Raw genomic sequence first — 57,671 nt, 5'->3', positions numbered from 1 at the left:
ACGACGACGCCACGGCAATGCCCGCTTCCTGCTTCACACGCTCGGCAATCGGCGCGAGGAATGCCGAACCCCAAGGAATCTTTGCTGCCGGGGTCGAGAAGCCGACGCTCACGTTGAGCAGATCGAGACCGCCCTCACGCATCTGACGCGTCAGGGTAATCGACTCGGCCAGCGTCTCTTCGTCGCGGCCGTCGTATTCGAGAACGCCGAAACGGGCGGTCAGCGGCAGGTGCTCGGGCCACACTTCGCGCACGGCAGCGAGCGTTTCGAGCAGGAAGCGGCTGCGGCCGGCGAGATCGCCGCCGTAGGCATCTTCACGATGGTTAGCGTGCAGCGAGAAGAAGCTTTGCGCGAGATAACCGTGAGCGAAATGCAGTTCCAGCCATTCGAAACCGGCAGCCAGTGCTCGACGTGCGGCTGCGACGAAATCGGCCTTCACGCGGGCGATGTCGTCCAGCGTCATCGCTTTGGGCACTTTGCCGAGATGGCCACCGAACGCCACGGCGGACGGCGAAATCGTCGGCCAGCCACGCGGGTCGTCTTCCAGAATGTGATCGTCGCCTTCCCACGGGCGGTTGGCGCTGGCCTTACGGCCTGCGTGGGCAATCTGGATGCCGGGCACGGCACCGTTTGCCTTGATGGCCGACGCGATGCGCGCCATCCCTTGCGCCTGCTCGTCGTTCCACAGGCCCGTGCATCCCGGGCTGATGCGGCCTTCCGGCGATACGGCCGTGGCCTCGACGATCACGAGTCCGGCGCCGCCACGGGCGAGTCCGGCGTAATGGGCGAGGTGCCAGTCGTTGGTCACGCCATCGACGGCGCTGTACTGACACATCGGGGGAATCGCTACGCGGTTGCGCAGCTTGACGCTTTTCAATTCAAACGGGGAAAACAAGGCGGACATGATGTGCTCTGCGGTGTGGGGGGAAAGCGGCGCAGCCAGCGGGGGATCGACATCTCTGGGATCGCATCCCGGGGCGGCGCCTCGGCGGGGTTAGCCGACGCAAGCAATGGTAGCCCGTCGTCGCTATAATGAAAACCATCTGCCGATTATCAAATTGATAACAGTTCATTATGGTCAACCCTCAATGGCTCAAATCCTTCGCGACGCTGGCGGAGCTGGGCAACTTCACCCGTGCCGCTGACCGGCTGGGCCTCACACAGGCCGCCGTCAGCCAGCACGTGAAGCATCTCGAAGACGAATTCGGGCCGCTGCTGGTGCGGCGTCCGCGCGCGATCGAGCTCACCCCTGCGGGACATGCAATGCTCACCTACTGCGCGGAAGTCGAATGCGCCAGCCGGCACCTGCGCTCGCGGATCGACGACGCCAATGCCGACTGCGGCGAAATCACGCTCATCACACCGGGCAGCATCGGGTTGTATCTGTGTCCGATTCTGCTCGACATGCAGCAAGCCAACCCGTCGATGGCCGTGCGGCATCGCTTCGCGCCCGACCGGGAAGTGCTCGAGGGCGTGCTGCAAAACCACTTCGAACTGGGCCTCGTTACGCTGCGCCCCGACGATCCACGCCTTGCCGCCACGCCGTTCACGCAGGAGCCGCTGGAACTCGTGGTGCCGGCCGGTGACGACGTACACAAGTGGGAAGACCTCAAGCGCATCGGCTATATCGATCACCCCGATGGCGAAGCGATGTCGACGCGCTTGCTCAGCCGCCGCTTTCCGGGCAATCCGGGCGTGCGCAGCTTGCCGAGTCATGGGTGCACAAACCAGATCAGCCTGATTTTGGAATATGTCGCGCGCGGGCTGGGCTTCACCGTCATTCCGCAGTACGCGCGGCAAGCGTTCGCCTCGCAGGACGCCATTCGTGTGGTCGATTGCGGGCCGCCCGTGGTCGATACGCTATGGCTGATTCATCGTGCGGAGTGGGCGCTGTCCGCACGCGCGCAACGCGCCGTGGCGTTGCTGCGTGAGCGCGTGGATGCGCCGCGTCCGCGTGCTTTTGGCGCATTGACCGCCGCAAAGCGGGCGAGCGCGTAGCCGGGTTGGCAGAATCTGCGGCATCGCTGTCATTGCGGGGAAGATCGACGCGTCGCTACGCTAGGCGTCTTTCTTTCGCGTGAAACGCCGATGCTCCGCCTTCGCCTGATCTTCTGCGCCCTGCTCGCGCTGGTGCTCTCACACACTGCCCCTGCCGCCACGGACACAGGCGACCGGGATGCCGCTGTCGTCGCACAGCGCGATCTTCAAGACGCTTTGTCGAAACGGCCACGCGATCCGGTCATCGCCGTCATCGCGCTGAACGAGGGCACGGAAACCACCGATTTCCTCGTCCCCTACGGCGTACTCAAACGTGCGGGCATCAAGCACGTGCAGGCGGTGGCCGTCGATGATGGCGATGTCACGTTGATGCCTGCATTGCGTGTCGTGCCCGACGCCACCTTTGCTGACTTCGACGCCCGGCATCCCGAAGGGGCCGATATCGTGATCGTGCCCGCCATGCATGCCGACAACGACCCGCGCGTTCTCCATTGGCTGCGACAGCAGGCTTCGCATGGCGCGATGATCGTGGGCATCTGCTCCGGGGCGCGTGTATTGAGTCAGGCGGGGCTGCTGAAAGGGCGTCGGTTCACCGGCCACTGGTACGACCGCAGCGACCTGCGCGATGCCAACCCTTCGGCTCGTTATGTGCCCGACGTGAGATATCTGCACGACAACGGCATCGTCACGACGACCGGGGTCAGTGCGTCCGTGCCGCTCGCGCTTGCGCTCGTTGAGGGAATCGCTGGCCGCGACCGCGCGCTCGACGTGGCACGATCGCTCGGCGCAACCGACTGGTCGGCGCAACATGTGAGCGCGGGTTTTCAATTGAACGCCCGCCGACTGTGGACGGTTGCAAGCAACACCGTGAGTGTGTGGCGACATGAAACACTCGTCATTCCCGTCGCTGATGGTGTTGACGATATCGCGCTCGCGCTGACCGCTGATGCGTGGTCGCGCACTTGGCGCACAACCGTCATGGCAACCCCAGCCTCGACGCACAGCGCCGGCCGAGTGCGGCTCGCCAGCGGCCTGACGCTCGTGACGACGGCGCCACGCCCCAGTGCCGCGCGCCCGCTGGCGTTGCCGCCGAACCGCAACGCGATGCCGCAGTTCGTGCAATCACTCCATGACATTGAGCAACGCTACGGCGCTGCCGAGCGCGATATTGTGGAACTCGCGATGGAGTATGTTCCGCTGTCGCGCTAGCCGCCCGCGTTATACCTCGCGGCGATAGTCGGCCATCGACGTGCCGAACGTCGCGCGAAACGCACGTTGCAGCGCGTCGACGCTTTGGAAACCGCTGCGTTGTGCCACACGCGCCTGCGTCCACGTCGTCTGACGCAATAACGACGCGGCGAAGTCCACGCGCGAACGTGTGACGTATCGCGCGGGCGAGGTGCCCGCCTCTCTTGAAAATGCCCGCGAGAAATTACGCGGACTCATGCGGGCGACAGCGGCGAGCGCATCGACGGACAAATCGCCGTCGAGGTGGCTTTCAATCCACGCGATCACATCGCGCACCGGCGATGACGCACCGCTTTGCAGCGTCAACGACCGGCTCACTTGTGACTCGGCACCGCCTCGCACCACAAACAGCGCGAGGTCGCGGGCAATATCCATTGCCACCGCGCGGCCGAGATCGGCTTCGATCATGCCCAACGCCATATCAATGCCCGTCGTCACGCCGCCTGATGTCCAGACATTGCCGTCACGCACGAACACGCGGTCACGCTGCACCTGCGTGCCAGCACACATGGATTCGAGACGATCGCAAGCGCGCCAGTGCGTTGTCGATTGCCGCGCGTCGAGCAGCCCCGCCGCCATCAGCACGAATGCCCCCGTGCACACGCTCGCCACGCGACGCGCCTGTTGCGCGGCCTGCGCCATCCATTCAGCAGCACCATCGTCAAGAATGGCACGACGTAGCGCGGCCTCTTCGCCACCGGCGACGATGATCGTGTCGATCGGATCGTCAGAACGGAGGGGGCCGCCAAGCGTCGACAGCGCGAGCGTGTCGGCAAGCGACAACCCGGCACTGGTGTGCACATTGCCGCCGTGGGGCGAGGCGATGGAGATGCGATAGGCCCCCGGCACCGCGAGCGATGCCTTGGCGAAGGCGCTGGCCGGCCCGGCAACGTCAATGGCTTCCACGCCTTCGAAAGCAATGATGACGACGTGGCGGCAAAGACCGGAGGTATCGGCGGCGGTGTGGTTGGAACGAGCCTTGGCTGTCACGCATTTCCCCATGCAAACGCGAGCGACAATGCCCGCACGCAGGCGAGCATTGTAACGAGCGCATGAGAACGATGCGGGCCTTAGCGTGCCGCCTGCGTGAACTTGTTGAACGACGGATCGAACAGCCCCCGCACGTCGAAGCCCTTGGCAAGCGTGCCGGTCTTCACGAAATCGTCGACGCTCTTCTGTGCCTCGGCGATTGACGCTTCAGTGAGCGGCTCGTAGCGAACGCGCGACGTGCTGAACCACTGATGGGCAAGCTTGGGATCGATGCGCGACTTGGCCGCCCACACGTCGGCATAGCGATCGATGTGACGCGAATCGGCAAGCGACCAGTCGCGTGCGCGTTGATAGCGCTGCACGAAGTCACCCAGCAACTCGCGCTTCGTCTCGATGACCTTCTGCGTGGTCGACAGATAACTCTGCGCTGCAATCAGCCCGCGCGCTGTCACCACCGTGCGGGCGCCCGCTTGCCGCAAGCGCGACACGTACGGCTCCCACGTGGCCGTGGCGTCCACTTTGCCTGCCTGCAATGCTGCGGCCGAATCGACTGACGCCAGATACGAATATTTCACGGCATCCAGCGGCAAGCCCGCCGACGTGAGCGCCGCCTGCACCAGTTGCTGCGACCAGCCACCGCGCGTGATGGCCACCGTCTTGCCCTTGAGATCCTCGACGGTCTTGATCTGCGTGTGCGGCCCCGCGAGCAGCACGACGCTGTCGGGACTATCGCGATAGATACCGATGACCTTGATCGGCGCACCCTGCGCCGCGAGGAACAACACCGGGCCGTCGCCTTGCAAGCCGATGTCCAGCGCGCCTGCATTGACGGCTTCGATCACCGGCGTGCCTGCCGGAAACTGCTTCCATGCGACTGTGTACGGTGCGTCGCGAAGCACACCTGAAGCTTCGAAGAGGCTCTGCGCATTGAAAGCCTGATCGCCCACGACGAGCACCGGCTTCTCCTGCGCCTCAACGGAGGTGAACGGCAGAATCGCGGCCACACTCAACCCGATCACCAGCGCACGGCGCAGGCGCGAACGCCATGCGGGCCACCGGTTGCGTAACGTCGTCGCCAGATCGCTGCGTGCCGACTGCGCCAGCGTCGCGCGTATCAGCGCCGCGCGGGACGGCAGCGGTGCGGCGATATCCGGCGCAGGCGTGTGACGCTCAAGGGACGGGACAACCGGCGCGATGTGCGCGGTGTAAGCGAGGTGAGAAGGCGAGTACGTCATGACATGGCACCACGCGCGAGCGCAGCGATGAGAGTGGACGGACCGGCCAGTCTATGCAGACGGCGCGGGCCACCCAACCATCCATTCTTGCGATGATTAGTGCGCACGCAACGCGTTTGCTTATGCGGGTTTGCTTATCGGATTTCGTTGTTTGTGCCGTCGCGCCGCGCTCAGTATCTTGGTCGTTTCCAAAGCCCCGAGCGCGAGACGCCAATCGCCATGAGCCAACCTGCCCGCAAGCTCCGGCTGGGCGCCTACATGTCGGGTTCCGGCGTGCAGGGCGACAGCTGGCGCCATCCCGATACCGACACCGACGCGCACCTGCAATTCGCGCGCTACCGGCACTACGCGCAAGAACTGGAGCGTGGTTACTTCGACGCGCTGTTTTTCTTCGACAACCTCTTTATGTCGACCGATCCGGTCTCGCTCGCCCACAGTCCGGGGGCGCCACGCTGGGACCCGGTCGTCCTGCTCGCCGGTCTGGCGGGTGCGACCCAACACATCGGTCTCGTGGCGTCGGTAAGCACGACCTACAGCGAGCCCTACAACGTGGCCCGCGCGTTCGCATCGCTCGATCATCTTTCGGGCGGGCGCGCCGGATGGAATCTGGTGACGTCGACCGGCGGCGGAGAAAACTTCAATCGCGACGATCACGTCGATCATGCGCTGCGTTATGAACGCGCCAACGAGTTCTACGATGTGGTGACGGGGCTATGGGATAGCCACGCCGACGATGCCTTTCCGCGCAACAAGGCGACCGGCCAATGGGCCGACCCGGCGCGTGTGCGCAAACTGGATCATCGCGGCAAGCACTTCCGTGTGCGCGGGCCGTTGAGTGCGCCTCGTCCGGTGCAAGGCTGGCCGGTGATTGCACAGGCGGGTTCCAGCGAAGCAGGACGCGAGCTGGCCGCACGTGCGGGCGAATTGCTTTACACCGCCGCGCAGGACATTGAAGATGCGCGCGCGTTCTACGCCGATGTGAAAACACGGGCGCTGAAGTACGGACGCCGCCCCGAGCATATTTTCATTCTGCCGGGTGTCGCGCCCATCGTCGGGCGCACGCAGGCCGAAGCCGAGGAGATTTACGACGCGCTGCTGGAACATCGCGATCCGGCGGTCGCCTTGCATGCGCTCGCCAACTACGCGAGCCTAGGCATCGATCTCGGCAGTCTGCCGTTCGACGCCAAAGTGCCGCTGCCCGAACACGTGCCGGAAACCAACTCGCACAAGAGCCGGCAAAAGCTGCTGGTCGACTGGATCCGGCGCGAACAGCCGACCGTGCGGCAGTTGTACACGCGCTTCACGGCAGGCGGCCATCGCGTGCTCGTCGGCACGCCCGAATCCATTGCGGACGACTTCCAGCACTGGTTCGAAACCGGCGCGGCCGACGGCTTCAACATCATGTTTCCGAGTGCGCCGGCGGGCATTACGTCGTTCGTCGATCTCGTGGTGCCCGAGCTTCAGCGGCGCGGCTTGTTCCGTACGCGTTACGAAGGGCGCACGTTCCGCGAGAATCTCGGTGTGCCGGCCGTTCCGAACCGGCACTTCGCCCCACGCGACGCGCAGTCGACGGATCAGCCTGCGGAGACCACCGCCGCAATCGCCTGACCGACTTCGGTCGTATTGGCTTTGCCGCCCATGTCGCCGGTGCGCGGGCCATCCTTGATGACCTGCGTCACGGCGGCGAGAATCGCGTCGTGTGCCTCACGGGCGCGGCCTTCGCCCTTGCCGAGGAAGTCGAGCATCATCGCCGCCGTCCAGATCATGCCGATCGGGTTGGCGATGTTCTTGCCCGCGATGTCCGGTGCCGAGCCATGCACCGGCTCGAACAGCGACGGGAATTTGCCTTCCGGATTCAGATTGCCCGACGGCGCGATGCCGATGGTGCCCGTGCATGCCGGGCCCAGATCCGAGAGGATGTCGCCGAACAGGTTGGACGCCACCACTACGTCGAAACGATCGGGGTTGAGCACGAAGCGCGCGCACAGAATGTCGATGTGCTGCTTGTCCCACGTCACGTCCGGGTACTGCTCGGCGGCTTCCGCAGCGCGCTTGTCCCACCACGGCATCGAGATCGAAATACCGTTGCTCTTGGTCGCGACCGTCACGTGCTTGCGCTGGCGCTGCTGGGCCAGATCGAAGGCAAACTTGAGCACGCGCTCGGTGCCGTGGCGCGTGAACACCGACTCCTGCACCACGAACTCACGCTCGGTGCCTTCGAACATCACACCGCCGATGGACGAATACTCGCCCTCGGTGTTCTCGCGCACGATCATGAAATCGATGTCGCCCGCCTTGCGTCCGGCCAGCGGCGACGGCACGCCGTCGAACAGGCGCGCCGGGCGCAGGTTGATGTACTGATCGAACTCGCGACGGAATTTCAGCAGCGAACCCCACAGTGAAATGTGGTCGGGCACCGTCTCCGGCCAGCCCACGGCGCCGAACAAAATGGCGTCGGCCCCTTCGAGTTGCTGCTTCCAGTCGTCGGGCATCATCTGGCCATGTTCGACGTAGTAGTCGCAGCTCGCCCATTCAATGTGCTGATATTCCAGCGCAATACCGAAGCGCTTGGCCGCCGCGTCGAGCACGCGCAGGCCTTCGGGCATCACTTCCTTGCCGATACCGTCGCCGGGAATCACGGCGATGCGCAGGGGGCGTTGGGACTTGTCGGTCATGAGTGTCTCTCCTGAGGGTTTGGCAGCGTCCGATGGACGATTGCCGCTAGGTTATTCCATTCCTGTGCGGATAGAATCCCCCAATTGGTTAATCCACTATCCACGAATCGTGAATAAACCCGTCAACCCCCATCCTAATCATCCGAGTCATCCCAATCTCGACGATCTGCGCGTGTTCTGTCAGGTCGCGCGCCGGGCGAGCTTTTCGGCCGCCGCCGAGGCACTGGGCGTCTCGCCCGCCTATGTGAGCAAGCGCGTCGGCATGCTCGAAGCCGACTTGGGCACCCGGCTGCTGCACCGCTCTACCCGGCGCGTCGCCATCACCGATGCCGGGGAGCGCGTCTACGCGTGGGCCGAGAAGATTCTGGACGACGTGAATCACCTGATCGAAGACGTCTCGAGCACACGTCAGGTGCCGCGCGGCACGCTGCGGGTGTCAAGCAGCTTCGGCTTCGGCCGCCACGTGGTCGCGCCCGCCATGTCGCGGTTGCGCGCCCGGCATCCGCAACTGAACGTGCGGCTCGATCTTTTCGACCGCATTGTCGACGTGGCCGCCGAAGGCTACGACCTCGACGTGCGCATCGGCGACGAGATTGCCCCGCACCTGATCGCCCGCAAGCTCGCGGACAACCATCGCGTGCTGTGCGCGTCGCCCGCGTATCTGGAACAACACGGCACGCCCCGGCAGTTGAGCGACCTCACCGGCCACGCCTGCATCGTCATCAAGGAGCGCGATCACCCGTTCGGCATGTGGCGGCTGCAACAGCGTGGCGAGGCGGTGTCGCTGAAAGTGACCGGGCCGCTATCGACCAATCACGGCGAGGTGGCGGTGCAATGGGCGCTCGACGGGCAAGGCATTTTGCTGCGCTCGATGTGGGATGTGAGCGCGCTCATCGAACGTGGCGCGCTGGTACAGGTGCTGCCCGACGTGATGCAACCGGCCAACGTGTGGGCGGTGTACCCGTCGCGCGTGGCGTCGTCGGCAAAAGTTCGGGCCTGTGTGGAATTCCTCGCGGAGGAGTTCCAGCCACAGGCCCGTTTGATGTCGTCGCCAGACGCGCGAACGACGAATGATTAAACGCTTGAGACTTATTGAAGAACGAAGCCCGCCTGTTTCACGTTCTGCGAATCGAGGCCGATCTGCACGTTGAAGTCGCCCGGCTCGGCGACATATTGCAGCTTCGCGTTGTAGAACTTGAGCAGGCTCTCGTCGATGTCGAAGTGCACCGTGCGCGATTCGCCCGGCTTCAACGCCACCTTCTGGAAGCCCTTCAACTCCTTCACCGGACGCACGATCGACGCCGCCACATCCTGCAAATACAACTGCACGACAGTCTCGCCCTCGCGCTTGCCCGTATTGCGCACGGTGACGCTGGCGTCGAGCTTGCCGCCCGGCGCGAGCGTCTTGGCCGAGAGCTTCACGTCGGACACATCGAACGTGGTGTAGCTCAAGCCGTAGCCGAAGGCATACAGCGGGCCGGAGTCCTCTTCGAAGTATTGCGACGTGTAGTTGGCCGGCTTACCCGGGGTGAACGGACGGCCAATGCGCAACTGGTTGTAGTACGTCGGGATCTGCCCGATCGAGCGCGGAAACGAGATCGGCAGCTTGGCCGACGGGTTGTAATCGCCGAACAACACGTCGGCAATGGCGTGGCCGCCTTCGGTGCCGGTGTACCAAGTCTCGAGCATGGCGTCGGCGTTTGCCTTCGGCCAGTTCAGATCGAGCGGACGGCCATTCATCAGCACCACGACCAGCGGCTTGCCGGTCGCCTTGAGCGCTTGCAACAGCGCCAACTGGCTGCCCGGCAGCGACAGGCTCGTGCGGCTCGATGCTTCGTGCGACATGCCGCGCGATTCGCCCACGGCCACAATCAGCGTGTCGGCACCGCGGGCCACCTTCACGGCCTCGTCGATCATCTGCTTCGGCGTGCGCTTGTCCTGCACGACTTCGGGGTTGTCCCAATCGAGGAAGTTGAGGTACTCGACCACGCGCTTGTCGTCAGTAATATTCGCGCCGCGCGCATAAGTCACCTGCGCGTTCGAACCCAACGCGTCGCGCACGCCCTGAAGCAGCGTGACGGCCTGATCGGCCTTACCCGCTGCCGACCAACTGCCCATGATGTCGATCTTCGCGTCGGCCAGCGGCCCGATGACGGCGACCTTACCGGCCTTGCGCAGTGGCAGCGTGTCGTGCTGATTTTCCAGCAACACGATGGACTTGCGCGCCGCATCGCGGGCCGCTTCACGGTGCAGACGCACCGGCGCATTCACATCCTTCGGATCGTGCGCCGCATCGCCGATACGGCGGTACGGATCGGCGAAGAGCCCCATGTCGTACTTCGCGCCGAGCACTTCGCGCACGGCGCTGTCGATGTCGCGCATCGGCACGTCGCCCGACTTCACGAGATCGGGCAGGTTCTTGAGGTACTGCGTGTCGGCCATGCTCATGTCGACACCGGCTTCGATGGCGAGCTTGGCGGCTTCGCGGCCGTCCTTCGCCACGCCATGACGCAGCAACTCGTCAATAGCGCCGTGATCGCTCACGGTCACGCCCTTGAACCCCCACTCGTCGCGCAGCAAGTCGCGCAGCAGCCATTTGTTCGACGAGGCCGGCGTGCCGTTGATCGAATTGAGCGCGATCATCACACCGCCCGCCCCCGCATCGAGACCGGCGCGATACGGCGGCAGATAGTCCTGATACATGCGCATCATGCTCATGTCGACGATGTTGTAGTCGCGCCCGCCTTCCACCGCGCCGTACAACGCGAAGTGCTTCACGATGGCCATGAGGCTGTCGGGGTTGGCCGGCGACGTGCCCTGAAAGCCCTGCACGCTGGCGCGCGCACTCTGCGAGACCAGATAGGGGTCTTCGCCGAAACCTTCCGACGTGCGGCCCCAGCGCGGGTCACGCGAGATGTCGACCATCGGGGCGAACGTCGCGTCGAGACCGTCGGCACTCGCTTCGACGGCGGCCACGCGCGCGGCCTGTTTGACGACGGCCATATCCCAGCTGGATGCCAACCCCAGACTGATCGGGAACACGGTGCGGTGCCCGTGCACGATGTCGTAGGCAAAGAAGATGGGGATCTTGAGACGGCTTCGTTTTACGGCGGCATCCTGCAACGGACGGTTTTCCGAACGCGTAACCGAGTTGAACGTGCCGCCCACGCGACCGGCCGCAATCTCCTCGATGAACTTGGCTTGCGGCATGTCACTGCCGATGCTGATCAGGCGCAACTGGCCGATCTTCTCGTCAAGCGTCATGCGGGCGATCAGGTCATCAATGAACGCTTGCTTAGCCGCGGCCGATGGCATGGCCACCGACGCAGCGGGGGTGTCTTGTGGGGTGGCAGGTGCGGCAACCGCCGATGTCATCACGAAGCCGGCCGCGAGCGCCAGCGCGGTGAACATTTTCATCTGATAGCGTCCCAATGAAGCTCGACGGGGCCGCCCCGCAGCGCTGAACCGCGCGGTAACATCGCCCGTCTTGTCGTCAGAAGTCGCGCACCGCCAGATTGCGTTGAACCGTGTGCGCGACACGAAGTCCGATACTTTGCCACAATGTGGTGCGCCGCCATTCGCGTTTCGCTCATCAATGCGGACGATTTGGCGTGATTCTGCTCAATTTATCCGGAGAGTTGCGTGCTTTTGTCCCCCTTCGCTGTGTCCTGGCGCCAACGCGCGCGCACGTTCGTGCCCGCGCTCTCGGCTGTAGTTGCCCTGCTGGGTGCTGCACACGCGCAGGCGTTCTCGCTCGATGACGTCACCGCGCGCGCCAAAACGCTGGCCGATACGCCCTATGTCGCGCCCACGAGCAATCTCACGCCCGCGTTCGCGCAAATGCAGTTCGGCGATTACATCAAGATCCAGCCCAAGCGCGAAAACTTCGAGTGGAAAGATCAGTCCACGCCGTTCCGTCTGGGCTTCTATCACCAAGGCATGCAGTTCAGCTCGCCGGTGAAGATCAACGAGATCGTCGGGAGCAATGGCGCCGATAAGGTCAGCGAGATCAAGTACGACAGCAGCCGTTTCGACTTCGGCGATCTGAAGCTCGACCGCAGCGCCACGCATAACCTTGGCTACGCGGGCTTTCGCGTGCTGTACCCGATCAATGAACCCGGCAAGCTCGACGAGATCATGAGCGTGCTCGGCGCGAGCTATTTCCGCGTGATCGGCAAGGGACAGGTCTACGGGCTCTCCGCACGCGGGCTGGCCATCGACACCGGCTTGCCCGTCGCCGAAGAATTCCCGGCGTTCCGCGAATTCTGGATCGTGCGCCCGACCGGCGACGAGAAGCGTCTGGTGTTCTACGCCCTGCTCGATTCGAAGCGCGCTACCGGCGCGTATCGCTTCGAACTCTCGCCGGGCGAAGACTCGGTGCTGAAGGTGCAGGCGCGCGTGTTCATGCGCGGGCCGGTAACCAAGCTGGGCATTGCGCCGCTCACGAGCATGTTCCTGTTCGGCCCGAACCAACAGCGCGACCCGTACAACTTCCGCCCGGCACTGCACGACTCGAACGGTCTGGCGATTCATGCCGGTAACGGCGAATGGATCTGGCGTCCGCTCAACAACCCGCGCCATCTCGCCATCAGCCAGTTTCAGGTCACCAACCCGCGCGGCTTCGGCCTGTTGCAGCGCGGCCGCGACTTCTCGCAATACGAAGACCTGAAGGATCGCTACGACCTGCGCCCGAGTGCGTGGATCGAGCCGCAGGGCGACTGGGGCAAGGGGCACGTCGAACTGGTCGAAATTCCGACCGCCGACGAGACCAACGACAACATCGTCGCGTTCTGGACGCCCGATCAGTTGCCGCCCAAAGGCCAGCCGCTGCAAGCCGATTACACGATTCACTGGACCATGAACGAGCGCGGCATCATCGATCGCAATGTCGCGTGGGTGAAGCAGACGCTGCGCACGGCCGGTGAGATCACGCAGGCCAACCTGATTCGTCATTTCGACGGCAGCACGGGCCTCGTGGTGGACTTCGACGGCGGCCCCCTCGCGTCGCTGCCCGCAGGCACCGTCACGCCGCAGGTGAGCGTGAGCGACAACGCCACGATCATCGAGCAGACGCTGCAACCGAACCCGGTGACGCGTGGCATGCGCCTGAACCTGCGCGTGATGGTCAAGGACCCGGCCAAGGTCACCGAACTGCGCGCCGCCCTCGTCTCCGGCGGCAAGGCCGTGAGCGAGACGTGGAGCTATCAACTGCCGCCGTTCTCGGTGGCCAAGCAGTAAGCAGACCGCGCTCCGCCGCGAGTGCACTCCCGCGACCGGCCTTCGGGCCGGTCGCCACCCCTCTCCTGCCCTCGTGGCACTCCGATTAAACATGCACTTAAATGCAATATTCCGTCATGTAAAACCCTTAAACGGCAATATATAACTTGCAGCAATGCGACTTTTCGCGTTTACTACATGCACAATATTGCATAAATAGCCACCTTCCGGCCTTCGGAAAGGTGGTTTGCTTCATCGGCATGTCATTGGTGGCCTACCGCCTGTGGCAAGCATGACGCCCGTGAAGCCCGGCTCCGTGCCGCTTGCGTCGGTCAAAAAAATCCTGAAAGACTCTCCGCACTTCGACGGAGGGCGATTTGTTATGGAGACACCCGCATGCGACACATCGACGTTCATCACCTCGCCGACGAAGCCCGCTTCAACGGCTATCACGGCCGCATTCTGATCTGGTGCGCCCTCATCATCATCTTCGACGGCTACGACCTGGCCGTCGCGGGCATCGCCCTGCCGTCGATCATGAAATCGATGGGCGTGGACGCCACCAGCGCCGGCTTCATGGTCAGTGCCGCGCTGTTCGGCATGATGTTCGGCGCCATCGTGATGGGCATGGTCGCGGACAGCATCGGGCGGCGTAAGGCCATCGCCATCTGCGTGCTGATGTTCTCGCTCTTTACCGCCGCGGCGGGCCTCACGCACGAGCCGATCAGCTTCTCGATCACCCGCTTTCTCGCCGGTGTCGGCATCGGCGGCGTGATGCCGATTGTCGTGGCGCAGATGACCGAGTACTCGCCGCGCAAGCTGCGCGGCACGCTCGTGACGCTGATGTTCTCGGGCTACTCGGTCGGGGGCATGCTCGCCGCGCTGCTCGGCAAGGGGCTCATCGAATCGTACGGCTGGCAGTCGGTGTTCTTCGCCGCCGGGCTGCCCGCGCTGCTGGTGCCGTTCGCCATGCGTGCACTGCCGGAATCGATGCCCTTCCTGATTCGTACCGGCCGCCACGATGCGCTCAAGCAAGTGCTCGCCCGGCTGTCGCCCGCCTATGTGGCGCAAGCCGGCGACCAGTTCGCGCTGCCGGGTGCCGATCGCAAGTCCGGTGCACCGCTCTCGCGTCTGTTTCAGGACGGCCGGGGCTTTAGCACCGCGATGCTGTGGGTCGCATTCTTCATGTGTCTGTTCATGGTGTATGCGCTCAGCTCGTGGCTGACCAAACTGATGGCCGGCGCTGGCTACAGCCTCGGCTCGGCCCTCACCTTCGTGCTCGTGCTGAACTTCGGTGCCATGCTCGGTGCGATTGGCGGTGGCTGGCTCGCCGACCGCTTCAACATCAAGTACGTGCTCGTCGGCATGTATGCGCTGGCGGCTGTCTCGATCTCGCTGCTGGGGGTAAAAGTGCCGACGCCGGTGCTATTCGTCCTCGTCGGTCTGGCAGGCGCGTCGACCATCGGCACGCAGATCGTGACGTATGCCTATGCGGGGCAGTTCTACCCGATGGCTGCTCGTGGCACCGGTATCGGCTGGGCCTCGGGCGTGGGTCGCAGCGGTGCCATTCTGGCGCCGATCGTGATCGGGGTGCTGGTGAGCATGTCGCTGCCGTTGCAGCAAAACTTTATGGCGATCGCCATTCCCGCCGTGGTGGCGGTCATTGCGGTGTTGCTCATCGACCACAGCAAATCGGCAACCGTGCAGCAGCAGGCGGCGGCAACGTTGCACGGCGATGTGCGGGGATTGGCGAGCGGCGCGGGGGAACCGGCGTAATCACGCGCGTCAAGGGTGCGCAATCTCAATGGCGCTTGATAACTTTGCATGGCAGCGCGCACGCGCGTTGCCATGCGAGAATCGCGCCGCGACTGTCACGGGAATGCCAGTCGTTTTCCGGTGACGTGCCACACCTTGGTGCAGGGGCAAAACAACAATAGCCCGAGGCGGATGCGCGCGACATGTGGAAGATCATTCAACCCGAGCACCTCAGGTGCCGATAACCAGATATCCGTCCCGTCGGATGGTCTGGGGAAAAACGACATGTTGCGCTCTGCATCTGCCTTAGCCTCTGCTGCATTCAGCACTCTCGCGCTGGCCGTCGTGCCATTCGTCAGCGCGCCGGCCCTCGCGGCCCCGCCTGCCGATACGACCGGTGCCGTTGCGACCAACGTCGTGCAGATTTCCAACCGCCAGAGCATCACCAGCGACGCCGTCTTTTCCGGCGCTGCGGTGGCGACGCTCGGCGCCGATGCGCTGCGTGATGCGCATGGCAACTTCGGCGTGAACGTTGCCGCAGGGGCCCTCAACGCGCAATCGAATCAACTGGTGCTTGCCAGCGCGTCGAACGTGCTGATCAACTCGCATCAGGACATCCGCAACGCCGCCACGGTCAACGCCGCGACGAACGCTTCGCTGGGTGAGCGCGCATTGATGGGCGCCTCGGGCAACATCGGTGTGAACGTGGCCGCCGGCGTCGCCAACGTCCAGTCGAACGCACTCGCCATTCACTAAGCGAATGCGCGGCTGACGTTATTCGTCGGTCGGAAACTGGGTTTGTAGATTCCCCAGCCAGCGCGCAACGACGGTGAGTTCGGCTTCGCTGAAGTCGGCGTGCAAACGCGCGTTGAGTTCGGCCAGTACCCCGCGGGCACGGGTAATCGCCTTGTGACCGGCGGCGGTCACGCTCAGGCGCGTGGCACGTCCGTCGACGGCGTCGGCGTGGCGTGTCAGCAAACCGGCGTTCACCATGCGGTTGGCGAGCCCCGTCATCGACGAGGGCGACAGGTGCAATGCCGTCCCCACTTCGCCAACCAGTGCGTCGTCGTGATGCAGCAGATAGAAGAGCACACCCGCCTGTGCCGCGCTCACCCCCGCGCTGTCGTCCGCGCGCATGTCGATCCAGCGCTGCACGTGGCGTTGCCCGACGTTGAGCAGGAACAGCAACCGTCGATCGATAGCCTCGGTGGCTTCGGTGGACTTGGCAGACTTGTCGGCGGCGCGATGAGACGTCTTGGTAGCTGTGGTAACCGGAGGTTTCGCTTTGGGCATTCAGGCAAGGTGAGTGGAGACCGATGAGAATGGCGCCGGCGCACTCGCTCGCGCCATCGCGCCCTGCCCCGCTTGTCCTGTTCCCACTACGTCGTCTGCCTCGCCTTTCGACAACAACCAATCGATAGTCTCGGGCCACAGGAACGCGCCGGCACGCTGGCGAAAGTATCCCATATGGCCGATCATTCCGGTATCCGAACGAATTGCAGCGATGCTGCGGCGCACCACCGTGGCGTTACGCAAACGCGAAACCAGCGCCTCGATACCGGTGGGCGTCGCCCACAGATCGTCATCGAACCCCATCGCCAGAATCGGCGTGCGCACGCGTGCAAAGCGGTCTTCTGCGTGCAGCGTCGGATCGTCGAAGAAGTAGTTCTCCAACCGCGTCCAGCCGCTCCATTCAAGGAAGACCCCCGCAGGTAAATCCTCGCCGAGACCCAGTCGACTGCCCGGCATGTAACCCATCGCGCGCGTCAGCGGCGGCCCGATCCAATGCATCAGCAAGGTGATGCGCCGGCGCTCCCGAAGATTGGTCACGACGCGCATCGAACCGGCATGCGAGGCAACTTGGACAGCAGCCCGCAGCAGGTTCGTGCTCTCGCACAGTCCGATGGCATGACCGCCGAAGCTATGCCCGACGGCATAGAGCGGCAGCGACGGATATTGCTGGTGCGCCCAGCGGGTCACACCTTCCACATCGAGATCGGCCCAGTCACGCATACGCGCCCTGAACCCGCGCAAGCGTGACGGTCGCGAACCGTCGATGCCGCGATAGCTGTAAGTGATGGCGATCAGACCGCGCTTCGCCACGTACTGCGCAAAGGCGAAGTACAGCCGTTCAGGGACTGCCGTCGCCGGATGCACGAGCACCACACCGCGCGCCGGCAGCGTCGGCGGATACCACGCATGCGCGCCGAGTGAATACCCGTCGACGGCTTGTATTGCTAAGGCAAGAGATGACATGACACCGCTCCTCGGCGCGTCATGTTTCGAGAGATGGGGCGCGCCACTTATTCAGGCTTTGATTTTCAATTTATTTCGCTCACGAAGTATATGTCGAATTTTATTTCGCTCACGAAGTAAATTAGAAGAAAGCCACGACGCGATCAGGGCTTTGCACCGGACCGCACCTCGCCGGGGAGTAAGCTGACGACCGCCCCTATCCCCTCTTGTCTGGATCACTGCCATGACCGATTTTCTTGCGACCGCACAGGTGCGCAGCGCAACGCGTGCCGACTTGCCCGCGATCATCTCGCTGCTCGCCGACGACGTCCTCGGGACTTCCCGCGAGAGTACCGACCCGAACGACCTGCCGGTCTACGAGCGTGCGTTCGATGCGATGACGGCTCAGGGCGGCAACGAATATCTGGTGGTCGAGCGCGAAGGTCAGCTACTGGCCGTAATGCAGTTCACGGTGATTCCCGGGCTATCGCGGCGCGGGCGCACGCGCGCGCTGCTCGAAGGCGTGCGCGTATCGAGCGCGTGTCGGGGTCAAGGTGTCGGCGGGTGGTTCTTCGAGCAGGTGATTGCGCGAGCGCGCGCGGCCGGCTGCACGCTCGTGCAGCTCACCACGGACAAACGCCGTGACGATGCACGGCGTTTTTACGAAAGTCTCGGCTTTCAGGCCACCCATGAGGGCATGAAGCTCGATCTGCCCGAGTGACTACTGCGACGCCAGCACGTCGCCATAAACGATGAGCCCCGTCGCCTTGAGGTCGGCGAGCGCTTTCTTGGGATCGCCCGCGGGCACCGCCAGCCAGAGCATGCCGTCGTCGTCCGGCCCGCGCACGATGTCGAGCTCCAGTTCGCCGAGGGTCTTGCGAATCTGCGCGACGGTTGTCGTCTCGACAAAGATCGCCTGCAACAGCGGCACGCCCGGGGCCGGCGACGCATCGCCATGCAGGGCGCTCACGCCTCCCGCCGGCACGGCCAGTTTCTCGAGCCGGGCGAGACGCACGGTTTGCAGCCCGGCGAGCAATGCCAGCGCCGCCACTGCGGCAACTGCCCAGCCACGGCCCACCGGTGCGCGCCACCAACGTCGCAGCCGAGCGCTCAACGAGGCGGGCTTTCGCGTGAGTTTTTCGTTTTCGAAATCGTCGGGTTTCATGCGGGCTCATGGAGTTCAGCCGCGAATTCTACGTGAGTTCGGCCGCGTTGGCGCAGCGCGAATTTTACGATTCCTTCCGCTTGCCGCCGCCCGGCTTACGCGCATCCGAATGCGGTCTGACACGCGATAACTCGTCGTTTCTTGAGGCGCGAATTACCGCACAGCGTCAAGACACGCGGGCGTCAATGCGGCCTTCGCCCGCTGCGCGAACGCCGGCCAGCGACACGCGCGGCCATCCGGTCCGTCTGCGCAATCGGCCAGTGGCAATGTGATGCGCTTGGCCGGCTCGTCGAGCGAGAGCGCCGTGAGCTGACGCAACTGCTGCATCGATTGATAGATGAATTCGACCCGCACAAACGGCTCGCCAGCCGGGTTGCGCCAGAGCGAAAACACCAGCGCGCCGTCCGGCGGGGTGTTGCCGGGTTGATCGGGGAGCTGCCAGTCGAACTTGAGCATGCCGGCCAGATTCGCCACGTTGGTGTCGTGGCCAGTGAGCACATACACCCGGTTGCCCACCGGCAACACCGGGCCGCGCACAGGTGCGGGCGGCGGCGCACCGGCTTCGGCGGCCGAGCGGGTCAGTGCGTCGAGGACAACCGCCAGCAGCGGCGTGCCGTTGGTTGCTGCGAGATAGGGGGTGCGGTCGAGCAGATCGCGCTGGGCGTTGTGGGCTTCGAGCAGGCGCGCCCAGTCGCTGTCGTCACGAATGCGTCCCCATGCCACGTCGTTGTCGGGGAAGCCCTCGCCGTATTGCAGCAGGAAGACCTCCGACGCCGTGGCCGCACTGCCGAGGGCGCCGCGCAGCGTCACGCCGCTGCCGTCGCCTTCGACACGCAAGCGCGTCGGCACGTCTTCGAGCTTGCAGCTGCCCTGTGCGCCACACGCGGGGCTGCGCGAATAGCCGAGCACTTCGCCCATGCGCGCAATCGTGGCGGCATAACGTTTGTTGAGGCCCGCGACACCGTCCGGCGCGAGACGCGCTTCAATCGCGCCACGCGCGGCGCCCGGGTCGAGCGGGCAGTCGCCGGCGGCCACCGGGTGGAACACGGCGTCGTAAGTGGTGAGATCGGATTGGTGTGCCGTGCGCATGTCGCAACCGGGCGCGATGCCCTGCAACAAGGCGCTGCCCGTCTCACGCGTGCGTTGATCGATATCGGCCCAGCCGTAGAGGGTGCCCGGTGCCGGGCAGGTGTTCTCGGGCAACACACGGCGCGCGCGCAGCCAGTCGCCGTAGTACCGACCCATGCGCTCGGCAAGCGAGCCGCCGCGCGCCGTCAGATAACCGGCGGGGACGGCCCAGCCGGGCCACGCATCAGGACTCAACTTGTCGAGCGGCGGGTGCGCATGCGTCGGAGACCGAACCCCATGGCGGCTCACGATCACCGTCGAGACCAGCGTCCAGTCGGCCGGCATGCCGTCGACGTGGGCCGCCGACTCGGCCGGGCGCGCAGGCCCCGGCTGTTGTTGCGGCGCCGACGCGCAGGCACTCAGTAACGCCACGAAGATCAGCGTCAGGGGCAGGGTCAAAGGCAGGGGCAGACGCAGGGGGAGCGCAGCAGCTTTCCCACGGGATTCGACGGGCATACGAGTCATGGCGGCAGTGTGTCGGAATGACATGGATCGCGTTGGCGCCCATCTTAACCTTGCCGTCGTGACATCGCGCAATGTCGCCATCGCCCCGTCGTGCCCACGCGACGGCCGGTGAATTTTGATGCCGGGCCCGCGAATTCACGGTCGCGATGTGATACCGCATCGCGACCCGCTGTGACCCGCTATGACCCGCTATGACGTGTTGTCGGCTACGCCGCTGAATCAGGTGAGTTGTCGTCCAGCGAGCGGCCGACGGCACCAAAGCGCCACGACAGTCGATGCGCCGCGGCGATCAGGGCACGGGCCGGTTCGCCCTCGTGCGTGGTGTCGAAACTGCCGGACGACCCCATCAGCGCCAGCACCAGCGTGACTTCACCGGTGTGATCGAACACGGGCACCGCGACCGTATCGATACCGGGCACCGGGTTGCTCAGTGCGGTATCGAGGCGATGCGTGCGAATGTCGGCCAGCCGGCCGGCGTAGTCCTTCGGCGGCTTGGCTGCGCGCCCGTCCGCCCCCAGACCCGCCATGCGCACACTCTCCTGCGCGAGCATGCCGTCGAGCACCGCCGCCGGCAGAAACGCGGCAAACGTCCGCCCGATGGCAGTGTTCACGAGCGAAAGCACGGTGCCGATGCGCAGGCTCACGTGCTGCGGGCGCATCGCTTCTTCCAGCCGGACCACCGTCGGCCCCACGGGGCCAAGCACGGCCATCGCCGCCGACAGCCCCGTCGCCTGCGCGAGCGCCAGCACTTCGGGCTCGGCTTCACCGGTCGGCGAGAGGCGTTGCAAAGCCATCAGGCCCAGTTCGAGACTGAGCGCACCGGCTTCAAAGTTGCCGCTCGCGTCGCGGCTGAGCAACCCGGCGCGCTGAAGACTCACCAGATGCGGATGCGCCTTGGCCGGGGCCATACCCGCGTCGCGCGCCAAACTGTTCAGCGGCAGCGGCCGTGCCGCCGCCACCAGCGCCTCCAGCAATGCGCCGGTGCTCTCCAGTGCCTGAATGCCGCGTTGCGGCTTCGTCGGCTCGTTCATGCCAGTTCCTCATTGACCTGTGTCGCAATGGCGCTCGCCGTGTCGCGCAACGCGCTCGCGGCAGCCCCTTGCCAATCGACATCGAGTGCCGCCGTCGGACCGATGGCGGTCAGGGTGAGTCGCAACCGCCCGCTCGCGTCGAACACCGGAACGCACAGGCTGCTGACCGACGGGCTCGGGGTATTCACGCTGCGTGCCATGCCGTGCGCGCGCGTCTCGTCGAGCAGTTCGGCAAAGTGCGTTTGTTCATCGGCCGCAACCGGCATCTGCTCCTGCCACGGTAATGGCCAGTCGGCTAACGGCGTAAAGGCGCAGAACGCGCGGCCGGTGGACGTCGTCGTGAGCGACATGACCGACCCGACGTGCAGGTTCACATGCAACGGGAACGCCGCGCGCTCGAAGTGCACGACGAGCGGGCCTTGCGGTGCGGGGGTGCAGATAGCCACACAGAAGCCGGTTTCGCGCGCGAGCGCCACCACGCGAGGGACGGCCGCGCGATACGCGGGATCGTTCTCGAGATGGAGCAACGCAAGCCGCAGCAGCATCGGTCCCGGCGCATAGCTGCCGGACATCGGATCGCGCTTGAGCAGCCCTAGCCGCGTGAGACTCACCAGATAAGGGTGCGCCTGCGCGGGAGGCAGACCGGCCAGCGCCGCCAGATCGCCCGGCGCCAGCGGCCGCCGCGCCTGCGCGAGCGCCTGCAACACGCGGGCGGCAACGTCCACGCTTTGCACGCCGCGCGAGACACGTGAGGCGGGTGAGGCGGGTGAGGCCGGTGCGGGCTGGGCGCCGTCGTCGCCCTTAAGAATTCGGTTCATGCAGAGGCGGGAGCGAACTCCCGGAGAAAAAGTGGCCTAGATTCTAAACAAGTCGCCGCAGCATGCCCGGAAACGCGCGTCTCAGGGTTCTCCCGGATGTTTCGAACGGTCCGTGGCAGCTTGTCGCAACATTAGCAAATAACAACTATATTTGTCATTGACAAAAATTCAGCCCATTTCGTAAGATGGCTGCACCCTGACGCCGATCGGCCGACAGAGCATGCTTTCATGACGTGCAAACTGCCACCCGTCGTCGGTTCATCCCCACAGACAAAGACACGAGAGAGAGACAGCATGGCTAAAGCATTTGCCTCGCAAGCCGACCTGGAAGCGAAAAAGGTCACCTTCACCCAACTGTCGGAACACGCTTGGGCCTACACGGCGGAAGGCGATCCGAACTCGGGCGTCATCATCGGCGACGACGGCGTGATGATCGTCGACACGACGGCCACGCCGGCCATGGCGCAAGACCTGATCGCCAAGATCCGCACGGTCACCGACAAGCCGATCAAGTACGTGGTGCTCTCGCACTATCACGCCGTGCGCGTGCTGGGCGCGTCGGCTTACTTCGAAGAAGGCGCGCAGCAGATCATCGCGAGCCGCGGCACGTTTGAGATGATTCAGGAGCGCGGCGAAGCCGACATGAAGTCGGAGATTGAACGCTTTCCGCGTCTGTTCGCCGGTGTCGAGACGGTGCCGGGCCTGACGTGGCCGACGCTCGTGTTCGAGAAGGAAATGACGCTGTTCCTCGGCAAGCTCGAAGTGAAGATTGCGCATCTGGGCTCGGGCCATACGAAGGGCGACACGGTCGTGTGGCTGCCGTCGGACAAGGTGCTGTTCTCGGGCGATCTGGTCGAGTACGACGCCGCCTGCTACACCGGCGACGCACAACTCGCCGAGTGGCCCGCCACGCTCGACGCGCTGGCTGCACTCGGTGCCGAGAAGCTCGTCCCGGGCCGTGGCCCGGCGCTCACCACGCCTGCTGAAGTCGCCAAGGGCCTCGCCTATACGAAGGACTTCGTGACGACGCTGTTCGAAGCCGGCAAGAAAGCCGTCGAACAAAAGCTCGATCTGAAGGGCGCGATGGCACTCACGCGCAGCCAGATGGACCCGAAGTTCGGACACGTGTTCATCTACGAACACTGCCTGCCGTTCGACGTGACGCGCGCCTTCGATGAAGCCAGCGGCATCACGCACCCGCGCATCTGGACGGCACAGCGCGACAAGGAAATGTGGGCCGCACTGCAAGACTGAGCCCACTGACCCAGTAGCAAATCAAAAGTAGAAACGATGCCCGCCCGCGCGACGCTGACATGGCGCGCGGGTGAGGCACCGGCGACGGAGACATTGCATGAGCAGCATCGATTACCAGCGCCTCACGTTCACGTACCAGCCGTGTGCCGAACAGTCGGCTCACGCGGGTGATGCGAGTGACACGAATAACGTCGGCCGAACCGCCCCCGCACCGCACCCGGTCATCGTCGTTGGCGCAGGCCCGGTCGGGCTCGCGACCGCCATCGATCTCGCCCATCAGGGTGTGCACGTGATCGTGCTCGACGACGACTGCACGCTCTCCACCGGCTCGCGTGCCATCTGCTTCGCCAAGCGCACGCTCGACATCTTCGACCGGCTGGGCTGCGGCGATCGCATGGTGCAAAAAGGCGTTTGCTGGAATGTCGGCCGTGTGTTCCTGCGCGATCAGGAGGTCTACAACTTCGATCTGCTGCCGGACGCCGGACACCATCGTCCCGCGTTCATCAACTTGCAGCAGTACTACGTCGAAGGCTATCTGTTCGAGCGCGCCAGCGAGCTGCCGAACATCGAAATCCGCTGGAAGAACAAGGTCTCGGGGCTCGTGCAGCACGGCACGCCCGGCGCGGCCGATGCGAGCGTGACGCTCACGGTCGACACGCCCGATGGCGCGTATCAAACCACGGCGCGCTATGTGGTCGCGGCCGACGGTTCACGCAGCCCGGTGCGCAAGCTGATCGGTGTGGACAGCCACGGCCGCACGTTCAAGGATCGCTTTCTGATCGCTGACGTGAAGATGACGGCTAACTTCCCGGCAGAGCGCTGGTTCTGGTTCGATCCGCCCTTCCATCCGAATCAGTCGGTGTTGCTGCACCGTCAGCCGGACGATGTCTGGCGTATCGATTTCCAATTGGGCTGGGATGCCGATCCCGAAGCGGAGAAGACGCCCGAGCGCGTGATTCCGCGCGTGCAGGCCCTGCTTGGCCCCGACGCCAAATTCACGCTGGAGTGGGTGAGCGTCTACACGTTCTCCTGTCTGCGCATGGACAGCTTCCGCCACGGCAATGTGCTCTTCGCAGGCGACTCGGCGCACGGCGTGTCGCCGTTCGGGGCACGCGGTGCGAACAGCGGCGTACAGGATGCCGAGAATCTCGCGTGGAAACTGGCCATGGTGTTGGATAACCGCGCGCCCGATACGTTGCTCGATACCTATGCCCGCGAGCGTGAGTTTGCCGCGGACGAAAACATTCTCAACTCGACGCGCGCCACCGACTTCATCACGCCCAAGAGCCCTGTGTCGCGCGTGTTTCGGGACGCTGTGCTGACGCTGGCACGCGATCACGCGTTCGCCCGACAACTGGTGAACAGCGGCCGCTTGTCGGTGCCTGCGGTGTTGCACGACTCCACGCTGAACACCGCCGATCGCGACACCTTCGTCGGGCGCATGGTGCCGGGGGCGACGTGTCTCGACGCGCCCCTCTCGCGCAACGCACAGGACGGCTGGCTGCTGCCGCGTCTGGGCGGACGTTTTGTCGCGCTGGTGTTCGGCTCGCCCGCCTCGCTGGATGCCACAGCACTGGCTGCGCTGCAAGCGATGGCGAATGACCGCGTGCCTGTCATGCCGGTATTCGTCACGAACGACGCGACGCAAGCGCAAGGTGACGAGAACGTTTGGCACGACGCGCAAGGGCTCGCGGCGCAGCGTTACGACGCCACGCCCGGCACGGTCTATCTGGTGCGCCCGGATCAACACGTCTGTGCACGCTGGCGCACCCTCGATGCTGCTGCGATTGCGCAAGCGCGAGACCGAGCACTCGGACGCCCTTCGCCAGCATTGGCGACGATGGCATGCGCGGCATGAGCCGGCGCTGAGACTGCTCTCAACAACACACACGAATTCAGCCGGGAGGAGACACCCATGGCACTCGATACACAACCGCGCCTGACGCGCCCCGACGATTTCTACGAAGCGCTTATCGACATGCATCGCGATCTCGACGACGCGCAGAGTCAGGCCGCCAACGCGCAACTGATTCTGCTGCTCGCCAATCAGATCGGCGATCACGAGACGCTGCTCTCAGCCATGCAGTTGGCGCGCGCCGGGGCGTTGGGCGGGGCCGCGCGCACTTGATCGGTACGCTGTAAAAATGACAACGGGGCGTTCGCATAGCGACGCCCCGTTTGTTTTTCAGCGCTGATTGGCTTACACGACCACCATCTGCGAAATCTTCTGTGCCGCCTGTTGCAGCGGTGCCAGAAACTTCGTCTCCATCTCTGCCGCCGACGTCCGGTTCGCCTGACCGCTCACGTTCAGCGCGGCGATGACTTGTCCGGCCCGGTTGCGAATCGGCGCGGCAATCGAGATCAATCCTTCTTCAAGCTCCTGATCGACCACGGCCCAGCCTTGTGCCCGCACTTGCAGGATGCGTTCGCGCAGCGCGTCCACGTCCGTCAGCGTGCGGCGCGTGTGTTGACGAATATCGGCACGGCGCAATGCGGCGTCGAGCTCGTCGTCGGGAAGTGCGGACAACATCACGCGCCCCATCGACGTACACCACGCGGGCAGGCGGCTGCCGATCGACAGGTTGATCGACATCACCTTGCGCACGGGCACGCGCAGCACATAGACGATGTCGTCGCCGTCGAGCACCGATGCCGAGCTGCTCTCCTGCACCTGCTGCACCAGCGCTTCCATGAACGGCTCCGCCAGATTCCATAGCGGCATCGACGTCAGATACGAGAAGCCCAGATCGAGAATACGCGGCGTCAGGCGGAACAACCGGCCTTCGCTGCGCACGTAACCGAGCGCTTCGAGCGTCAGCAAAATGCGCCGGGCGCCCGCGCGGGTCAGGCCGGACGCCTGCGCCACTTCGGACAGCGTCTGGGCCGGCCGCGCCGCATTGAACGCCTTGACCACCGCAAGCCCGCGCGCAAACGACTGCACATAAGAGTCGCCCGGCTTCTTCTCGGTCGGATCGCGGGAGTCGTTCGGCACAGGTGTCATTGGGTAGCTATCGGCAGGTCTGGCGGGTTGCAGGGCGGTTTGTTGGGTGACTTCTTTTCAAGCACGAGTGAACGGACCACCGGACATTCCGGCGGTGCACCACGATCGCGCAGACGGCAAGCGTAATGGATTTGCGCCAGCGGTTCCACCGTGCGGGACACACAGTCTCACCGAATGCGTCTGGCACCTCCCCTGTCTTGACGCCCGACATCGGAAAGCTTACGCTGTTCTTATAGCGAATATTTGTTCGCTATAAGAACATTGTGAACCAGACGATGCCGCCGGACAAGACGTCATCGCCACGAGACAACCGCACCGGACGGCGCGCAGGCTCTGGCTAGTCAGCCCGAGACCGCAGGTTCGTTCGACGGAACTGCCCAGGAGGCACGTGTGATCAACAAGATTTACGAATCGCTCGTCAGCGCGGTCGCCGACGTCCACGACGGCGCCACGATCATGATTGGCGGCTTTGGCAACGCCGGTATGCCCTCGGCGCTCATCGACGCCCTGATCGAACAAGGCGCGCGCGATCTGACCATCGTCAACAACAACGCCGGTAACGGCGAGACCGGTCTCGCGGCGCTGCTCAAGGCCGGGCGCGTGCGCAAGATCATCTGCTCGTTCCCCCGTCAGACCGACTCGCAAGTATTCGACGCCCTCTATCGCGCCGGCAAGATCGAGCTGGAACTGGTGCCGCAAGGCAATCTGGCCGAACGCATTCGCGCTGCCGGTGCAGGCATCGGTGGCTTCTTCACGCCGACCGGCTACGGCACGCTGCTCGCCGAAGGCAAGGAAACCCGCGTGATCGACGGCAAGCCGTACGTGCTCGAATCGCCGATTCACGCCGATTTCGCGTTGATCAAAGCGCTCAAGGGCGACCGCTGGGGCAATCTCGTGTATCGCAAGACCGCCCGTAACTTCGGCCCCATTATGGCGACCGCTGCGAAGTGCGCCATCGTTCAGGTCAGCGAAGTCGTCGGACTGGGCGAGCTCGATCCGGAAGCCGTGGTCACGCCCGGCATCTTCGTACAACGTATCGTCGCGGTGCCCGGCACCGCGAGCGCCTGACGTCCCCTATTCCGGAGCTACGACATGAACCGACTGACCCGCGACCAGATGGCCGCCCGCGTCGCCCAGGATATTCCCGACGGCGCCTATGTGAACCTCGGTATCGGCCTGCCCACGGCAGTGGCCAATCACCTGCCGGCCGAGAAAGAAATCATTCTGCAAAGCGAAAACGGCGTGATCGGGATGGGCCCGGCCCCCGCCAAGGGCGAAGAAGATGAAGACCTCATCAACGCCGGCAAGCAGCCCGTCACGCTCAAGCCGGGCGGTGCGTATTTCCACCACGCCGACTCGTTCGCGATGATGCGCGGCGGCCACCTCGACTTCTGCGTGCTGGGTGCGTTCCAAGTCTCGAAGACCGGCGATCTCGCCAACTGGCACACGGGCGCGCCCGACGCCATCCCTGCGGTGGGTGGCGCGATGGATCTCGCGACCGGCGCCAAGCAGGTGTTCGTGATGATGGAACATCAGACCAAGCAAGGCGAAAGCAAGATCGTCGACGCGTGCACGTATCCGCTGACGGGCGTGGGCTGCGTGACGCGCATCTACACGGACCTCGCGGTCATCGACGTGACGCCCGAAGGACTGCGCGTGCGCGATATGGTCGAAGGGCTGACGTTCGACGAGTTGCAACGTCTGAGCGGCGTGACACTACTGCCCTCGCCGGCCGTTGCCTGACATCTGCATTGCTTGCCATCGCCGGGAAATTCCCGGCGATTTGCATTGTTCGACATGCATTGAGTGAATTCGAAATCCCCCATTCGGTGAGGTAGACAAATGAGTGAAGTCTTTATCTGCGACGCGATCCGCACCCCTATCGGCCGCTACGGCGGCGCATTGTCGTCGGTGCGTGCCGACGATCTCGGTGCAATTCCGATCAAGGCGCTGATGGCGCGCAACGGCAACGTCGACTGGACGCTGGTTGACGATGTGATCTACGGCTGCGCCAATCAGGCGGGCGAAGACAACCGCAACGTGGCCCGCATGTCGGCGCTGCTCGCCGGGCTGCCGCAAGACGTGCCGGGCGGCACCGTCAACCGCCTGTGCGGTTCGGGCATGGATGCCATCGGCACCGCCGCGCGCGCCATCAAGGCAGGCGAAGCCGGTCTGATGATCGCCGGTGGCGTGGAAAGCATGAGCCGTGCGCCGTTCGTGATGGGCAAGGCTGCCAGTGCGTTTTCACGTCAGGCGGAGATTTACGACACGACCATCGGCTGGCGTTTCGTCAATCCGTTGATGAAGGCGCAATACGGCGTGGATTCGATGCCCGAGACGGGCGAGAACGTGGCGACGGAATTCGGCATCAGCCGCGAAGATCAGGATCGCTTCGCGGTGCGCTCGCAAGAGAAAGCGGCGCGTGCGCAGGCGAACGGCACGCTGGCGGAAGAAATTACACCGGTGTCGATCGCTCAGAAGAAGGGGGAAGCCATTGTGGTGGACCGCGACGAACATCCGCGTGCCACCAGCATGGAAGCGCTTGCCAGACTTAAGGGCGTGGTACGCCCTGATGGGACCGTGACCGCCGGTAACGCTTCTGGCGTCAACGACGGCGCCTGCGCGCTGCTGTTAGCAGACGAGGCGAGCGCGGCGCGCTTTGGCCTGACGCCGCGCGCCCGGATTCTGGGCATGGCGACGGCAGGGGTAGCACCGCGCATCATGGGCATCGGTCCGGCGCCCGCAACGATCAAACTGTTGGCGCGGCTCGGCATGTCGCTCGATCAGTTCGATGTGATCGAACTCAACGAAGCGTTTGCGAGCCAAGGCCTGGCCGTGCTGCGTCAGCTGGGTGTCGCTGACGACGACCTGCGCGTCAATCCGAACGGCGGCGCAATCGCGCTGGGCCATCCGCTCGGCATGAGCGGCGCACGTCTGGTGACGACGGCGATGTATCAGCTAAAGCGTTCAGGTGGCCGCTTTGCGCTGTGTACGATGTGCATTGGGGTCGGCCAAGGCATCGCTATCGCCATCGAAGCGATCTGACCGGGCAGAGCCTGTTCCCCCTGCCCTGTCACACCGCTTGATTTCTGTGGCCGGGGCGGTCGCACGACACTGGGTAAGTGTCGTCGCGCCGCACCGGTGTCCCGCTCGCACGATCAGCGCTCGGCGGTACACGTCTGCCTCAAATTCCCTGCTGGACTACGTGTCTCCTCAGTTCCTGCCTGAGTTTTCTGTTTGCAACAGCCTCAGACGGCCTTGGCGACATCGCGCATCACAGCGTCGAAGAAAGTGGCCTTCGCATCGGCTTCACTGCGGTCGTAAGCGCGGTTGATGCCGCTGATAACCGCACGGATCGAGGCCGTCGTGAGATTCGCATCGATGCCTACGCCGAACGCGCTGCCGACAATCGTTTCGCCCGCCATTTCAGCAATCGCGATAGCACGGGCATCGGCACCTTGCGTCAGCGCGCGCTCTTCGTAGTGCTGCACACGCACCGGCGTACGCATCGCGTTCATCAGTGCGTCGAGCGGACCGTTGCCGGCACCCGACACCGTCGTGCGTTGACCGTGGATGTCGATGGTCACAGCGATCTGCTGACGGCCGTCGCGCTCCGAGAGCGTGTGACCGACATAAGCCACCGGTTCGGCCGCTTCCACATATTCCTTCTGGAACAATTGCCAGATCTGCGCTGCCGTGACTTCGGCACCGGTCTCGTCGGTGTAACGCTGCACGGCCGAGCTGAAGTCGACTTGCAGGCGGCGCGGCATCTGCACCCCGTACGACTGTTCGAGCAGGAAGGCAATGCCGCCCTTGCCCGACTGACTGTTCACGCGAATGATCGAGTCGTAAGTGCGGCCCAGATCGCTCGGATCGATCGGCATGTACGGCACTTCCCAGAAGGTGTCCGGCTTTTGTGCGGCGAAGCCCTTCTTGATGGCGTCCTGATGCGAGCCCGAGAACGCGGTGAACACGAGATCGCCCACGTACGGGTGGCGCGGATGCACCGGCAATTGCGTGCATTCTTCCGACGTGCGGGCGACTTCGTTGATGTTCGAGAAGTCGAGGCCCGGGTCCACGCCTTGCGTGTAGAGATTCAACGCGAGCGTGACGAGATCGACGTTACCGGTGCGCTCGCCGTTACCGAACAGGCACCCTTCGATACGATCGGCACCGGCCATCACGGCCAACTCGGCGGCAGCCACTGCCGTGCCACGGTCGTTGTGCGGGTGCACCGAGAGAATCAGCGAATCGCGATGCTTGAGGTTGCGGTGCATCCACTCGATCTGGTCGGCGTAGTAGTTCGGCGTGCCGATTTCAACAGTGGCGGGCAGGTTGACGATGCACTTGTGGTCCGGCGTCGGCTGCCATACATCGAAGACGGCGTCGCATACCTCTTTGGCGAAGTCGAGTTCGGTGCCCGTGAACGTTTCGGGGCTGTATTGCAGGGTCCAGCGGGTATCGGGGGCCGCGTCCGCGCAACGCTTGATGGTCTTGGCGGCTGCGACGGCCAGCGCTTTCACGCCCGGCTGATCGAGGTTGAAGACGATGCGGCGGAATTCCGGGGCCGTGGCGTTGTACAAGTGAACGATGGCGCGCGGTGCGCCCTTGAGGGCGGCGAAGGTGCGCTCGATGAGATCGTCACGGGCCTGCGTGAGCACTTCGATGGTGACGTCGTCGGGGATGTGACCGCCTTCGATCAATTCACGCACGAAGTTGAAATCGGTCTCGGAGGCGGACGGGAACGCGACTTCGATTTCCTTGAAACCGATCGCGACCAGCATCTTGAACATGCGCATCTTGCGCTGCGCGTCCATCGGCTCGAACAAGGCCTGATTGCCGTCGCGCAGGTCGGTGCTCATCCAGATCGGTGCACGCGTGATGGTGCGGCTCGGCCACTGTCGGTCCGGAATGTTGACCGGAGTGAAGGCGCGGTATTTGGTAGCGGGGTTGTTCAACATGGCGTGTCTCGATTGTCGGAAAAAGTGGCAACCGGACGACGCTTGAGCGCAAAAAAGCTACGACCTCCGGTTGGATGAACCGGGGCTCAGATCGGCGTAACTGGGGAAAATCAGCGGTGCTTCAGAGAAAATTCAGACGATGCACGCGCGCAGCAACGGACCAAGCCCGGTGGAGCGGGCTAGTAGTCGTAGCGAGAGGGAGAATTGCGCGGTGATCATGTGCTGCATAAGATCACAGATATTCCCGGGCTGTCAACTATCGTGTGTCGCCTCGCGATAATCTCCCGGCGGCCACGTCGGCCGCCACCCGGTTGCCGCTTTGCGTCGATTCCGATAATGTTCCGGCGATGGGATAACCGAAGCCTAGCCTCGAAACCCGACGGATCGATACGCTCAACCGTCGCGCCAATCCCGGTGTCGCACGGTGCGTGTCATGACATCGGAGTCTTCATTGGCCTCCCCCACTTCATCGACGTCATCGGCGTCACCAACGTCACCAACGACGGCACTCGCGCCCATGGCGGCAACGCCGCATAGCGCCGCCAAAGTCTGGCTGCTCGCGCTCACGGTCTTTCTCGTGGGCATCGACGAAAACATCTGCATCGGCATCTTGCCCGCGATCTCGCAAGGGCTCGGTGTCTCGATGGCCTCGGCCGGCCAACTCACCACCATCTTTTCTGCGGTCTTCGCGCTGTGGGCGTTCACGATGGCCGCGTGGCTCTCCCGGCATGCCCGGCGCCCCGCGCTGATCGTCGCGCTGCTGGTCTTCACGCTCAGCAACCTCGCCGCCGCAGCCGCCCCGGGCTACACCGCGCTATTCGTGGCGCGCATGGCCATGGCCGCGAGTTGCGCCACCATCGTGCTGCTCTGCTCGCGGCTGGCCACCGAAATCACGCCGCCCGAGTTTCACGGGCGCGCCGTGGGGATCATCTTCATGGGCATCAGCGGGTCGCTGGTGCTCGGCGTTCCGCTCGGCATGACGCTCGAACACTGGGCGGGATGGCGTGCCGTGTTCGCCGTGATCGGTCTGGTCAGCGCGCCGCTCATGCTCATGCTCGTGCTCTGGCGCGCGTTGCCGCTCACGCAGCCCGCGACTGCGCTGACGCTGCGAGCGTATGTAAAAGCGCTGGCGCAGCCTCGCCTACTCGCCGCGCAAGGCGTATCGATTGCCATGCTTGGCGGGCACTTCACGCTGTTCGCGTATCTCGCACCGTATCTTCAGAAAACCCTCGCGCCGTCGCCCGATGGCCTGAGTCTGCTGTTCGTCGCGTTCGGGGTGGCAGGCGTAGCCGGTGCATGGCTCGGCGGGCTGGGCTCGGACCGGGCAGGCGCCTCGCGTGCGTTGCTCGGATGCCCGCTGCTGTTTCTCGTCGCGATGGCCGGTGTGCCGCTGGCCGCGATGCTGGGCGCCGGGAGCGGTGGCATGGGTGTCACCGGTATCGATAACGCGTGGCACGTGGCGATCTTCGTCGTCGCGATGATGGTCTGGGGCTGTCTGTCGTGGTCGATTTCGCCCGTAGTGCAGAACTTCCTGATTCGCAGCGCGCCGCAGCAAGCCGATGCCAACGTCGGCGTGAACGTGGCAGCCATGCACGTCGGCGTGGCGCTCGGGGCGGGCGCAGGCGGTGCGCTTGTCGATGCGAACGCGTTGATGCTCACCCCGTGGGCCGGATGCGCGCTCGTCGTGGTGGCCGTGGCGCTCGCGGCGTTCGCCGTGCGGGCGCGGAGATAGCGACAGCGATAGCGAGGTCAGGGGTCCTTCAGTGCCTCAGGACGCCAGCGGCACCGCCGACGTACACTTGATTTCATCGAGGCAAACGCTCGACTTGACGGCGCTCACGCCCGGAATCCGCATCAGCGTATCGAGCAGAAAATCGGACAAGCCCTTCAGGTCGCGCGCCACCACCTTGAGCACGTAATCGATATCGCCGGTCACGGAAAAGCACTCCTGTATCTGCGCCAGCTCCGCGACCAGTCCCTTGAAGTTCGACAGGTCACGAATATGCCCGCGCTCCATCGTCACGTGGACAAACGCCACGACGCTGAAACCCAGTCGCTGCGCATCGAGCCGCGTGTCGTATCCCTTGATCACCCCCAACTCTTCGAGGCGGCGATGGCGGCGCAATGTCTGCGCCGGCGACAGCTTGATGGCCTCGGCCAGTTCCAGATTCGAAATCCGTCCGTGCGACTGCAAAACCGCCAGCAGCCGGACGTCGATCCGATCGATCTCGATGTTATGCACTTTCCTCTCCTTCAACCCATCAATTTAGAAATATTAATGCATAACATAGGGTTTCCCTGTGCCTTTTACGAAATCCTATTTTGCGTTGACGCACTTACACTGGGCCCCTCAAATCGATGCAGTGCACGCACGATGGCTGGCACTACGCAGGTTTCGGGAATTAAAACGGCAGGGGACAAAATCCCGACCGGGCGGTCAGCGATTCACAATTTTATTGCGTAAATTGCGAAGCGGGACCGGCTCGAGAAATCCGTCTTCCGAAGTCAGGCGCACAACCACCGGGCCGTGCACGCGTCCAACGAAACATCCACCTCACAAAGCCGAGACGATCATGGCCGACCTGTTTGACAACCCGATGCAATTGATGGGCTTCGAATTCGTGGAATTCGCGTCGCCCACCCCGAACCTGCTTGAGCCGATCTTCGAGCAGATGGGCTTCACGCTCGTGGCCCGCCATCGTTCGAAAGACGTGGTGCTCTATCGTCAGGGCGAGGTCAACTTCATCGTCAACCGCGAGCCGAACAGCCCCGCGGCCTACTTCGCCGCCGAGCATGGCCCGAGCGCCTGCGGCATGGCCTTCCGCGTGAAAGATTCGCATCAGGCCTACGCCCGCGCGCTGGAACTCGGCGCCCAGCCGGTCGAGATCGCCACCGGCCCGATGGAACTGCGTCTGCCGGCCATCAAGGGCATCGGCGGCGCGCCGCTGTACCTGATCGACCGCTTCGAAGAAGGCAAGTCGATTTATGACATCGACTTCGAATTCATCGAAGGCGTCGATCGTCACCCGGTCGGCCACGGCCTGCGCCTGATCGATCACCTGACGCACAACGTCTATCGCGGCCGCATGTCCTTCTGGGCCAACTTCTACGAGAAGCTGTTCAACTTCCGCGAAATTCGTTACTTCGATATCTCGGGCGAGTACACCGGTCTGGCGTCGAAGGCGATGACCGCACCCGATGGTAAAATCCGCATTCCCCTGAACGAAGAATCCGCCAAGGGCAGCGGCCAGATCGAGGAATTCCTGATGGCCTTCAACGGTGAAGGCATTCAGCACATTGCATTCCTGACCGACGACCTGATTCAGGTCATCGACAATCTGCAAATGGCCGGCGTACCGCTCATGACGGCACCGAACGACTTCTACTATCAGGCGCTGGAAACGCGTCTGCCGGGTCACGGCCAGCCGGTCGGTGAGCTGAAGTCGCGCGGCATTCTGCTCGACGGCACGACCGAAGGCGGCAAGCCGCGTCTGCTGCTCCAGATTTTCTCGAAGACCCTGCTGGGTCCGGTGTTCTTCGAGTTCATTCAGCGTCGGGGCGACGACGGCTTCGGCGAAGGCAACTTCAAGGCGCTGTTCGAATCGCTCGAACGCGACCAGATCGCGCGCGGCACGCTCAAGGTCTGAGTCCAGGGGAGACAACCGGCGCCCCGTGCGCCGGGATGACGGTCACCTCTCGGGGGGTGACCACCAAGAACACGGCGACGGTGTCATAAGCACCGCGCCGTGGCGGCTCAACGCTTCCGGTCCGTTCCTACCGAACGGAGACAGAGAGGCGCGCCGCATGGCATCGAAGGTAGGGTAAGGAACAGACATGTCCGCCAATGCAGCACAAGAAGGCTCGCTCCACCGCGGCCTGAAGAATCGTCACATTCAATTGATCGCCCTCGGTGGCGCGATCGGCACCGGCCTCTTTCTCGGCATCGCCCAAACCATCAAAACCGCTGGACCCTCCGTACTGCTTGGCTACGCCATTGCCGGTATCGTCGCGTTCTTCATCATGCGGCAGCTCGGTGAAATGGTTGTCGACGAGCCCGTCGCCGGCTCGTTCAGTTACTTCGCCAACAAGTATTGCGGCCAGTTCGCGGGCTTCGTCTCCGGCTGGAACTACTGGGTGTTGTACATCCTCGTGTCGATGGCCGAACTCTCGGCCGTAGGCATTTACGTGCAGTACTGGTGGCCGGCGATCCCCACGTGGGTCTCGGCACTCGTGTGCTTCTGCATCATCAATGCCATCAACCTGTCGAGCGTGAAGTCGTACGGCGAGATGGAGTTCTGGTTCGCCATCATCAAGGTCGCCGCCATCGTCGGCATGATCGGGTTTGGCGGCTATCTGCTCTTCTCGGGCAATGCCGGCCCCGACGCCAGCGTGGCCAACCTCTGGCAACACGGCGGGTTCTTCCCGAACGGTGTGTCCGGCCTTGTCATGGCGATGGCGGTGATCATGTTCTCGTTCGGCGGGCTCGAACTGGTGGGCATTACGGCGGCCGAGGCCGACGATCCGTCGCGCACCATTCCGCGTGCGACCAATCAGGTGATCTACCGCATTCTGATTTTCTACGTCGGCGCCCTCGGCGTGCTGCTCTCACTGTATCCGTGGGAGAAGGTCGTCTCCGGCGGCAGCCCGTTCGTGCTGATCTTCCATGAACTGAACAGCAACTTCGTCGCCAACGTGCTCAACGCCGTGGTGCTGACCGCCGCCCTCTCCGTCTATAACAGCGGCGTGTATTGCAACAGCCGCATGCTCTACGGTCTGGCCGGTCAGGGCAATGCGCCGCGCGCGCTGCTCAAGGTCAACGCCCGTGGCATTCCGCTCGCCGCGCTCGGTGTCTCGGCTGCCGCGACCGCGCTGTGCGTGGTGATCAACTACTTCATGCCCGGCAAAGCGTTCGAACTGCTGATGGGTCTGGTCGTCTCGGCCCTCATCATCAACTGGGCCATGATCAGCGTGATCCATCTGGTGTTCCGCCGGGCCAAGGCGCGTGCCGGTGAAACCACGGTCTTCAAGAGCCTGTGGTACCCGTTCACGAACTACCTGTGCCTCGTCTTCCTCGCTGGCATTCTGGTCGTGATGTACCTGATCCCGGACCTGCGCATCTCGGTCTATCTGATCCCGGTCTGGCTGGTCGTGCTCACGCTCGGCTACCGCCTGCGCCAGAAGCGCGCGGCCGCCGGCGTACCGGCTGCGGCGGCCCGCTGACGCGAAGCGTCACCCACGCAAACGAAAGCCCACCCCGCGCGCACGCCGCGCGGGGCATGTCCCGGACCCCGGACACACACGGGGGCACCGCACTAGCGGTATCATCGACGTTTGCGCTCGCGCGCCGGCCTGTTTCCCGTATTACCGAATCTCTCTCGCTCTCTCGTTATCTCCGTTATTCCAGGACCTGCCATGTTCGAACATATCGATGCCTATCCCGGTGACCCGATCCTCTCGCTCAACGAGAATTTTGCGAAGGATCCGCGTACCGACAAGGTCAACCTGAGCATCGGCATCTATTACGACGACGATGGCCGTCTGCCGGTCATGCAAGCGGTGCGTCAGGCCGAAGCCCTGCTGCTGGCCGAAGTGGGTCCGAAGCCGTATCTGCCGATGGCAGGCTTCGCCAACTATCGCGACGCCGTGCAGGCCCTCGTGTTCGGCGACGACTCGCTGGCCCGCACCGAAGGCCGCATCGCCACGGTGCAGACGCTCGGCGGCTCGGGCGCGCTGAAAGTCGGTGCTGACTTCATCAAGCGTTATTTCCCGGGCGCACAGGTCTGGGTAAGCGATCCCACGTGGGACAACCACCGCTTCATCTTCGAGCGCGCCGGTTTCACCGTGAATACGTACCCGTATTACGACGAAGCCACGGGCGGCCTGCAATTCGAAGCGATGGTCGACGCCATCGACAAGCTGCCGGCACGCAGCGTCGTGCTGCTGCACGCCTGCTGCCACAACCCGACCGGTGTCGATCTGAACGACGCGCAGTGGGTGCAGGTGATCGAGGTGCTCAAGAAGCGCGAACTGCTGCCCTTCGTCGACATGGCCTATCAGGGCTTCGGCTCGGGTCTGGACGCCGATGCCTTCGTGATTCGCGAACTGGCCCGTCAAGGCGTGCCGGCCTTCGTCGCCAATTCGTTCTCGAAGAACTTCTCGCTGTACGGCGAGCGTTGCGGTGGCCTGTCGGTGATCTGCGAATCGGGCGAAGCGGCCGAGCGCGTGCTGGGTCAACTGACGAGCGCCGTGCGTTCGAACTACAGCAACCCGCCGACGCATGGCGCGAAGATCGTTGCCAAGGTGCTGAGCACGCCGGAACTGCGCAAGTCGTGGGAAGACGAACTCACGCAGATGTGCCAGCGCATCACGCGCATGCGCGGCGCGATCCATGAAGGTCTGCGCGGCCACGTGCCGGACAACATGCTCTCGCGTTATCTGGAACAACGCGGCATGTTCACGTACACGGGCCTGTCGGCGGCGCAAGTCGACGTGCTGCGCGACGAACACGGCGTGTATCTGATTCGCTCGGGCCGTATGTGTGTCGCCGGTCTGAACGAGAAGAACGTCGGCGTCGTGGCCGAGAGCATCGCCAAAGTGCTGAACAACGCGTAATCACGCGTCAGCGCTTTACCGCTGCGAACGACTGCGGCAAACACAAAGGGACGGCAACCGCCGTCCCTTTGTCGTTTCACGCCAGCTCAAATCGCCCGGCGTCGACTACTTCCGCAGAAATTCCAGCAGGTCCGCGTTGACCTTCTCGGCCTCCACCGTGCACATGCCGTGCGCACCGCCCGGGTAGATCTTCAGCGTGGCGTCCTTGATGATCTTCGCGCTCAGCCTGCCCGCGTCGTCGATCGGCACGATCTGATCGTCGTCGCCATGCAGGATGAGCGTCGGCACGTCGATCTTCTTCAGATCGTCGGTGTAGTCCACTTCCGAGAATTCCTTCACGCACAGGTATTGGCCCAGATGCGAGCCCCACATGCCCTGTAGCCAGAACGCATCGATGACGCCCTGCGACTTCTTGGCATTCGGCCGGTTGTAACCGTAAAACGGCACCGCCAGATCCTGATAGAACTGCGAGCGATTGGCGGCCACATTGGCGCGAATCTCGTCGAACACGCCGATCGGCAACCCGTTCGGATTCTTGTCGGACTTGACCATGATGGGCGGCACAGCGCCGATGAGCACCGCCTGTGCGGCACGGCGCGTGCCATGACGGCCGAGATAGTGCGCCACTTCGCCCCCGCCCGTCGAATGGCCGACGAACGTGGCTTCCTTCAGATCGAGCGAATCGACCAGCGCCGCCAGATCGTCGGCGTAGGTGTCCATGTCGTTGCCGGTGCCGGGCTGATCCGAGCGCCCGTGGCCGCGGCGATCATGGGCGATGACACGATAGCCGTGCTGCACGAGGAACAGCATCTGTGCATCCCAGGCGTCGGCACAAAGCGGCCAGCCGTGCGAGAAAACGACCGGGCGGCCTTTGCCCCAGTCCTTGTAGTAGATCGTGGTGCCATCTTTCGTCTTGAATGTGCTCATGGTTCGGTCCTTGCGCGAATGCCGTGAAGAACGACAGAGAGAACAACAAAGAGACGACGACGTGCGTGCCGTTCGCCGGTCAGCCCCCATGCACCTGCGGGGCGAGATTTCTCGAAAATGCAGGCTTTCCATTTAAGTCGCCATCGGCCGCACATTCAAGCTGAAATTTCTTGTCGGCCGGATGCGCGTTCTTCACGGAACTGCCGTATGTCTGTCACATCCGGCGGAGCCTGCTTTCCCCTGCGCCGCCGTCTGCAAGCCTTTTCACTTGGCGTTATATTGGCTGTCCCGCGGTGAAATCCGCCGCCCATCCAGCACGCCTTCGAACGCCTCGATCCCATGACCGACCAGTCCGCCGATTTGTCCCAGTTTCCGATCACCCGCAAGTGGCCCGCCGCACACCCCGAGCGTCTGCAACTGTATTCGTTGCCCACACCCAACGGCGTGAAGGTCTCGATCATGCTCGAAGAGATCGGCCTGCCCTACGAGGTGCATCTGGTCAGCTTCCAGACCGACGATCAGCTCACGCCCGAGTTTCTCTCGCTGAACCCGAACAACAAGATTCCCGCGATCCTCGATCCGAACGGCCCCGACGGCAAGCCGCTGCCGCTGTTCGAGTCGGGGGCCATCCTCTGGTATCTGGCCGAGAAGACCGGCAAGCTGCTGCCCGCCGATCCGGCTGCGCGCTACGAAACGCTGCAATGGCTGATGTTCCAGATGGGCGGCATCGGTCCGATGTTCGGGCAGGTGGGTTTCTTCCATAAGTTCGCGGGCAAGGACTTCGAAGACAAGCGCCCGCGCGATCGCTACGTGAACGAAGCCAAGCGTCTGCTCGCCGTGCTCGACACGCATCTGGCCAATCGCACGTGGATTCTCGGCGACGAGTACACGATTGCCGATATCGCCACGTTCCCGTGGATTCGCAATCTGGTCGGCTTCTACGAGGCCGGCGATCTGGTCGAATTTGCGCAGTTCAAGAACGTGAAGCGCGTGCTCGATGCCTTCGTTGCGCGTCCGGCCGTGGTGCGCGGACTCGATATTCCGAAGCGCCCCGCCTGAGCTGATTCGGCGAAAAAAAGGCCGGTACATCGCGAAGATGGCCGGCCTTGGAACGAGACTGAGCTCGAGGAGATACTGCCACCGCCGGACGTCGACCGACGACCCGGCGGGTACTACGGAACAGCGGAACAGCAGGAACTACAGGAAGCGATGAAGGATTACGCCGACTTCTTGAAGCGAGCCGCCTCTTCCGAGCCGCCCGTGGCGTTGCCTGCGCTGTACGAGTGCGCACCGACACCGGCGAGCTTGCCGCCCTGCACGATCAGGTACTCGTTGCGGATCGGACGGTTCTCGAAATAGCACTCCAGAATTTCACGCGTGCCTGCGGCGTAGCGCGTTTGTGCCGACAGGCTCGTGCCCGAGATGTGCGGCGTCATGCCGTGGTGCGGCATGTGGCGCCACGGGTGATCGGCCGGGGCCGGTTGCGGGAACCACACGTCGCCACCGTAGCCGGCGAGTTGGCCGCTTTCCAGTGCGGCAGCCACCGCGTCGCGGTCGCACAGCTTGCCGCGTGCGGTGTTGATCAGGTACGCGCCACGCTTGAAATGCTTCAGGCTGTCGGCGTTGATCATGTGTTCCGTTTCCGGATGCAGCGGGCAGTTCAGCGTCACGACATCGCATGCCTTTGCGAGGCTTTCCAGACTCGTGTGGTGCGTGAGGTTCAGTTCCTTCTCGACCGATTCCGGCAGACGGTGACGGTCGAGATAGTGCAGATGCGTGCCGAACGGCTTCATCAGGCGCAGCACGCGCAGACCGATGCGGCCAGCGGCCACCGTCCCCACGTGCATGCCTTCCAGATCGTACGAACGCTCGACGCAATCGGCGATGTTCCAGCCGCCCTTGAGCACCCACTGATACGACGGGAGATAGTTACGCACGAGTGCGAGCGTGGTCATCAGCACGTGCTCGGCAACGCTGTTGCTGTTGCAGTAGGTCACTTCCGCGACCGTGATGCCGTGTTCCATCGCGGCTTGCAGATCGGTGTGGTCCGAGCCGATGCCGGCCGTCACGATCATCTTGAGTTTCTTGGCGCGCTTGATGCGCTCGGCGGTCATGTACGCGGGCCAGAACGGCTGCGAAATCACGATTTCCGCATCGGCCAGCTCACGGTCGAGCACGCTGTTGTCGCCGTCTTTGCTCGACGTCACCACCAGTTGGTGACCGTTCGATTCGAGATACTTGCGCAGGCCCAGTTCGCCCGACACGCTACCGAGCAGAGCGCCCGGCTGGAAGTCGATGCCCTTGGGCGTCGGCAGGGTCTGACCGTCCGGATAGCACTCGATCTTCGGCAGATCGTCGCGGGCGTAGGTCTTGGGATATCCGGTGACGGGATCGTCATACAGTACACACACAATCTTGGCCATGATGTCTCGCTCCTGAGGTTGTTGTCTGCTTAGGCGACGTAACCAACGTAGGGTGTCGTCGCTGCATTGAGGCCAATGATCGGTGCAGGACGCATCGATGGAAAATCGTTCCGACCGATCGGTTGATCGGTCCGGCCTATCAAACTCAGGGGAAATCGCGGGAACTGGCGAGCGCGGCTATCTTGCGGCCGTCATGGGGTCACGATGTGGCGTTGAACGCGTCGTGATAGCGCACGGTGCCCGATGGCGTCGAACCGTCGAACGACACCGTCTGGAAATACTCGGGCGGCACGTCAGGCAGGATCATTCCGGAGTTGGCAGCAAAGCCGAAGCGCCCGTAGTACAGCGGGTCGCCAAGCACGACGCAACCGGCCGCGCCGAGTTGCCGCAATGCGTCGAGCGCCGCGTGCATCAGCCGGCTGCCGATGCCTTGACCTTGCCGGTCAGGTGCCACTGAAATCGGCCCCAGACCGTACCAGCGCGGGCTGCCGTCGGAGATCGTCACCGGCGACACGGCCACATGCCCCACGATGACGCCGTCTTCTTGCGCAACCAGCGAGACCGACAACTGCTGCGCACGACGCAGCGCGTTGACGATGAACTGCTCGGTGTGATCGGTGTGCGGCGCGTCGAGAAACGCTGCCGTCGTCAGTGCTTCGACGGCTGCCGCGTCGGCGGGCGTTTCGTTGCGAATATGAAGTGTCATGGGCTGGATTGTAGACGCTCGTCGCTCGCATATCGCCCCGGCGTCGTGCCCATCGCGCGGCGGAACATGTCGATGAATGCGCTGACATTCTCGTAGCCGAGATCGAGGGCGATGGCCGTGACGGACACGCCCGCTGCGAGTTGTTCGAGCGCGCGCAGCAAACGCGCCTGCTGGCGCCACTGCGCGAACGTCATGCCCGTCTGCGTCATGAAATGCCGGCTCAGCGTGCGCGGCGCTACGCCAGCCCACGCCGCCCATTCCTCCAGCCGCCGGGCATCCGACAGGTCGGCCGCCAGCGCATCGGTGATACGCACGAGTCGCGGGTCTTCCGGCAGCGGCAGCCCGAGCGAAGCCGGTGGTGCCGCTTTCACCTCGTCGACGATCACTTCGGCAATACGGGTCTGCGCAGCGTCGAGCCCATCGCTCGCTGGCGTGCCGGACCATGTCGCCGCACGCCGTACCGCTTCACGCAGCAGCGCAGACGTGCGGATGGCACGCGGCGCTGGCGGCAATTCACCGCAGCGCGCCTCCTGAATGAAGACGCTCCATCCCGAGAACGGCCCGTAGGAGCGCACCGAGTGCACATAGTGCGGCGGAATCCAGATCGCATGGATCGCAGGGACGACCCACTGGTGCTTGTCGAGCCCCACCGAGACCAGACCGGTCAGCGCGCCCATCAGTTGCCCGTGCGCGTGCCGATGCGGCGACTTCTCGCGCGCCTCCGGCTGCGTCAATTCCCCGGCCGCCAGAAATGGCGCGGCGGGCGAGGTCAGCAAATCCGGGCGAACGATGGGGATGGGGGCGGGCTTAGGGGCAGGTATAGACGCAGGCATGGCCGAAACTCCGTATCGAATGACATTTATACCGGAGTCGGGTCGCATTCGCACGCCTAGACTGAGGCCGTTATCCCCATCGTCACCGTGAAGGAACTGCCATGAAAGCCGCTGTCGTCAAAGAAACCGGTCACCCGCCCGTCTATGCGGATTTCGGTTCGCCGCAGGCGCTGCCCGATCATCACCTGATCGACGTCAGCGCCGCCGCCTTGAGCCGGGTCACGCGCTCGCGCGCTGCCGGGGCGCATTACTCGTCGTCGGGCGACTATCCGTTCGTGGCTGGCGTCGACGGCACGGGGCGTCTCGAAGACGGCCGCCGCGTGTACTTTTTCGGGCCGACCGCGCCTTACGGTGCGATGGCCGAACGCAGCCTTGCGCGCGCGTCGCAATGCATTGTGCTGCCCGACGATCTGCACGACGTGACCGCAGCGGCCATCGCCATTCCCGGCATGTCGTCGTGGGCCGCGCTCACCGAGCGGGCGAAGTTCGTCGCGGGCGAGACGGTGCTCATCAACGGCGCGACCGGCGCGTCGGGTCAGTTGGCGGTGCGTATCGCGAGGCATCTCGGTGCGGAAAAAATCATCGCGACGGGGCGTAATCCGATCTCGTTGGCTGCGCTCAAACAGGCCGGTGCCGACGTCACGATTTCACTGATTCAGGACGACGATGGCTTGAGCCATGCGTTCGCACCGCATTTCGCAGAAGGCGTGGATGTCGTGCTCGATTACTTGTGGGGGGCCAGCGCGCGGGCGTTGTTGATCGCCGCCGCCAAACACTCGCCGGAAGGGCAGCCGGTCCGCTTCGTGCAGATTGGGTCGGTCGGCGGCAGCGACATCGTGTTGCCGGGTGCCGTATTGCGCGCGAGCGCGATCACGTTGATGGGCAGTGGTATCGGCAGCGTGCCGTTGCCACGGCTGCTGCACGCCGTGAAGGAAGTGCTGCATGCCGCACTACCCGCCGGATTGCGCATTCCCACGGCGACGATTCCGTTGGCCGAACTGGGTCAGCATTGGGCGCAGGTCGATAGCCCCCTGCGCACCGTCTTCACACTCGACGCGTCAGTTGACTGACGTCGCCGTATTCCTATGCCAGCGCCGGCGCAGGCAACAACGCATCGAGCCGCGATTGCAGATCCACCGACCGGAACGCGGTAATGGCCGCGTCCAACAACGGCGGACGCGGTTGACGCTCACGCAGAATCAAACCGATTTCGCGATGCAGCGCAGGCTGCAACGGCACCGCATGCAACTCGTCGCGCATCTCTGCCAGACACAACACACTGTGCGGCACGATGCTGTACAACCCGGCGCAACGCACATGGGCATAGAGCGCCATCAGCGAGTCCGTCTCGACACGCGGCGACGCGGATGTCCCCGCGCGTGCCAACGCCGCATCGATGCCCTGACGGCACTGCATGTTGCTGGTGAGCAGGCAGAGCGGCAGCTTCGCGGCTTCGTGCCAAGAGAGGGCCGTCTTGCCCGCCAGCGCCGTCTCATCGCGCGCGATCAGCACGTAGCGTTCGCGAAACAGCGGAATGGTCTCGAACTCGCGCAACCGCGGATCGTCGAGATAGCTGAGGCCGACATCGAGATCGAGTTCGGCAAGCTGACGCAGCGCCTGCGTTGCCGATAGTGTGTAGACCTCATGGCGCATGCCGGGGAAGTCGCGCAGGCACGCATCGGTGAGCAGCGGCACGAGCGGCAACGCGGTGGGAATAGCACCGATGCGCAGGCAACCCGCCACCTCGCGACGGCTTGCACTGGCCTCCTGCCGCAACCCCTCACAGTCGGCCAGCACCTGACGCGCCCAAGCCAGCACGCGCTCGCCTTCGGGAGTGAAACCTTCGAAGCGGCGACCACGCCGCACGATGGGCAGGCCGAATTCCTCTTCAATGCTGCGGATCGCGCCCGACAACGTGGGCTGCGACACGTTGCACAACTCGGCCGCACGGCGGAAATGCTGCGCCTGCGACAGCGCGACGAGATAACTCAACTGCCGGATAAACATGGCTGACGTCCTCCCCCGATGTGGCCGGGGAGGGTCGTTTCATCCCCGTTATATCGTCATGAATATAGCGCATGCCATGACGTGGCAGTCATGAGAATCTGGCATAACTGTTATGGCAATTTCGGCCGACCGGGCGGCAAGCCCGGTGGCCTAGTCGAGCCCCGTACTGAACCTCTTACTGGGCCGAGGCGGGCGCGGAGCCGGACGGCGTTTGCGGGATGACCGGAACCGACGTCGGCGGCGCAACGCCCGACGCCGCGCCCGGGCCGTCCCACTCGCCCGGTACACCGGGGATCGTCGTGCTGCGCGGTGCGATGGCGGCCGACGCGGCGTCCGGCTGTGCCAGCACCGCTGAGGCCACCGGCACCGGCAGCGGGCCGCTGTCCACGGCCGTGCTGGCCGCGCTGGGTACCGATGGGGAGGGCGCCGGGGCAGGCGCCGCCTGACGCTTCACCGGGGCTTTGGGCTTAGGCTCCGGCGCAGGTTTCTTCGCGAACAACGCCGTCACCCAGTCGCTCGCACGCGTCCACCAGTCGCTGTACCAGTGGTGATTGTCAGGCGCTTCGAAGCGGGCGTTCTGATCGATGAGCTTCGCGCGCAGCGCACGCGAGACCACATCGCCCACGATCGGCAGCGCACTGTGGGCGCCCTGCCCCCAGTAGTCGCTGCGCAAGGTGATGCGACTGTCGTTGAAGCCCACCCACGCCCCGGCCACCAATTGCGGCTGCATGAGGATGAACCAGCCGTCGGCGTTGTCTTGCGTCGTACCGGTCTTGCCCGCCACGTCCGCGCGAATGCCGAAGCGCGTGCGGATGGCGTTGCCGGTGCCACGATTGATCACGCCGCGCATGGTGTCGAGCAGCGTGTAGTCGTCGACTTCAGACAGCGCGCGTTCGGGACGCGCCGGGGAGAACGTGGCCAGCACGTCGCCCTCGCTGTTAGTGATCTCAGTGACCATGGTCGGCTCGCGATATTCGCCACCGTCGGCAATCGTGCCATAGGAGACCACCATCTCCTTGAGCGACACCGGGCTCGTGCCCAACGCCAGCGACGGCACCGGATCGAGCTTGCTTTCACGCACGCCCATTGCGCGGGCCAGCCCGACCACACGCGACGGCCCGACTTCCTGCATCAACTGCGCCGTCACGGTGTTGCGCGATTGCGCGAGCGCGTCGCGCAATGCCATCGGCTTGTTCGTCGGTGCCGTATCGTCGCTCGGCCGCCAGATTTCGCCGCCAGCCAGCGGAATTTCCACCGTCTGATCGACGATGGTGTCTTCCGGCTTCGCGCCCTTGATGAACGCCGCGCCGTACACAAAAGGCTTGAACGTCGAGCCCGGTTGACGACGCGCCTGTTGCACGTGATCGAAAGGATCGATCGTGAAGTCGCGGCTGCCCACCCACGCGCGAATCGACCCCGAGCGCGGGTCGATAGCGAGGAAGCCTGCCTGCACACGCGTCTTGGTCGCGCGCAGGTTCTGCATGAAGGTTTTGTCGGCGAGCAGGCGCTTCATGGCAGCGTCGGGCGCTTCGCCACCGGCCACCGCATTGCGATACTCGGCAGACTCACGCACGAACGACTGCACCAGCGCCGTACTGTCACGCCAGCCGCCGCGTGCCGACCAGTTCGCGTCCGCGATGCCTTGCAGTTGCTTGGCCTGACGCGTCAGCGCCTGCGTGGCCATCGTCTGAAGCCGCGAGTCGATGGTGGTATGCACCACCAGCCCGTCGGAATAGATGTTGTAGTCGTTGCGATCCGCCCAGCCGATCAGCCACTTGCGCAATTGCTGCGCGAAATGCGGCGCCGGGCCCGGCTCTTCCGTCTGACGCTCGAAGTTGATGCGCAGCGGGCGCTTCTGCAATGCCGCCAGTTTCGACGCATCGAGGTCGCCGTACTTCACCATCTGCGCGAGCACGGTGTTGCGACGTTGCAGCGCGCGCTCGGGGTTGATCACCGGGTTGTAATAGCTGTTGCCCTTGAGCATGCCGACGAGCGTGGCCGCTTCGACCACATCCAGCTGGTCGGCCGACTTGTCGAAATAGGTGCGCGCGGCCATCTCGATGCCGTACGCGTTGTACAGGAACGGCACGGTATTCAGATACGTCTCGAGAATCTCGGGCTTGGTGTACAGCGTCTCGATCTTGAGCGCGGTGATGGCTTCCTTGAGCTTGCGTGTCAGCGTGGGCGCGCGGCCGATCGCATCCGGATACAGATTGCGGGCGAGCTGCTGTGTGATGGTGGAGCCGCCCTGCCGGTCGCCCGAGAACGTGTGCAACGCCGCGGACGCCGTGCGCTTCAGATCGATACCGTGGTGTTCATAGAAGCGATGGTCTTCGGTCGACACCAGCGCTTTGATCACGTTGGGCGACACGTCCTTGAGCGCGACCCACTCCCGGTTGGACGGCCGGAACTCGGCAAGCAGCTTGCCGTCGGCGGAGAGCACTTGCGCGGGCTGGTCGACCTTGGCGCGGCGAATGTCGCGGATACCGGGCGTGAACGGGATCAGGATCAGCGTGTAGGCGATGAACAGCGCCGGGACTGCCGCAATGGCGATCAGCACGCCACGGCGCGTGGGGTGGCGCAGGTGGTGCCAAGCGCGGGCAGCGAACGGTTGCAGGCGTTGCAGCAGCGGTTGCAGCAGACGAAGACCATGCCGGCCCGCTTGGGCGATGGCATGCAGCAGCGACGAAATCAGGCGCTTCACGATGGGGGAACGCGTGGCAAAGTCCGCATCCTACCAAAACAGGGAGGCCGGCCGGCGCTGGCGGGCATCGGCAGGCATCGGCGGTGGGCTGACGCCATGGAGGCAGACGGTGCGCTCGTTCATCGCGATGTTGCAGCCGCGCGACTGAGCGCACACGAATGCGCGACAGTTTGTCGCACTGCCGCCAAGGGTTTTCGCGCGCTTGATGCGCATCAAGTTCCCCGCGGGGAGGCGCTTCTACCATCGGTCGTGCTTACTCACGACTTTGGAAAACATCATGAAGCACTCCCTCGGCGCCACGGCCATCGCCGCCGCAGTGGTTGCCGGTGCCGCGTTCTTCAGCGCAAGCGCTACGGCACAGGCTACCGACACGAATAACACGGGCACCTCCGCGAGCGCCGCACAGCCGAAGACGTTCGGCTTCATCAAGGACAGCTCGCAAGGTATCTACGCCGGCGACATCCTCGCGCGCGTGCGCGCCATCGGCATCCTGCCGGATTCGCATGCGAGCGGCAGTGTGCTGCCCTCGCTGGGCGTCACGGTGAACAACGCCATCGTGCCGGAACTCGACTTCACGTACATGATTCTCGACAACGTCGGGGTCGAACTGATTCTCGGCATGTCGCGCCACCAACTCACGTCGAACCTCGGCCATCTGGGCGGTGTGAACGTGCTGCCGCCGACGCTGCTGCTGCAATACCACTTCAACCACGCGGGCAAAGTGCGCCCGTATGTCGGCGCCGGCATCAACTACACGCGCTTCTGGAACAGCAGCCTGAACGCGGGCGGCACGCCGATCTCGATCAAGAACCATAGCGTCGGTCCGGCCCTGCAAGCGGGTGTGGACATTCAGATGACGAAGAACATGTTTTTCAACATCGACATCAAGAAGATCTGGATGAAAACCGACACGTCGCTCGCGGGCACGGATCTCGGCACGCTGCACATCGATCCGCTCATCGTCGGCGTGGGTGTCGGCGTGAAGTTCTGATGTGCTGATGTGCGGATTTGCTGATGTGCTGATGTGCGGATTTGCTGATGTGCTGATGTGCTGATGTGCCGATGTGCCGATGTGCCGATGGACGAATAAAGCACGAATGATGTGCGGATAGAGGAACCGATATCCGGTGTGGGGTGCCGCTTCTGCTGGGGGGCAGGCGGCACCTCTTTTTTTGCCCGGCATTACCGTGTTTTCGCCGGGTGCGGACAGCCCGGGGGAAGCGATGCGTCAAATTGTCGCGTCCTCCCTACATGAGAACGCAAAACATTTACGGGCCGCGACGACAGCCCCTACAATGCCTGGTTCCCTGAACGTACACTTTACGTAACTTCGGCCCAGACATGCGCAAGCTCCGCCAGCATCGTGTCGCTATCGGGATCGCCTTACTGGCGATCCTGCTGGCAGCGCTCATGCCGGCGATTGCGCAATGGCGTGCGGCCATGCAGAAAGACCCGTTCGCGGTCTACTGCACGGTGCAGGGCACGCAGGCTGCGCTGGGGACGAACAGCACCCCGCGCGCCGACGCACAGCGCGCTGCGGTGCACGATGGTCATTCCGGCCACGACGACGCACAAGCGCCGCCCGCGACGGGCGATGCGGCCCAACTTCACAGTGCGCACGACGGCCCGGATCACTCGCTGGCGTCTGCCGAACACTGGGAAAAGTGCGGCTACTGCTCGCTCTGGTCGCACCAGACGCTCGTCACCTCCGATTTCATCACCCTCCCCACTGCCGCGCCGACAGGCACCGCCGACGCCCCCCGCGTGCTGGTGCCGTTCTATCCGCGCGCCCGTTTCTCCGCAGCACTGGCGCGTGCGCCACCCTCTCTGACCCTCTGATCACGTCGTATTCCTGCTAACTGGCGAGCTGCCGGTTGGTGGTGATTTTCGACGGACTGTTTCCGCCGTGTGGCTTTCGACGCACTGCTCTCGACGCTCTGCTGTCGTCGCTCGCGCTGCTCTGCTTGCGCGAGCCGGCGGCATTCGTGCGCGACCTGCATGCCATGCGTCGTTGCACACGGCAATCCCGATCATTGAGCGGCGGCTTCCCCGTCGCCAGAGAGACACTCATGCTACGTCCCATCACACAGAAGCCGTTGCAAACGGCCATCGCGCTCGCCCTCGCTTCGCTCGGCGGCAACGCACTCGCCCAGACGTCCGGTGCGCCGGTCGCCACGCTGCCGACCACCACGGTCAATGCGCCTGCCGAATCACTGACCTCCCCCAGCGTGGAAGAACAAAAGGCCAATCTGTTCCAGACGGCGGGCTCGGTCGCCTTTGTCGACGCTGACGCGTACCAGAACACCTACGCGTTCAACCTGCGCGACGTGCTCAAAGACACCCCCGGTGTCTACGTGCAAAGCCGTTACGGGCAAGAACTGCGTCTGTCGATTCGCGGCTCGGGCATCGCGCGCGGCTACCACGTGCGCGGTCTAGACATCCTGCAAGACGGCATTCCGACGAATCTCGCCGACGGCAGCGGCGACTACTACCAGATCGATCCGCTGGGCCTGCGCTCGACCGAAATCTACAAGGGCGGCAACGGCCTCGCCTACGGCGCCACTACACTCGGCGGCGCGCTGAACTTCGTCACACCGACCGCCTATACGGCCGAGGCACCGAACCAGTTCCGCATCGATGGCGGCAGCTTCGGCAATGTGCGCGCCAGCGGCCAGATGTCGCGCATCTTCGGGCCGCTCGATGCGCTCGCGACCATTACCGTCAACCGCGCCGACGGCTATCGCGATCACGACAAGGGCACGTACGCCCAGTTCAACGCCAACATCGGCTACAAGTTCTCGCCGCGCGTTGAAACGCGCTTCTTCTTCGGCGCCTATATCGTCGATCAGAAGCTGCCCGGCACGCTCTCGTTGTTCGACGCGCTGAACAACCCGACCAAGGCAGCGGCATCGGCCGTCTCCGGCGATCAGGCCCGCAACACGCGCACCGAGCGTATCGGCAACCTGACCACCATCCGTCTCGATGTCGGCCAGTTGGACATCGCCTCGTGGGTGATTCACAAGAGCCTGTACCACCCGATCTTCCAAGCACTGGATCAGGACGGCTGGACATACGGCATTGCCCCGCGCTACACCGCCAACCTCACGCTTGCCGGCATGCGCAACGACCTGATCGTCGGCGCCCGCTTCTTCGGCGGTAACACGCAGGCCGATCAGTACGTCAACGTGAACGGCAATCGCGGCGCGCAAACGCTCAACTCACGGCAGAGCGCGTACAACTACGAGGCGTATTTCGAAAACCGCCTGTTCTTCCTGCCGACGGTCGGCCTGATGATCGGCGCCAAGGCTTATCGCGATGTGCGCCAATATGTCGACTACGGCGGCCTGCCCGGCGATCCGAACTACCGTTCGACGAGCGCCGCCTACTCGGGCGTGAATCCGAAGATCGGTCTGCTGTGGGAACCGCGCAAGGATGTGCAGGCGTTCATCGACATCACGCGCAGTGCCGACGTGCCTGACTTCACCGACTTGTCGCAGACCTTCGGTGCGACCTCGCGCTTCGTGCCGCTGGCAGCGCAGCATGCGTGGACGGTGGAAGCCGGTACGCGCGGCAAGCTCGGCAGCGTCGCGTGGGACGTCACGGCCTACCGCTCGCTGGTACGCGATCAACTGCTGCAATACACGACGTCGCCCGACATTCCCGCCTCGACGTTCAACGCGAACAAGACCGTGCTGCAAGGGCTGGAAGTCGGCGCCTCGTTCGATTTGTTCAAGGACGTCGTCGCGACCGGCGATCGCATCACGCTGTCGCAGATCTGGAACTACAGCGACTTCCGCTTCCGCAACGACCCGCAGTACGGCAATAACCACATCGCCGGTGTGCCGACCAACGTGTTGCGCACGACGTTGGGCTACGCGCTGACCAATCGCTTCCAGATTGCCGCGTCACTCGACTGGGTGCCGACCGGCGCGTGGGTCGACTACGCGAATACGATGCGAGTGCCGGGTTACACGCTGATCGGCTTGCAGGCGTCGTACCTCGTGCAACGCGGCGTCACGTTCTACGTCGATGCCCGCAACCTGACCGACAAGCGCTACGTGTCGGACTTCAGCACCGTGACCGACGCGCGTACGGCCAACACCGCCGTGTTCTACCCGGGTGACGGGCGAAGCGTCTTCGCCGGCGTTCGTTTCACGTTCTGATGCCGGGTACCTGCGGCGCGCGCTGAGTCACAGCATGCGCCGCAGGGTGTTGTCGCGGCGGAAGTAGTGATGCCACAACGCGGCCAGTGCATGCAGGCCGATCACCCAGTAGAACGCCGTGCCGATCGTCTCGTGAATCTCCTTGATCGAACGGCGCGTCTCCACGTCTTTGTCGATGAATTGCGGCAGTGCGATATCCAGCCCCGGAATCGTCAACACATGCCCGCCGGCGTTGAGCGTCAGATATCCCAGAATCGGCTGCGCGAAGATGAACAGGTAGAGCGCAAGGTGCACAACGGCCGACCCGGCACGCACCAGCCACCCCTGACCGGGTAGCGCGGGCGGCGCCCCCTTCACCACGCGCCACACCAAGCGCGGCACGGCCAGCACCAGCGCCGTCATCCCCGCCCATTCGTGAATCACCATCGACAGCGCCCGCGGAGCACTGCCACGCGGCAGATAGCCCTTGGCGATCACCGCGGCATACGCAACCACGATCAGCAAGGCAATCGCCCAGTGAAAAAAGATGGCGGGCGGCGTATAGCGGTCAAACGGCGCGAGCGCCGCGATCGATCGGCGGGACGGATCGGACTGGATCGCCTTATCCATATTCGGGGGACTCCTGTTCTGACGACGGCGAAAACATTATCGCTTCCGGCCTGTGACGCGAAAAGGTCACAATTGTTACTTCAAGTTTCTCATTCAGATTAAGAATCGTCCTCCTCACCGCCAAGCCATCCATGCCGAAAATACGCCTCGCGTCCGGGCAACCGGCTTGCCCCCACGTGCAAACACGCGCAGCCCCCCCTGCAAAGTGGAACCGAATCACCCTCCTTGGCCGGCTTCCACTCGGCCGGCCTTTAGCCCCGCTCGCGGGGCTTTCTTTTTTCCACCGGCGTGACCACCGCCCCCCTCACCGGCACGTGCTTCAGGTATGCCCGTGAGGTCCGACGTACACAGCCAAAGCCACTCCCGAGCCGTCTCGCTGCGTAGCAACATTTGCCATGCACATCGGTGAGGCAAGCGTATCCCGACGGCGCCGCCAAAAGTCTGTGAACTATCCGAGAGAAATCGCGACCGAAGGGAATAGCGGTGTTTTCCGTACCGTGTTTCGGAGTTATCCGAGCAAAACACTCGGACAGCACCGCAAAGTGTTGCGAGAACCCCTCATTGCGCTGGTCATGCCTCGACATCCGGGTCGATAATGACCATCAAAACCATGGAGGACACAACATGCGAACGGTCACTTTTCAGAACGGAGAGGCAGTGCCCGTGCTGGGACAGGGCACCTGGATGATGGGTGAGAAACCGGAGCGCCGCCGCGAGGAAATTGCGGCACTGCGCCACGGCGTCTCGCTCGGCATGACGCTGGTCGACACCGCCGAGATGTATGGCGAAGGCGCCACCGAGCGTCTTGTCGGCGAGGCACTCGACGGCCTGCGCGATCAGGTCTTTCTCGTGAGCAAGGTCTATCCGCACAATGCTTCGCGACGCGGCGTGATCGCGGCCTGTGAGCGCAGTCTCGAACGTCTGGGTACGGATCGCCTCGATCTCTATCTGTTGCATTGGCGTGGCACGGTGCCACTCGAAGAGACGATCGAAGGTTTCGAAGCGTTGCGCGACGCCGGCAAGATTCGCCATTGGGGTGTCAGCAATTTCGACACCGACGACATGGAGGAATTGTTCGATACGCCGGGTGGCGACGAGTGCGTAACGAATCAGGTGCTGTACAACCTTTCGCGGCGTGTCCCTGAGTACGACCTCATTCCGTGGCTTGCCGAACGCGAATTGCCGGTGATGGCGTATTCGCCCATCGAGCAGGGACGTTTGCCGACCGACGGCGTACTCGGCGACATTGCGCGCGCGCACAACGTCGCACCGCTTCAGGTCGCGTTGGCTTGGGTGCTGCACCGACCGGGGGTCATCGCCATTCCCAAGGCGAGTTCGGAAGCCCACGTGCGCGCAAATCGCGCTGCCCGCGATCTCGTACTGAGTCCCGAGGACCTCTCGGCGCTCAACCATCATTTCGAAGCGCCCTCGCGCAAGCGGCCACTTGAAATGATCTGACGCATCGACCTCGGCGTCCGCTCGGCGTCCGCTCAGCGTCCGGCCACGCAGATGTGCGTCGGACGCTATTTTTGACGGGCGACGGACACGCGTATCCGACGCAGTACACTAGCCGCTTTCGTGCTTTCGCAGGACTGCTTCATGAATGATTCGCGTCCGGTTGTCGTCATCGGCGGCGGCCTGGTCGGCGTGTGCACCGCCGCCTATCTCCAGCGAGCGGGCCTTCCCGTCGTGATTGTCGATCGACAGTCGGCACGTCAGGCAGCATCGCTTGGCAATGCGGGCTGTATCAACGGTTCCTCCGTCGTCCCCATCGCCATGCCCGGTGTGCTCTGGCAGGTGCCCGGCTGGCTGCTGCAACCTGACGGCCCGCTGGTGCTGCGCTGGTCGTACTTGCCGCGCATGGTGCCTTGGTTGATGCGATTCGTGGCGGCCAGCCAACCCGCCCGGGTGGCCGCACAAGCGCGCGCCTTGCGTGCGCTGCTCGGCCCGGCGCTCGACGCTTATCAACCGTTGCTCGACGACGCCAACGCGAACGATCTGGTCACGCGGCGCGGGTATCTCATCGCCTATTCAAGCCAGAGCGGCATGCAGGGCGACGAAGGCGGCATGACGTTACGCCGTGAGAATGGCGTACAGATCGAGACACTGAACGCCGCAGCATTGCGCGAGTTCGAACCCACGTTATCGAATGACTTCGTAGGGGCCCGCTATATCAGCGAGACGGGCCACACGTCGGACCCGGGGGCGATGCTCGCTCGCTTGACGGCGCAAGTGGTCGCACGCGGCGGGCGCATCGTCGACTCGGCGGCCAAGGCCATCGAGACCAACGGTTCGCAGGTCGTTGCCGTTCACACCGAAGCGGGCCGCGAGCCAGCCCGCGCGGTCGTCGTCGCAGCAGGTGCATGGTCCGCGCCCTTCGTCCGGCAGTTGGGCGATGGCATCGTGTTCGACACCGAGCGCGGCTATCACGTGGAGATACCGACGCCTGTGGAAATGCCGTCGCGTCCGGTGATGTGGGCGGAGGGAAAACTGTTTGCCACGCCGATGAATGGCCGCCTGCGCGGTGCCGGCACGGTCGAGCTGGCCGGCCTGCAAGCGCCACCGAACTGGCGTCGCGCCGACCTGCTGCTGCGCCAGTTGCACAAGATGTTTCCGGGGGCGGTCGCCGGCGAAAAATCGACGCAATCGGTCGATGGCGCGCGGTGGCAGGGTTTCCGGCCTAGTACGCCGGACTCATTGCCCGTGCTGGGTGCCGCATCGAAAGTGCCGAACGCCTTCTACGCGTTCGGCCATGGCCACGTCGGCCTGACGGCTGCCGCATCGACCGGTCGCGCCGTCGCGGCGCTGGTGGCGGGCGAGCGTCCGTTGCTGGACCTCTCGCCGTTCTCGATCGGGCGCTTCCGCTGATCGATTCGCGAGGATCGGCGGCGGCCGATCCTCGTTTCGCGCACCGGCGACGTCACGCGTAACGCTGACGCCATCGTCCGCATTGCACCTCTCCCGTCATCAATCCTTCCAGACCGACGCCACGATGTCGCACGACCGCAGGCGCAACGCCGGATCGTAGATATCGGTCACGAGCATGAGTTCGTCGGCTTGCGTGCGCTCGACAAGCTCTGAGAGTCCGGCCTTCACCCGTTCGGGGCCACCGACCACCGACACGCCAAGGAATGCCTCGACCGAATGCTGCTCGGCGGGGTCCCAACGCTGATCCATGTCGTTCACCGGTGGTTGCAGCTTCAGGCTCTGCCCTCGCATGAGCGCCAGAATCTTCTGCTGCGAGGACGTCGCAAGGAACGCCGCCTCCTCATCCGTCGGTGCCGCGATCACCGGCGCCCCAATCATCACGTAGGGCTTGTCGAGCACGGCCGACGGACGGAAAAGTTCGCGATACAGCCGCAACGCGTCGAACAGGAAGCGCGGTGCGAAGTGCGATGCAAACGCGTACGGCAGCCCCAGATGCGCCGCGAGTTGTGCCGAGAACAATGACGATCCCAGCAGCCACACGGGAATATCGCTGCCGGCACCCGGCGTTGCTACGAGCCGTTGTCCCGGCTGTGCGGGCGCGAGCAATGCGCGCAGCTCGGCCACTTGTTCCGGGAAATCGTCGCCGTTGGACAAGCGGTCGCGACGCAATGCGCGCATGGTGGCCTGATCGGCCCCCGGCGCACGTCCCAACCCGAGATCGATACGCCCCGGGTACAACGCCGCGAGCGTGCCGAAATTTTCCGCCACGACCATCGGCGGATGGTTCGGCAGCATGATGCCGCCCGAGCCGACGCGAATGCGCGACGTCTTGCCCGCGACATGGCCGATCAGCAATGCGGTCGCCGAGCTGGCAATGCCATCCATGTTGTGATGCTCGGCCAGCCAGAACCGATTGAATCCCAGCCGCTCGACATGCTGTGCCAGTTCGGCGGATTGCTTGAGGGCTTCGGCCACCGTGCCACCGGCGCGCACCGGCACCAGATCGAGGATCGAGAGGGCCGTTTTCGACAAACTGCTCATGAAGGTCTCCATTCAGGTGACATGTCGGATGCCAGCGACGCCAGCCATATGCCCGGCGCTTCGCAACGGGTGACACGCACTATCGGCTCAAAGTATAGTGACGAAGGGCCAAAATCCCCAGTAGGCACCTTTCAGTTGAATAGTCACCATTTGGTTACCATGGGCAAGTCCGAACCCTTCGTTTTTGAAGAAACCTGCGTGCCGCGCCGCGTGCTGGAGCTGTTCAGCGTCAAGTGGACGAGCATGGTCCTGTACGCGTTGCAGTGCGGCACCACGCGCACCGGCGAGTTGCAGCGCCGCCTGCCGGGTATCTCGAAGAAGATGCTCACGCAGACCTTGCGCGAGCTTGAGCGCGACGGGCTGATCCATCGCGAGGTCTATGCCGTCGTGCCGCCGAAGGTCGAGTATTCGCTCACGCCGCTGGGCGAATTGTTCATCGAACCCATCGAGATGCTCTACCGCTGGGGCAATCAGCACGCCGATGTGCTGGCCCAACTCAGCCTGCGCCGCGGCAAACCGCCGCAGATCGACGAGGCGTAACCGCCTGCCGTCCAACCTTCCCAACATTCCCAACGTGTCCACCCGAAAGGTTGCCGAATTCACGGTTATCTGAGACAGTGGCCATGTTGCACCGCAAACAACGTAGCGTCTGCAACCGCACTCTCGTACCGACCCACGCGGCCAACGCGCTTGAGCGCAGCGCCGCATCGCCGAGGGATCATGCCGCGCGCTCCACGAGACAGTACCCCGCCGCCGCTCCCCATTGACCTCGCACTGCAAGGCGGGGGCGCCCATGGCGCGTTCACATGGGGCGTGCTCGACCGTTTGCTCGAAGCCACCACCCACACCACAGCACTGCAAATCGAAGGCATCTCCGGCACCTCCGCCGGGGCGATGAATGCCGCCGTACTCGCGACCGGCTTCGCACGCGGCGCGCTTGAGAAATTCTGGCGGGACGTTTCGCACGCCGGCCGCTTCAGTCCATTGCGCCGCACACCGCTCGACGTCGTGCTCGGCCGCTGGTCACTCGACAACTCCCCGTTCTTCGTTCTCTTCGATCTGGCCGCGCGTGTGGTGTCGCCCTACGACCTCGCGCCGCTCGAATACAACCCGTTGCGCAGGCTGCTGGCCGATCACATCGACTTCGACGCCATCGCCACTTGCCCGATCCAGTTGTTCATCACCGCGACCAACGTGCGCACCGGACGCGGACGTGTCTTTCGCAACGCCGAAATCACGTCGGACGTACTGCTCGCCACCGCGTGTCTGCCGATGCTTTACCGCGCCATCGAGATCGACGGCGAAGCCTATTGGGACGGCGGCTACGCAGGCAACCCGACGATCACACCACTCGTTCGCGAAACCGTCTCGCGCGACACGATTCTCGTGCAGGTCAACCCGGTCGAGCGGGCGGAAGTCCCCCGCTCCGCGCGCGAGATTCTCAACCGGGTGAACGAAGTCTCGTTCAACGCCACGTTGCTCAAAGAACTGCGCATGATCGCGGTGCTCCGCCAAGTGGTCGATGCCGGCACGGCAGAAGGC

49 protein-coding genes (2 of these 49 running past the window's edge) are annotated in these 57,671 nt (G+C 64.0%); 27 read left to right on the top strand and 22 right to left on the bottom strand.

The features are described from left to right. Positions 1–904 carry the 5' portion of an NADH:flavin oxidoreductase/NADH oxidase gene (locus PIN31009_RS04575; protein WP_150789454.1) on the bottom strand. It extends 203 nt beyond the left edge of the window, so only the first 904 of its 1,107 coding nucleotides appear in the window; its start codon is at positions 902–904; its stop codon lies off the left edge, out of view. 170 nt (positions 905–1,074) lie between these two features. Here PIN31009_RS04575 and PIN31009_RS04570 point away from each other — a divergent pair, with 170 nt between their 5' ends. Beyond that, positions 1,075–1,998: a LysR family transcriptional regulator gene (locus PIN31009_RS04570; RefSeq protein WP_150789453.1), complete on the top strand. Its 924-nt coding sequence runs from the start codon at positions 1,075–1,077 to the stop codon at positions 1,996–1,998. 90 nt (positions 1,999–2,088) lie between these two features. After that, on the top strand, positions 2,089–3,207 hold the full coding sequence (locus PIN31009_RS04565; RefSeq protein WP_150789452.1) for a DJ-1/PfpI family protein: 1,119 nt from the start codon (positions 2,089–2,091) through the stop codon (positions 3,205–3,207). A 9-nt stretch (positions 3,208–3,216) separates the two neighbouring features. Here PIN31009_RS04565 and PIN31009_RS04560 read toward each other — a convergent pair whose 3' ends face one another. After that, positions 3,217–4,236, bottom strand: coding sequence for a GlxA family transcriptional regulator (locus PIN31009_RS04560; RefSeq protein ID WP_246185495.1), 1,020 nt, complete (start codon positions 4,234–4,236; stop codon positions 3,217–3,219). 80 nt (positions 4,237–4,316) lie between these two features. Continuing rightward, on the bottom strand, positions 4,317–5,471 hold the full coding sequence (locus PIN31009_RS04555; RefSeq protein WP_150789450.1) for an ABC transporter substrate-binding protein: 1,155 nt from the start codon (positions 5,469–5,471) through the stop codon (positions 4,317–4,319). Between the two features lie 219 nt (positions 5,472–5,690). On the opposite strand from PIN31009_RS04555, the gene PIN31009_RS04550 reads away from it, so the two are divergent. Continuing rightward, positions 5,691–7,079, top strand: a complete 1,389-nt coding sequence (locus PIN31009_RS04550) for an LLM class flavin-dependent oxidoreductase (protein ID WP_150789449.1) — start codon at positions 5,691–5,693, stop codon at positions 7,077–7,079. Here PIN31009_RS04550 and PIN31009_RS04545 read toward each other — a convergent pair. Then, positions 7,046–8,146: a tartrate dehydrogenase gene (locus PIN31009_RS04545; RefSeq protein ID WP_150789448.1), complete on the bottom strand. Its 1,101-nt coding sequence runs from the start codon at positions 8,144–8,146 to the stop codon at positions 7,046–7,048. The two genes, PIN31009_RS04550 and PIN31009_RS04545, sit on opposite strands and share 34 nt — an antisense overlap. A gap of 109 nt (positions 8,147–8,255) precedes the next feature. Here PIN31009_RS04545 and PIN31009_RS04540 point away from each other — a divergent pair, with 109 nt between their 5' ends. Beyond that, a complete protein-coding gene (locus PIN31009_RS04540; RefSeq protein ID WP_217426756.1) occupies positions 8,256–9,224 on the top strand; it encodes a LysR family transcriptional regulator in 969 nt (322 codons plus the stop codon). Positions 9,225–9,235: 11 nt separating this feature from the next. Here the strand turns inward: PIN31009_RS04540 and bglX are convergent, their stop codons facing one another. Continuing rightward, on the bottom strand, positions 9,236–11,557 hold the full coding sequence (gene bglX / locus PIN31009_RS04535) for a beta-glucosidase BglX (protein WP_150789642.1): 2,322 nt from the start codon (positions 11,555–11,557) through the stop codon (positions 9,236–9,238). A 282-nt stretch (positions 11,558–11,839) separates the two neighbouring features. On the opposite strand from bglX, the gene PIN31009_RS04530 reads away from it, so the two are divergent. From PIN31009_RS04530 to PIN31009_RS04520, 3 genes are all read left to right on the top strand, one after another. Beyond that, on the top strand, positions 11,840–13,384 hold the full coding sequence (locus tag PIN31009_RS04530) for a glucan biosynthesis protein G (protein ID WP_343039026.1): 1,545 nt from the start codon (positions 11,840–11,842) through the stop codon (positions 13,382–13,384). Positions 13,385–13,759: 375 nt separating this feature from the next. Further along, the gene (locus PIN31009_RS04525) at positions 13,760–15,139 is read left to right on the top strand and encodes an MFS transporter (RefSeq protein ID WP_150789446.1); all 1,380 of its coding nucleotides are present in this window, start codon (positions 13,760–13,762) and stop codon (positions 15,137–15,139) included. 264 nt (positions 15,140–15,403) lie between these two features. Then, entirely contained in the window at positions 15,404–15,874 is a 471-nt protein-coding gene (locus tag PIN31009_RS04520; RefSeq protein WP_150789445.1) for a hypothetical protein, read from the top strand. An 18-nt stretch (positions 15,875–15,892) separates the two neighbouring features. Here the strand turns inward: PIN31009_RS04520 and PIN31009_RS04515 are convergent, their stop codons facing one another. Both PIN31009_RS04515 and PIN31009_RS04510 read right to left on the bottom strand, forming a co-directional pair. Next, positions 15,893–16,255 carry a MarR family winged helix-turn-helix transcriptional regulator gene (locus PIN31009_RS04515; RefSeq protein WP_246185525.1) on the bottom strand — a complete coding sequence of 121 codons (363 nt, stop codon included), beginning with the start codon at positions 16,253–16,255 and terminating at the stop codon, positions 15,893–15,895. A 156-nt stretch (positions 16,256–16,411) separates the two neighbouring features. After that, on the bottom strand, positions 16,412–17,374 hold the full coding sequence (locus tag PIN31009_RS04510) for an alpha/beta hydrolase family protein (RefSeq protein ID WP_150789443.1): 963 nt from the start codon (positions 17,372–17,374) through the stop codon (positions 16,412–16,414). A 223-nt stretch (positions 17,375–17,597) separates the two neighbouring features. On the opposite strand from PIN31009_RS04510, the gene PIN31009_RS04505 reads away from it, so the two are divergent. Continuing rightward, positions 17,598–18,074 carry a GNAT family N-acetyltransferase gene (locus PIN31009_RS04505; RefSeq protein ID WP_150789442.1) on the top strand — a complete coding sequence of 159 codons (477 nt, stop codon included), beginning with the start codon at positions 17,598–17,600 and terminating at the stop codon, positions 18,072–18,074. Here the strand turns inward: PIN31009_RS04505 and PIN31009_RS04500 are convergent, their stop codons facing one another. The 4 genes from PIN31009_RS04500 to PIN31009_RS04485 all read right to left on the bottom strand — a co-directional run bounded on the left by PIN31009_RS04500 (position 18,075) and on the right by PIN31009_RS04485 (position 21,960). After that, on the bottom strand, positions 18,075–18,518 hold the full coding sequence (locus tag PIN31009_RS04500; protein WP_150789441.1) for a hypothetical protein: 444 nt from the start codon (positions 18,516–18,518) through the stop codon (positions 18,075–18,077). A 153-nt stretch (positions 18,519–18,671) separates the two neighbouring features. Next, positions 18,672–20,045 (bottom strand): histidine-type phosphatase, encoded by a 1,374-nt coding sequence (locus PIN31009_RS04495; RefSeq protein ID WP_150789440.1) that lies wholly within the window; start codon positions 20,043–20,045, stop codon positions 18,672–18,674. A gap of 272 nt (positions 20,046–20,317) precedes the next feature. Next, the gene (locus tag PIN31009_RS04490; protein ID WP_150789439.1) at positions 20,318–21,142 is read right to left on the bottom strand and encodes an IclR family transcriptional regulator; all 825 of its coding nucleotides are present in this window, start codon (positions 21,140–21,142) and stop codon (positions 20,318–20,320) included. Continuing rightward, on the bottom strand, positions 21,139–21,960 hold the full coding sequence (locus PIN31009_RS04485) for an IclR family transcriptional regulator (RefSeq protein ID WP_150789438.1): 822 nt from the start codon (positions 21,958–21,960) through the stop codon (positions 21,139–21,141). Before PIN31009_RS04485 ends, PIN31009_RS04490 begins: the two co-directional genes overlap by 4 nt. 294 nt (positions 21,961–22,254) lie before the next feature. Here PIN31009_RS04485 and PIN31009_RS04480 point away from each other — a divergent pair, with 294 nt between their 5' ends. From PIN31009_RS04480 to PIN31009_RS04470, 3 genes are all read left to right on the top strand, one after another. After that, the gene (locus PIN31009_RS04480; RefSeq protein WP_087689561.1) at positions 22,255–23,214 is read left to right on the top strand and encodes an MBL fold metallo-hydrolase; all 960 of its coding nucleotides are present in this window, start codon (positions 22,255–22,257) and stop codon (positions 23,212–23,214) included. 97 nt (positions 23,215–23,311) lie between these two features. Further along, positions 23,312–25,072, top strand: a complete 1,761-nt coding sequence (locus PIN31009_RS04475) for an FAD-dependent oxidoreductase (RefSeq protein ID WP_150789437.1) — start codon at positions 23,312–23,314, stop codon at positions 25,070–25,072. Between the two features lie 57 nt (positions 25,073–25,129). After that, complete coding sequence (locus PIN31009_RS04470) at positions 25,130–25,342, top strand: DUF2783 domain-containing protein (RefSeq protein ID WP_150789436.1); 213 nt, start codon at positions 25,130–25,132, stop codon at positions 25,340–25,342. A 72-nt stretch (positions 25,343–25,414) separates the two neighbouring features. On the opposite strand, the gene PIN31009_RS04465 is transcribed toward PIN31009_RS04470, so the two are convergent. After that, positions 25,415–26,215, bottom strand: coding sequence for an IclR family transcriptional regulator (locus PIN31009_RS04465; protein WP_150789435.1), 801 nt, complete (start codon positions 26,213–26,215; stop codon positions 25,415–25,417). 390 nt (positions 26,216–26,605) lie between these two features. Here PIN31009_RS04465 and PIN31009_RS04460 point away from each other — a divergent pair, with 390 nt between their 5' ends. The 3 genes from PIN31009_RS04460 (at position 26,606) to pcaF (ending at position 29,260) form a co-directional block, all read left to right on the top strand. Next, positions 26,606–27,283, top strand: a complete 678-nt coding sequence (locus PIN31009_RS04460) for a 3-oxoacid CoA-transferase subunit A (protein ID WP_150789434.1) — start codon at positions 26,606–26,608, stop codon at positions 27,281–27,283. 24 nt (positions 27,284–27,307) lie between these two features. Beyond that, a complete protein-coding gene (locus PIN31009_RS04455; RefSeq protein WP_058377321.1) occupies positions 27,308–27,958 on the top strand; it encodes a 3-oxoacid CoA-transferase subunit B in 651 nt (216 codons plus the stop codon). A 99-nt stretch (positions 27,959–28,057) separates the two neighbouring features. Next, entirely contained in the window at positions 28,058–29,260 is a 1,203-nt protein-coding gene (pcaF, locus tag PIN31009_RS04450; RefSeq protein ID WP_058377320.1) for a 3-oxoadipyl-CoA thiolase, read from the top strand. A gap of 203 nt (positions 29,261–29,463) precedes the next feature. On the opposite strand, the gene leuA is transcribed toward pcaF, so the two are convergent. After that, a complete protein-coding gene (leuA, locus tag PIN31009_RS04445; RefSeq protein WP_087689570.1) occupies positions 29,464–31,176 on the bottom strand; it encodes a 2-isopropylmalate synthase in 1,713 nt (570 codons plus the stop codon). Positions 31,177–31,693: 517 nt separating this feature from the next. Between leuA and PIN31009_RS04440 the strand changes: the two genes are divergently transcribed. Then, a complete protein-coding gene (locus tag PIN31009_RS04440) occupies positions 31,694–32,908 on the top strand; it encodes an MFS transporter (RefSeq protein ID WP_246185524.1) in 1,215 nt (404 codons plus the stop codon). Positions 32,909–32,944: 36 nt separating this feature from the next. Here the strand turns inward: PIN31009_RS04440 and PIN31009_RS04435 are convergent, their stop codons facing one another. After that, entirely contained in the window at positions 32,945–33,418 is a 474-nt protein-coding gene (locus tag PIN31009_RS04435) for an Lrp/AsnC family transcriptional regulator (protein WP_150683170.1), read from the bottom strand. Between the two features lie 331 nt (positions 33,419–33,749). Here PIN31009_RS04435 and hppD point away from each other — a divergent pair, with 331 nt between their 5' ends. The 3 genes from hppD to PIN31009_RS04420 all read left to right on the top strand — a co-directional run bounded on the left by hppD (position 33,750) and on the right by PIN31009_RS04420 (position 37,788). Then, positions 33,750–34,823: a 4-hydroxyphenylpyruvate dioxygenase gene (gene hppD, locus PIN31009_RS04430; protein ID WP_058377317.1), complete on the top strand. Its 1,074-nt coding sequence runs from the start codon at positions 33,750–33,752 to the stop codon at positions 34,821–34,823. 187 nt (positions 34,824–35,010) lie between these two features. Next, complete coding sequence (locus tag PIN31009_RS04425; protein WP_150789432.1) at positions 35,011–36,396, top strand: amino acid permease; 1,386 nt, start codon at positions 35,011–35,013, stop codon at positions 36,394–36,396. 192 nt (positions 36,397–36,588) lie between these two features. Continuing rightward, complete coding sequence (locus tag PIN31009_RS04420) at positions 36,589–37,788, top strand: amino acid aminotransferase (RefSeq protein ID WP_150789431.1); 1,200 nt, start codon at positions 36,589–36,591, stop codon at positions 37,786–37,788. Between the two features lie 105 nt (positions 37,789–37,893). On the opposite strand, the gene PIN31009_RS04415 is transcribed toward PIN31009_RS04420, so the two are convergent. Next, entirely contained in the window at positions 37,894–38,715 is an 822-nt protein-coding gene (locus PIN31009_RS04415; RefSeq protein WP_150789430.1) for an alpha/beta fold hydrolase, read from the bottom strand. A 339-nt stretch (positions 38,716–39,054) separates the two neighbouring features. Between PIN31009_RS04415 and PIN31009_RS04410 the strand changes: the two genes are divergently transcribed. Further along, positions 39,055–39,774 (top strand): glutathione binding-like protein, encoded by a 720-nt coding sequence (locus tag PIN31009_RS04410; protein WP_150789429.1) that lies wholly within the window; start codon positions 39,055–39,057, stop codon positions 39,772–39,774. Between the two features lie 158 nt (positions 39,775–39,932). Here PIN31009_RS04410 and PIN31009_RS04405 read toward each other — a convergent pair whose 3' ends face one another. The 3 genes from PIN31009_RS04405 to PIN31009_RS04395 form a co-directional block, all read right to left on the bottom strand. After that, on the bottom strand, positions 39,933–41,138 hold the full coding sequence (locus PIN31009_RS04405) for an NAD-dependent formate dehydrogenase (RefSeq protein ID WP_058377313.1): 1,206 nt from the start codon (positions 41,136–41,138) through the stop codon (positions 39,933–39,935). A gap of 199 nt (positions 41,139–41,337) precedes the next feature. Further along, positions 41,338–41,844, bottom strand: a complete 507-nt coding sequence (locus tag PIN31009_RS04400) for a GNAT family N-acetyltransferase (RefSeq protein ID WP_150789428.1) — start codon at positions 41,842–41,844, stop codon at positions 41,338–41,340. Further along, positions 41,841–42,677, bottom strand: coding sequence for an AraC family transcriptional regulator (locus tag PIN31009_RS04395; RefSeq protein ID WP_150789427.1), 837 nt, complete (start codon positions 42,675–42,677; stop codon positions 41,841–41,843). Before PIN31009_RS04395 ends, PIN31009_RS04400 begins: the two co-directional genes overlap by 4 nt. 101 nt (positions 42,678–42,778) lie before the next feature. Here PIN31009_RS04395 and PIN31009_RS04390 point away from each other — a divergent pair, with 101 nt between their 5' ends. Then, positions 42,779–43,747: a quinone oxidoreductase family protein gene (locus tag PIN31009_RS04390; RefSeq protein ID WP_150789426.1), complete on the top strand. Its 969-nt coding sequence runs from the start codon at positions 42,779–42,781 to the stop codon at positions 43,745–43,747. Between the two features lie 13 nt (positions 43,748–43,760). Here the strand turns inward: PIN31009_RS04390 and PIN31009_RS04385 are convergent, their stop codons facing one another. Next, entirely contained in the window at positions 43,761–44,684 is a 924-nt protein-coding gene (locus tag PIN31009_RS04385) for a LysR family transcriptional regulator (protein WP_150789425.1), read from the bottom strand. 175 nt (positions 44,685–44,859) lie between these two features. Continuing rightward, positions 44,860–47,391, bottom strand: a complete 2,532-nt coding sequence (locus tag PIN31009_RS04380) for a penicillin-binding protein 1A (RefSeq protein WP_425495465.1) — start codon at positions 47,389–47,391, stop codon at positions 44,860–44,862. Positions 47,392–47,665: 274 nt separating this feature from the next. On the opposite strand from PIN31009_RS04380, the gene PIN31009_RS04375 reads away from it, so the two are divergent. The 3 genes from PIN31009_RS04375 to PIN31009_RS04360 all read left to right on the top strand — a co-directional run bounded on the left by PIN31009_RS04375 (position 47,666) and on the right by PIN31009_RS04360 (position 51,551). Further along, a complete protein-coding gene (locus PIN31009_RS04375) occupies positions 47,666–48,379 on the top strand; it encodes an OmpW/AlkL family protein (RefSeq protein WP_150789423.1) in 714 nt (237 codons plus the stop codon). Between the two features lie 350 nt (positions 48,380–48,729). Then, positions 48,730–49,227: a DUF2946 family protein gene (locus tag PIN31009_RS04365; protein WP_150789421.1), complete on the top strand. Its 498-nt coding sequence runs from the start codon at positions 48,730–48,732 to the stop codon at positions 49,225–49,227. 230 nt (positions 49,228–49,457) lie between these two features. Next, positions 49,458–51,551 carry a TonB-dependent receptor family protein gene (locus PIN31009_RS04360; RefSeq protein WP_150789420.1) on the top strand — a complete coding sequence of 698 codons (2,094 nt, stop codon included), beginning with the start codon at positions 49,458–49,460 and terminating at the stop codon, positions 51,549–51,551. A gap of 27 nt (positions 51,552–51,578) precedes the next feature. Here the strand turns inward: PIN31009_RS04360 and PIN31009_RS04355 are convergent, their stop codons facing one another. Then, positions 51,579–52,160 (bottom strand): cytochrome b, encoded by a 582-nt coding sequence (locus PIN31009_RS04355; protein ID WP_150789419.1) that lies wholly within the window; start codon positions 52,158–52,160, stop codon positions 51,579–51,581. Positions 52,161–52,784: 624 nt separating this feature from the next. Between PIN31009_RS04355 and PIN31009_RS04350 the strand changes: the two genes are divergently transcribed. Both PIN31009_RS04350 and PIN31009_RS04345 read left to right on the top strand, forming a co-directional pair. Continuing rightward, positions 52,785–53,618, top strand: coding sequence for an aldo/keto reductase (locus tag PIN31009_RS04350; protein WP_150789418.1), 834 nt, complete (start codon positions 52,785–52,787; stop codon positions 53,616–53,618). A 141-nt stretch (positions 53,619–53,759) separates the two neighbouring features. After that, positions 53,760–55,028 carry an NAD(P)/FAD-dependent oxidoreductase gene (locus tag PIN31009_RS04345; RefSeq protein ID WP_150789417.1) on the top strand — a complete coding sequence of 423 codons (1,269 nt, stop codon included), beginning with the start codon at positions 53,760–53,762 and terminating at the stop codon, positions 55,026–55,028. 99 nt (positions 55,029–55,127) lie between these two features. Here the strand turns inward: PIN31009_RS04345 and PIN31009_RS04340 are convergent, their stop codons facing one another. Then, the gene (locus PIN31009_RS04340; RefSeq protein ID WP_058377303.1) at positions 55,128–56,129 is read right to left on the bottom strand and encodes an LLM class flavin-dependent oxidoreductase; all 1,002 of its coding nucleotides are present in this window, start codon (positions 56,127–56,129) and stop codon (positions 55,128–55,130) included. Between the two features lie 159 nt (positions 56,130–56,288). On the opposite strand from PIN31009_RS04340, the gene PIN31009_RS04335 reads away from it, so the two are divergent. Further along, the gene (locus PIN31009_RS04335) at positions 56,289–56,669 is read left to right on the top strand and encodes a winged helix-turn-helix transcriptional regulator (RefSeq protein WP_058377302.1); all 381 of its coding nucleotides are present in this window, start codon (positions 56,289–56,291) and stop codon (positions 56,667–56,669) included. Positions 56,670–56,849: 180 nt separating this feature from the next. Next, positions 56,850–57,671, top strand: partial view of a patatin-like phospholipase family protein gene (locus tag PIN31009_RS27835; RefSeq protein ID WP_174996943.1) — the 5' portion only. The gene runs 210 nt beyond the window's last position; the window shows 822 of its 1,032 coding nt (coding positions 1–822); its start codon is at positions 56,850–56,852; its stop codon lies beyond the right edge, outside the window.

Source organism: Pandoraea iniqua (genome assembly GCF_902459685.1).
Classification (GTDB): domain Bacteria; phylum Pseudomonadota; class Gammaproteobacteria; order Burkholderiales; family Burkholderiaceae; genus Pandoraea; species Pandoraea iniqua.
This window is presented reverse-complemented; position numbering and strand designations above follow the sequence as displayed.

What these genes read in the sequence shown, in the direction of transcription:
- PIN31009_RS04395 (WP_150789427.1), bottom strand. Translation starts at nt 42,677, where the DNA reads ATGCCTGCGTCTATACCTGCCCCTAAGCCCGCCCCCATCCCCATCGTT.
- PIN31009_RS04520 (WP_150789445.1), top strand. Translation starts at nt 15,404, where the DNA reads ATGTTGCGCTCTGCATCTGCCTTAGCCTCTGCTGCATTCAGCACTCTC.
- PIN31009_RS04500 (WP_150789441.1), bottom strand. Translation starts at nt 18,518, where the DNA reads ATGAAACCCGACGATTTCGAAAACGAAAAACTCACGCGAAAGCCCGCC.
- PIN31009_RS04550 (WP_150789449.1), top strand. Translation starts at nt 5,691, where the DNA reads ATGAGCCAACCTGCCCGCAAGCTCCGGCTGGGCGCCTACATGTCGGGT.
- PIN31009_RS04440 (WP_246185524.1), top strand. Translation starts at nt 31,694, where the DNA reads ATGGCGGCAACGCCGCATAGCGCCGCCAAAGTCTGGCTGCTCGCGCTC.
- PIN31009_RS04420 (WP_150789431.1), top strand. Translation starts at nt 36,589, where the DNA reads ATGTTCGAACATATCGATGCCTATCCCGGTGACCCGATCCTCTCGCTC.
- PIN31009_RS04360 (WP_150789420.1), top strand. Translation starts at nt 49,458, where the DNA reads ATGCTACGTCCCATCACACAGAAGCCGTTGCAAACGGCCATCGCGCTC.
- PIN31009_RS04485 (WP_150789438.1), bottom strand. Translation starts at nt 21,960, where the DNA reads ATGAACCGAATTCTTAAGGGCGACGACGGCGCCCAGCCCGCACCGGCC.
- hppD (WP_058377317.1), top strand. Translation starts at nt 33,750, where the DNA reads ATGGCCGACCTGTTTGACAACCCGATGCAATTGATGGGCTTCGAATTC.
- PIN31009_RS04490 (WP_150789439.1), bottom strand. Translation starts at nt 21,142, where the DNA reads ATGAACGAGCCGACGAAGCCGCAACGCGGCATTCAGGCACTGGAGAGC.
- PIN31009_RS04385 (WP_150789425.1), bottom strand. Translation starts at nt 44,684, where the DNA reads ATGTTTATCCGGCAGTTGAGTTATCTCGTCGCGCTGTCGCAGGCGCAG.
- PIN31009_RS04345 (WP_150789417.1), top strand. Translation starts at nt 53,760, where the DNA reads ATGAATGATTCGCGTCCGGTTGTCGTCATCGGCGGCGGCCTGGTCGGC.
- PIN31009_RS04350 (WP_150789418.1), top strand. Translation starts at nt 52,785, where the DNA reads ATGCGAACGGTCACTTTTCAGAACGGAGAGGCAGTGCCCGTGCTGGGA.
- PIN31009_RS04410 (WP_150789429.1), top strand. Translation starts at nt 39,055, where the DNA reads ATGACCGACCAGTCCGCCGATTTGTCCCAGTTTCCGATCACCCGCAAG.
- PIN31009_RS04365 (WP_150789421.1), top strand. Translation starts at nt 48,730, where the DNA reads ATGCGCAAGCTCCGCCAGCATCGTGTCGCTATCGGGATCGCCTTACTG.
- PIN31009_RS04390 (WP_150789426.1), top strand. Translation starts at nt 42,779, where the DNA reads ATGAAAGCCGCTGTCGTCAAAGAAACCGGTCACCCGCCCGTCTATGCG.
- PIN31009_RS04480 (WP_087689561.1), top strand. Translation starts at nt 22,255, where the DNA reads ATGGCTAAAGCATTTGCCTCGCAAGCCGACCTGGAAGCGAAAAAGGTC.
- PIN31009_RS04555 (WP_150789450.1), bottom strand. Translation starts at nt 5,471, where the DNA reads ATGACGTACTCGCCTTCTCACCTCGCTTACACCGCGCACATCGCGCCG.
- PIN31009_RS04355 (WP_150789419.1), bottom strand. Translation starts at nt 52,160, where the DNA reads ATGGATAAGGCGATCCAGTCCGATCCGTCCCGCCGATCGATCGCGGCG.
- PIN31009_RS04415 (WP_150789430.1), bottom strand. Translation starts at nt 38,715, where the DNA reads ATGAGCACATTCAAGACGAAAGATGGCACCACGATCTACTACAAGGAC.
- PIN31009_RS04425 (WP_150789432.1), top strand. Translation starts at nt 35,011, where the DNA reads ATGTCCGCCAATGCAGCACAAGAAGGCTCGCTCCACCGCGGCCTGAAG.
- PIN31009_RS04340 (WP_058377303.1), bottom strand. Translation starts at nt 56,129, where the DNA reads ATGAGCAGTTTGTCGAAAACGGCCCTCTCGATCCTCGATCTGGTGCCG.
- pcaF (WP_058377320.1), top strand. Translation starts at nt 28,058, where the DNA reads ATGAGTGAAGTCTTTATCTGCGACGCGATCCGCACCCCTATCGGCCGC.
- PIN31009_RS04400 (WP_150789428.1), bottom strand. Translation starts at nt 41,844, where the DNA reads ATGACACTTCATATTCGCAACGAAACGCCCGCCGACGCGGCAGCCGTC.
- PIN31009_RS04405 (WP_058377313.1), bottom strand. Translation starts at nt 41,138, where the DNA reads ATGGCCAAGATTGTGTGTGTACTGTATGACGATCCCGTCACCGGATAT.
- PIN31009_RS04335 (WP_058377302.1), top strand. Translation starts at nt 56,289, where the DNA reads ATGGGCAAGTCCGAACCCTTCGTTTTTGAAGAAACCTGCGTGCCGCGC.
- PIN31009_RS04545 (WP_150789448.1), bottom strand. Translation starts at nt 8,146, where the DNA reads ATGACCGACAAGTCCCAACGCCCCCTGCGCATCGCCGTGATTCCCGGC.
- PIN31009_RS04475 (WP_150789437.1), top strand. Translation starts at nt 23,312, where the DNA reads ATGAGCAGCATCGATTACCAGCGCCTCACGTTCACGTACCAGCCGTGT.
- PIN31009_RS04515 (WP_246185525.1), bottom strand. Translation starts at nt 16,255, where the DNA reads ATGCGCGCGGACGACAGCGCGGGGGTGAGCGCGGCACAGGCGGGTGTG.
- leuA (WP_087689570.1), bottom strand. Translation starts at nt 31,176, where the DNA reads ATGTTGAACAACCCCGCTACCAAATACCGCGCCTTCACTCCGGTCAAC.
- PIN31009_RS04525 (WP_150789446.1), top strand. Translation starts at nt 13,760, where the DNA reads ATGCGACACATCGACGTTCATCACCTCGCCGACGAAGCCCGCTTCAAC.
- PIN31009_RS04505 (WP_150789442.1), top strand. Translation starts at nt 17,598, where the DNA reads ATGACCGATTTTCTTGCGACCGCACAGGTGCGCAGCGCAACGCGTGCC.
- bglX (WP_150789642.1), bottom strand. Translation starts at nt 11,557, where the DNA reads ATGTTCACCGCGCTGGCGCTCGCGGCCGGCTTCGTGATGACATCGGCG.
- PIN31009_RS04570 (WP_150789453.1), top strand. Translation starts at nt 1,075, where the DNA reads ATGGTCAACCCTCAATGGCTCAAATCCTTCGCGACGCTGGCGGAGCTG.
- PIN31009_RS04465 (WP_150789435.1), bottom strand. Translation starts at nt 26,215, where the DNA reads ATGACACCTGTGCCGAACGACTCCCGCGATCCGACCGAGAAGAAGCCG.
- PIN31009_RS04455 (WP_058377321.1), top strand. Translation starts at nt 27,308, where the DNA reads ATGAACCGACTGACCCGCGACCAGATGGCCGCCCGCGTCGCCCAGGAT.
- PIN31009_RS04565 (WP_150789452.1), top strand. Translation starts at nt 2,089, where the DNA reads ATGCTCCGCCTTCGCCTGATCTTCTGCGCCCTGCTCGCGCTGGTGCTC.
- PIN31009_RS04510 (WP_150789443.1), bottom strand. Translation starts at nt 17,374, where the DNA reads ATGTCATCTCTTGCCTTAGCAATACAAGCCGTCGACGGGTATTCACTC.
- PIN31009_RS04375 (WP_150789423.1), top strand. Translation starts at nt 47,666, where the DNA reads ATGAAGCACTCCCTCGGCGCCACGGCCATCGCCGCCGCAGTGGTTGCC.
- PIN31009_RS04470 (WP_150789436.1), top strand. Translation starts at nt 25,130, where the DNA reads ATGGCACTCGATACACAACCGCGCCTGACGCGCCCCGACGATTTCTAC.